Genomic DNA, 56,352 nt, shown 5'->3' with positions numbered 1-56,352 from the left:
CAGAAGGTCTTGCGCCGTCTCAGAAAGCCCGCTCGGGCGGAGCTTGCGCACGCGGTCCATGACCTGTGCGTGAGTTTCTTCGTAAGCGAGATAGAGCACGCCGCGTTGTTGGCATTGCATCCCTGCGTACTCGGCACCATCCGCAATCGATATCGTCAGATCCTGCGTAAGGTAGGACTTGCCGGCCTTCGGGTCCGCAACAATCAACATGGCGCTGCGCTCCGGGACCATGCCTTTGACAAGCTCCACCATCGGAGCGGCCGGGCGCTTAAGTGCCTTCCGCATGCGTTCTGGCTTGCGCGTCTTGCGGTTCGCGCTCGCGGCGATGTTGAGCGTGTCAATGACGTAGGGCTTGGATGCCGGCATGAAGAAATACACGGCTCCGCCCGCGAAGCCGACGACGGCGCGACCGTCCAACCATGCGGCCTCCGCCTTGGCGATCTCCTCCGGCGCGGTCAGAACCTTGAAGCCGGCGGTCGTCGCGGTGTCGGCGTCGGGAAATTCGAACGCGACGCGCGGCACAAGATCGCCGTTCGCATCTTCGAACAGGCCCTTACGGTTTTGCGTGACGCCCAACGCAAGCGGTGACTTGGCGTTGTCGGGTGCGATCGTGCCACACTTGACATTGCTGGACGCGCGGGCCTGCACCATCGCGGCCGGTAGTGTCTGCATCATGTGGGCGTGATGCTTGCGCCCTTCCTCCACGCGGCGGGCTTCGTCCGCGACAGCGACTTGCCTCAGTCCGTCAGAAGCACCGACGGCACGGGCGAAGCTGCGTTTGCGTCCTTGGCTGCGGTCGCCGTCCAGCTCGTCGAAGAACTGTTGCGCAAGCTTGCCAAAATCACGGAGCGCCGGCATCATCGGGTGGTCGGCCGGCGCGGGTTCGATGACAACACGCTTCATGTTGCCTTCGTCGTTCGTCCACTCATAGGCGCACTGCATGAGCGTAGGCGCCGCGTCGGACAGCTTGACAAGGTCGCCGTACTTAAAGCCCACGCGCCCCACAACGTCGCTCTGCCCGGTCCCCGACGCTTTGCTGTGCACGCTGTCGCGCGTCGCAACCAGCTCGGCTTTTGCCGCCGCGACATATTCGGGCGTGATGTACTTAAGATCGTCGGCACTGAACGTGCGACCCTTGTTGTCATAGCCCCCGCTGGCGGTGCGCGCGATGCCGGCAGCGTCAAGGCCTGCGTAGATCGCGGCGGACAGGATGGGTGCGGGAACGCAGGGCGGCGGGCAGTCGAGAAGATCGCCGTTCGGGTGGCTGTAGTTCGCCGGGTCGGTATCGAGCGGCTTTTCGTTGCGGTAGAGGCCCCACCATGCGGAGAACTTGCCGGCGCCCAACAGTTGGATTGCGGCCTTGTCGTTCACGTCGCCGAACTTTTCGAACCGGATCACGTCCCGGTCGGTCAGGACGATGAATGAAGGTCCGCGACCCCAGCGTAGACGAAGGGCAGCCGCGGCGCCCGGGGCGTGTTGTTCAAGGTACTCGGTAAAGCCTTTGTTGAACGCGTCGCGCTGCGGGCCTGCCGGAATGTCGTTGTCGACGCAACGCGCTTCAACTGTTTCGCTGATGGGACCGAGTTGCAGGCCGATACCCTTCAGCGTGCCCGACGCTACCACGCTTTGAATGTAGGCTAGGCGCTGTTCGAACGTCTGTAGCTGCCACTGGTCAACGCCAGCGAACGGCCGCTTGAAGTCGCCCTTGGCGCCCTCGCCCACCGCAACGGGCATGATGCCGAACGCATGGACAGCACGGGCAAGCGCAACTGCGTCGCTGCGGTCTACGGAGGTAGTCGGGCCGTTCGAATTGTTGGCCGTCATAGTCGCGTCACGTCTTCCCGTCCGCTGGGCGGTTGCCCTTTGGACTTTGCCCGGCATGCCGTGCGGCACGCGCGGGTGTTGAAATCTCAGGGCTGACGTGATAAGTGCGAAGCTGTTCTGCTATCGCATTTGGTCACGCCTTCCCGGCTTGATCGCAAGGGCCTCCAGTTTGCGGCTGGGGGCTTTCTTGCGTTTAGGCTCGTATGGCCTGAGACTTCGGGATTTCGTGACTTCGATACTTCGTGACTAGGGGCACGCGGTATTCTGCGCGCCGGCCGGGAACACGGTTCGCACGTCGCTTTTAATAACGCAACCTAAAAAGCAACCGTATTCTGCGTATGCACCAAGAATAGCTGGTATGCTCAGATGCATAGTTAAGCTGGGGCTCCGGGCCGCGCACTCAACCACAAAAGGTGGCCCCGGTCCCGGCGGCTGGCGGAGCGGTCGCGGTTGCGCGAACACCAATCGAACAACCTCAGAATGCGAGACGGGTGGGCGGAAGTTACCGGCACCCGGGATTTACAGGCAACTGTTACAGACAAGGGGGCTCGAAGTGTCCGTGTCTGCTTGCAGAACATAAATGCAATCAATTGGTTAGCCCGGGGTGAGGATGCCGCTGTTTTAGGACCCGGAAAGTTTGTCTGTTTGTCTGTTTCGTGGGGGTATGGGACCGGTGGGTGGAGCAGACAGAAACAGACAACAGACAACTGACGCCCCTCTGTCTGTACGTTTGTCTGTTTCTAAAACATTCAATCAATCAATCGGTTATGGATTGAAACAGACAAACAGACAAAATCCCGACATCCTAAAAGAGCGGACACTTTCAGCCTCACCGGTCCAGACAGGCAGGAGCGCGGAGAAGCGGTTGTATCGGAGCCGCTGACGCGCAAGCTGGCAGAGGCCCACCGGTCCCGGGTGTTCAGTCGCGACGGTTGAGGCGAGCGGTTGCGGCCCGAACCTTCCCGACCAAGTCAAGGTCGGGGCTCACGGCGGCGAGGCTGGCGAACTGGATAGGGCACGCGTGCGCAGCCATCACGAGAAGCCGGGCAACGTCGCCATTGGTCAGCGCGAGCACGACGGCGTTGGCTGCACCGGTTGCGAGCCTGCCCCGGATCAGGTCGGACTTACCGCCCTCGCCTTTTTTGGCCGCGCGCTCGGCTGCGGCGATCTTCGCGAGCCCGCTTTCATAGTCCAGCATCGCCGCGAACACGGCATCACACGCACCGGACACCGCAGAGGCCCAATCGTCGGGCATGCCGCAGGCCGTAAGTGCGTCCACGGTCACGGGTTGAAGATCGGCGCCCATCTCGGAAAGCGCCTTCTGCCGGCCGTCGCTGGCGATTAAGTCGGTTGCTCCGCGCAAGGGCGCTACGGGATAGGTCATGCACGTTTCGAGCGCGCGGATTTGGTTCTTGGCGAGTGGCCGCGGCTCAACAACGGCGGGCAGTTGGTCAGGTGACATTCGCGGGCCTCAGAAGGCCGTCAATGCTCCCGGCCGGCGCGTCGTCAATCCGGACGCCGTGCAGGTACTCCCCGCCCGTCAACCCCTCCCCGGTTGCCTCAATCAGCGACGCCAGCTTCGCTTTCATGTCGTTGTACTCTGTGCCCGGGTCGCCGATCTTATCCGGCTTATCGATACCCCCGGTCGTCGCGAGGCGGAAACGCTGTGCTGCGCTGCCGGCGTCAACGGTCGTTTTCTTACCGACCGCTTGCGCAATGCGGACCGCACGAGCAAGCCCCATGTCCACGGCAAGCGCGGCGTCCAGCTCTGCGACTTCAAGGCCCACCACGCCCGCGGCACCGTCGAGTGCGGAGCCGTCTTCCAAGGCCTTCAGGAACGCTTGGCGTCGCGACTTCGGCTGCCCGTCAGTGTTGAACGACGCAAGAATGCCGCCCATGGATGGCGCCGACGCGGCCGGCATATCTTGCGCGAGGTACGCGAGCACGCGCGCACCGGAGACCGGGTTACCGAACGGGTATCCGTTGTCATCCGGCGGCGTCGCGGGTTGCGCGAGCGCGGCGAAGTCGGGGCCGTTGTTGATCAGCTTGGCGAAGTCGACTGTCATAGTTGCGATCTTACCCGGCACCCTATGTTAAGCCTAGCGTCCCCGCAGCGCTTTGAGGCGACGCACCTCGCTCTAGGGCCTGTTGGGATTCATCGGGAGTTTATCACGGCGGCGGCCAGATGGATCATGGAGGCGAAGCTTTGATCGGTCTTGTCGGCGCGCATAGCGATGCGTTTGAACTCCTTGAGCTTGCCGAAGAAGTTCTCGATCAGGTGCCGCCATTTGTACATCTCCTCGTCGATGGCGAGAGGCTTTGCGCGGCGCGGATGCTGGGAGATAACGACCTTGGCGCCGCGCGCATCGAGCTCGGCGATGATGGCGTTGCTGTCGAATGCCTTGTCAGCGATCAAGGCGTCGAAAGCCAATCCCTCGATGAGCGGCGGCACGCCCACCGTGTCGAAGCGTTGTCCCGGCATGAGCACGAAGCGCACGAGATTGCCGAGTGCATCGGTGAGTGCCAGAATTTTGGTGGTCATGCCGCCTTTCGAGCGGCCGATGGCCTGGCTTTGAGTCCCCCTTTTGCGCCCTGACCGTGGCGGTGGACCTTGACGATGGTGGCATCGACCATGGCGTATTCCATGTCGGGATCGTCGGAGACGGCCTCGAACAGCCGCTTCCAGACATCCGCCTTCGCCCAGTCGCGGAAGCGCGTGAATATGCTGTTCCAATGGCCGAACGCGGCCGGCAGATCGCGCCAGGGGCTGCCGGTGCGCGCAATCCACAAGACCGCTTCGACAAAAAGTCGGTTGTTCTTGCCGCTCCGCCCAGGATCGCCCGGCTTACCCAGACAATGCGGCTCCATCTTCGCCCATTGGGCGTCAGTCAAAACGAATCGCTCCATCCAAAGCTTGAATCACAATCATGCCCGGATGAGAATCCTGAATCCCAACAGACTCTAGACCGTCGTCTAAGCAAGGTTCAGTCGGTTGACCAACGGAAGCGCCTGGAATGCGGTGTCGGCTTTCGCCAACTGCGGACGTGCTGTCGCACACGTCGTGGGCAGCTATGGGAACAACCGACGTTGCCCTCGTCGCCTGAGGGGGTCCGATATGGGCCACTACCGGGCTCAGCATCGCCATTCGATGACCTCGTTGGCGCGGGCGAGCAAGTTGTCGGCCACAGAGACGCGAAACAACTCAAGCCCTTTTAAATGCGAATGCGTGAAGGGTATTTCGTTACTGAAGTCACCCTTTGCGCGCGGCACGAGAGTAGCGCTTTCGGCAGAGGTGACAGAAGAGCCGGTATAGCCAGTTGCTAGCAATGCTCTTCGAGGAATAGAGTTGATGCATTTACTGCCTTCTACCTCCAATGGCTAAAACAAGCGGGAGCGGAACATGATCGAACTCGCCACGGCTGCGGTCATAGCAAAATTGGTTTCTGATACAGTCAACTCCTTTGATAAGATTTTTCGTGGTTATGCCGATGTGGTGAAGAACACAGGTAAGGTGACTGCGCCAGAGGTCCCTCCACCGGACTTCGCTTATGCCGATCAACCTGATCGGAAGGCTTTCGTTGCTAAGTCGCGAAGTACAGGTAAAGCAGTGCAAACCGTTACTTATGAGCAATTGCGCGATAGGCTCAATGAACGTGACCTGCGACATGTTGAGACCCTATCGCAAGCAATGGAGAACTATGAACGACAATGGGACGCTGCCTTCAAGGAAAGGTCTACCGCAAGCGGAAAGGACATCGGCCGACTGGACGCTCAGTTGGAAGATCTAGCGAAACAGATAAGTGACCCGTTGCTCAGGGTGCTTAAGTTTGTTGAGAAGATGGGCTTACATTTGGATGATCACTTCCTAACGGCGAGAGATCTAGCGGAGCGTTATCTGAAAAAAGCGTGAGCCAAGATCCTAAGCGTCGTCTGGTCCGACAATTCTTGACCACGTCAGATGACGGCTTTGGGACAAACCCGGACTTCCTCCTTGGGGGTCGCACGTCCGCTTCCGCCGAGTGCAGACATTGGTCCGGGAGGGCAGTCCGTTGGTCAAGCTGCGCAATTCTGCTTAGTGTCTTCATGCTGCGGGTCTCCGTGCGCAACGCACTGAGCGCGTACCGCCGCACCAATGCCTCCGCGGCGTCGCGCGTATCGAAGCTACCGCGAGGCTGAATGCCGACGTACACGCTAAACTTCCCTGTGCGGGTCTCTTTGACAAAAAGCTTCAGCCGCTTCATCGCGGCGGCGATGTCGGCTTCCGTGACGACCGGCGCAGCGGCGGGTTTCTCGTGCACCTCCGGAACGGGCGGCCAAAGCGCAACACGTGTTTCGTTGACCGTGTCGACGACGGTCAGCACGCGCGACAAGTCCGCCGGCAGCGTGTCGGTGTGCGTGGTACCGTCAACAGTCGTTATCGAGTAGCGCATTGTCTCAGTCCTCTAAATCCCGCGGCGTCGGTGGTGCGAGGCCGTTCCGCCGGCAAGTATCCTCGCGCCATTCGACATAGCCACGAAGACCGTCGCGAGCCGCCTGCGAGCGCGACACGACTTCGCCGTCGTGGATCACGAGCCAATCGAGCCGGGCCAGCAGCGCGTCCGACACGCGAGCGGGGATAGTGGTGGCCAACCGGTTCGGCTTGCGCTTCCAACTCACGGCGCCAGCTGCAGCGCGTTAATCGGCGACCGGTTGAGCGAGTAGACCGCACGTCCGGTCGCAAGGTTCATCGTCCGCTCAACGGTGCCGGCGCCGCATTGCTCGATGAGCCATGCGTCGAATTCCTTCAGACCGCCGGGGAATTGGTAGCGCAAGAGGCTATTGGCGCTGATTAGCATCGACGGCAGGAAGTAGCTGCGTTCACCGCCGCGCTCGCGCATCACGTTTGCGATCTCGCCGAACGCCTTTTTGTCGCTGTAGGTCAGGTTCATGGTGCTACTTCTCGCCTCTTTGCTTCAGTTCTAGCCAGTCTGCGCGCGTCATCGCGTAGATGTAGCAATCCCTCGGTCCGTCGCTCACGTTCGGGTGCGTCTCGTACGATCTCAAAACGCCCTCGACCTTGAAACCTAGGTTTTGATTGAGCTTCAGCACGCCGACGTTGGCGGTGTCAGTGTGACCCCACACGCGATGCACGGTAGGCAGTGAGAACAGGTAGTCGCGCAAGGCCCGCAGCAATCCCTTAGCTCCCGCTTTCGCCTGCCGGTCCTTCACATGCCGAAGCCGACGCTGACGCTGTTGTGCGTGTCGCCACCGTGAACGCCGATGCCGAGAACGCCGACAGGGCGCCACGGCTCGCCAACCGGGCACACCGCAAACACGTGGTTATTGCCCGCGCTCAAAGCACTCATTTCGTCGATATACGCGGCAGTCTGCTCTTGCGTCTCGTGCCGCTTGAATGAGAGGTACCGCGTAATGTAGGGGTCACCCGCGTAGCTCGCGAACAACTGCGGAGCGTCGCTTGGCATGAGGCGGCGTATGAAAAGGCGCTCGGTGCGCAAATCGAACAGCGAAGCCATGGCACTACCGCAGCCTCGCAAGGTCCAGCGCGTCGACCATGGGGCCGGAGCGCTCGCCAGCGGTCGCAACGATGCCGGCGCCTGCTCCGCGCTTCAAGACGCGGCCCGAAGGCACCTCCACGTAAACCGTGCCGTCGCAAGCGTGCTGGCGAATTTGATCCGTCATCGCGCGCATGCTGGACCCTGTCAGCTCGCATAGCTCCGCCGTCGTGAAGCCGTCGCACCAAATGCCCGGCGCGAGCAATTCGGTCAGGCTCTTGCCGCGTAGATCGATGTCGCTCATGTCGTCCCCCTTCAGTGTACGGTACCGCGCAAAGTCGCTCCTCCGATGCGCGGTACCGCGTTCGCGCTGGTGCCTATTCCGGCGCGAGCTTTATCCGCCAGAAGTCGCCGCTAAATTTTCCCGAAGTCACGCCTGCGTTTACGACCGATTGCGTTTCGGCATGCGCGCTGTTGAAACTGCGGTTCTTCGGATCCATCGCGGCGTACTGTTGCTGCAAAGCCTGCCGCTTAAGGTTGGCCAGCTTCTTACCGACGCGCTTGTCACGGGCCACGAGAACCGGCTTCGTAATGCGGCCGTCCTTCGTGCTGCCGGACACAAGGCCGGAGAACAGCGCGACCGCCTCCGGGTCGTCCACAACTTCGAAGTACTGACGCTTGGCGTGGGCAATTTCGGTCGGAGTGTCGTTGATGACCCTGAACTCGTATTGACTGAACCGCTCTTTGATGTCCTGCGGAATGAACAGCTTCAGTTCACGGTTCAACGTCAGGCCGGAAATGATGCTGTCGATATCCTGCACTTTCGAGAACGGCGATAGCGCCTGCATTGCGTCGCCAACGCCCGGAGGCTCCGGCATGCTCGCGGGCGGGGTCGGAATGAGGTTCGGAGCCAAGCCCGAAAAAGGGTCTTTGAGTTGCTGCGTCGTCATGTGATTTCCTTTCGATTTCGGGTTTTGCTGAGTGTGGCCCCGCTTACCGGCGAATCTGACGCAGTTGGCGCAAGCGCGCGTGTTCGGTTGTCGCGAAGTCGGTCTTGGCCTTCTCCATGTAGGCTTTGGCCTGTTTGTCGCCGGCAGCCGCAGCCTTGGCCACGCCTTGCATCGGACCGCGCTCAAGCCGTTCGAACGTGGCCCGCGATGCGGACGGCAGGTCCGCGTACGCGTTGCTGTGGCGCTTGCCACCGGTCGGACGGCCGGCGCCAAGTTGCGGTTCCTCGCGGTGCTGGCGTGCGGGTTTGCGGGACCGCCGCTGGGACCCATTGTCGTCGTTCGGGTTCGAACCCGCGTCGGCATCGTCGCCCGCGTCATCGTCGGCGCCTTCCCAGCCGGCGGACTCCAGCATCTCAAGCGCGAGGCTTTCGGCGGTGTCGTGTGCGTTGATCAAGTCCGGGTTGTTGGCAACCGACTGGCTGACCGCGTTCAGTGCTGTGATCAGCCTCAAGCTGGTGGCGGCTTCGGGGGCGATCTTGAGAATCGCAGCGCGTACGTCGGCGGCGGCAAACTTCGGCAGTGGTGTACCCGCGAGTTGGGCGATTTGGCCGCTGATCTTCCGCGCCTCCGCGGTGTCGCCATACGTCACGGCGGTGTCGAGTTGCGTGTTCAGTGCTTGCATTTGCTGTTGGCGGTACTGTGCCATGGCGCTGTTGGCGTTGGTGGTCATATGGTCCTGTCCTTCAGAAGTTGAATTCGAAATCGGGGAGTAGGGCCGGCAGTGGCTCCGGCGGTGGCGACGCATCGACCGGCGGTCCCGTTCCGGGCTCTGCCGCTGTCTCCCACGGAACCGTCACTGGCAGCGCGGCCGGTGCCGGCTGGGGTGCGGATCTCGCTCCGAAGGTCACGAGTGCGGAATAGCGCATCGAGTGCCCCGCCATGGAGAACGACGCGGGCAGCCACGGCCCATCGGTCTTCGCAACGCGGACGCGCACCCGATTCATAAGGTCGGCGAGGAAGGCCTGCTGTGCTGCGATCTCGCGGCGCTCCGCGGCGACCGCCCCACGACCGGCCGCCAGTTCGTCAGCAACGGCCTTGCGCTCGGCTGCGACCGCTGCGGCGTCGGCTGCCCTACATTCCGCCAGGTCGCGCCGGCCCGCGTCCTGATCTTCGTGCAGCTTGCGCCAACTGTCCGCCAGCCGGCTATGCGCGGCGTCCAGTGCGTCTTTGGCGCGGCGGGTGACGGTGACGCGCTCTGCCTCTATTACGGCTTCCACCGACGGCCCCTTGCGGCCGCGTAGCTCTGCGATGCGCTCGCGAAGGCCTGTGCCCTGTTCGGAAACGGGCGTCATGCCGAATAGAGCAGATATGTCGCGATCGGCAGCGGCGTATGGTGCGGCGTTGACTTCCTTCGCCACGCGATAGGCCGTGCGCGTGGACACGCTGAAGAGAACCGCGACCTCCTCAACGGTCGCGCCACCACGATTGAGCAAGGCCGCAGCGAGCGCTTGGCGCCGTGCATCCCCGAACCGTGCTTTTTTGCCCCGCCTCACTGCCAAGACCTGACTGCCTCACTACCCGCACGACCGATATCTGACAAAGTCATCTGAGTGACGGTCGCCTGACTAGACGAACTACGGAAAACCAGCAATTACGTCAAGGATGTTTTTGTGATTCATTCTACTTTTAGGTGTATACCGCGCATACGTTGAACGCACGTCGTTGACGCGGCTATCGATTTTCCAGGAGTGTCAGTTTTCCCCGAAGCGCGTTGTCAGTCCGCTCCGTGTTGGCAGTCGTCTTGTCATCTTCATACAATCCGCGAGGTCCCTCACAGTTGCGGCGAAGTTCGTTTGCGTTAAGGGGACGTCGAAAGAGCCATGACAATCGGCGGCGACAGTGGGCAGCCTGCCGCGTGAGAAGGACCGGGGCGTTTGTGTTGGGGGCGCCCCCGGTCCCATCAATTCCAAACAGGCAAACACGAGAGAAGGAGAACAGGCAATTGGCGGCGGCGGAGACGGTGGCGGCGCCTTGAAGAACCGAGCGCGCCCGACTTCGAAGACAAGGCCGTGTACCCATAAACCGAGCGGCGTGATGCGACAAAGGCAACGTCCGCTTTGCCCCCATAGCGGTCAAGTTCGTGCGGCAGCGCAATATGTCGCGAAGGGCCAATTCCGGACTCATGCAGTGCAGTAAATTGCATGATCATTCGATCACCTCGTCGGCGCGGGCGACGAGCATCGGCGGCACCTCGAGGCCGAGGGCCCGTGCGGCCTTGAGGTTGACGATGAGCGTGAACCTGGTCGGCTGTTCGATCGGCAGATCGCCGGGTCGCGCTCCCTTGAGGATCCGATCCACGTAATCGGCGGCGCGCCTGTGCATCTCCTCGTAGCTCGGCCCGTACGACGTCAAGCCGCCGGCCTCGACCAGTTCGCGATAGGCGTTCACACTGGGTAGGCGATGTTCGGTGGCGAAACCCATCATGCGTTGGCGGTTATGCAGGAATATCCGGTCGGCGAGGATGAGAAGGCCGTCCGGCTTCTCCTTGACGATCGAGGCAAACACGGCGTCGAGGTCTTCCGATTTGCGCACCTCACATGGCTGCAGCTTGATATTCAGAGCCTGTGCCGCGGCGAGCGCCTGGCGCATCGACGCCGTATGAAATTCATTCGCGGGATTGAGGAAAAAAGCGACGTGGGCGAGGTGGGGCACGATCTCCCGCAGCAGCTCCAGCCGTTTGCCTTCAAGGTCCGGTGCGATCGCGCTCAGCCCAGTGATGTTGCCGCCGGGCCGCGCGAGGTTCGGCACGATGCCGGTGCCGACCGGATCGCCGACCGCGGCCATGACCACAGGCACCGTCGACGTCGCCTTCTTGACCGCGAGCGTGGCGGGTGTGCCGGCGGTCACGATTACATCCACGTTGGCGGCGATGAGTTCGGCAATGAGGGCAGGAAACCGCTCGTATCTTCCTTCCGCCCAGCGAAACACGATGTCGACGTTGCGGCCCTCCTCGTAGCCGTGCTCGCGCAGGCCTTCGCGGAACGGTCCGATGAGATTGGCCTCCAGAGCAGCCGTGGAGTTGCCCATGAAGCCCACTCGCGGAATCTTTTCCCCATGCTGCGCGCGCGCCGCGAACGACCATGCGGCCACCCCGCCGCCGAGAAGTGCGACAAATTTCCGCCGCCTCATGGAGACTTCCCTTCCTGCACAGACTCCAGGCGAGTTGAGGCTATCACATTCAGGGGGCGACGCCGGTTGTGCATCACAGCAAATTTGTCGGCCAGTGTCTCAGATGGGTCAAGAGCGTCGTCTTTTGCAATGGACGGCTGCCCGTCAACTTCCGCTATGCTTTGTTAGCGACCGAGATCGCGCGGCGGTGCAATATGTCGCGAAGGGCCAACAGCCGACATCAGCCTGGATAGGCAACCTGTGCGATCAATCGTACAATAGCTCCGTGAATTCAAGATAGCCGCGCGGCTCGCCGCCAACGCCGGGCACGACATCGTGAGCGCCATATTCCTGAACGGTCGTCCCAACAAGCGCGCCCTGACCTTCAGATTTGCCTTCCCGCCGGACGAGAAAAGATGTGCTTGCTATCGTAAATCATCGAGAACAAAAGCGGCTGTCTGATTATACGCGTCTTCATTCGGGCGATGCATGGTCACGCCATTACGCTGGGCGCGAAAGCCCAAGGCCAGAAGATGTCGATAAGCCTTGGGGCGACTGGCATTTACACATGCCACGATTTGTTTAAGCCCTTGGTCTGCTGCCAGCGTTTCGCAGGCAGTGAGCAATCGATCAAAAGGCCTTTCAGTATCCGAGCCAGGGTGTGCCGCTGCGAACCTAATTAGGCACGAACCGGCTCCTGCGGGGCTCTTGGGGCCGTATTCGCAGAGAGCCACTGCCTCCACCCGTGAACCATCCGTAAGAAAGACGCTGTCGCCGTGTCCATGAGTGTGAGCGGAGCATATTTCTGTTGTGAGATCCAATCCGTCGCGTACCTCAGTTGTTAGAACTCGGCACGCGTTAAGCCAATTTACTTGATCTGCGTCGGCAATGGCCGAGTAGCGAACCGATTCTCCCACTGTCTCATTGGGATCGACTGGGCGGGTCATGATCGCGGTCAGGAAACGCGGCCAGAAGCCAAATCTCTGATACAAGGCAATGTGTTTCGTGCTTTCGGCAATTGTGAAGAAGGCGAGGTGCCGAGCTCCCAATGCATTCAACCGCTCGAGCACTGGAGGAATAAGGAGCCTCGCGATCCCGCGATTCCACGTGTCCGGGTGTGTTGAGATTGGTCCGAATACTCCCAAGCTTCCCCAACTAGTACCCAGGCTGGATCCAACGAGCCGGTCTTCAATCCACGCGCCAAAAGCCAGCGAGGGGTCTGTCACCCAACGACCAGTGACGAAGTCGCGATCCATCCAAAATGTATCCGGCGGCATCCCGAACTGTGTCGCGAACGCAAGACGCAAGATTGCACCTGCTTCGGGCAAGTCGCCTTCGTCCAAAGGCCGGATCGATATGCACTGAGACACCTGTTCCACAGCGCCGTCCTCGTGGGTGCCGGTGGCAGGGAATAGCCGTCGTCCCACTGCTTGGAAGTCGCACAAGATAATAGCCTTTACGACCAGGCTTAGCTACGGCAGTTCCCGTATTTTCACGGCGTCAGCCACGGTCTCACGGTTGCACAAGCGACCATGCCGGCTTCGGGTCCACAAGCTGACTAGTTAGATGGCAAGTCAAGTCCGTTTGGCAGCATAACCAAAATAAGGTTCTGCCCTTCTGGTGGATGGCGCGAGATATGTCCCTTCCCGTGCGTATCCTCGACGAGGACCACCTTTCCTGCAGTAACGCGTCTCACCTCTCCGTCGCTCGTCTCGAATTCCACGTGGCCATCCAGCCATACGGCGAGGAGTCTACTCGGTGGCGTGTGAAAACCGGCTTCGCGCACCCCGGCGGGGATGTGAACGAAACGGACGCGTGACGCTGGGTAGTAAGTAGAAAGCTCAACAGGCACTTCGTTGGGGAATAGTGGAGTCATCGTCATCGCGATGTCCACCTCCCCAAAATGGGATTCTCCATCAGGAGTGGCATATATATTCAGGCACCTCATCCCGACCTCCACCGCTCCATCTAGCCTAGTATGGAGGCCTTGGTGCTTGCAATGCGATGTCTGAGATGGGTCACAATGCGAAGAACTCAGCATGAGCAAATCTAGTCGGCCATGCCCTACTAAGCGGACCTCCTGAGGCATATCGCCACTTCGCTGATGGGCCATTTTCGGACTCATGCGCCGCAACAAGGGAGAGCCTATTCGATCACCTCGTCCGCGCGCGCGAGAAGGGACGCTGGGATTTCCACGCCGAGCGATCTTGCGGTCTTGAGATTGATAATGAGCGTATACTTGTCGGATTGCTCGATGGGAAGGTCGGTCGGTTTCGCACCTTTCAAAATTCGATCGACATAATGGGCTCCAAGCCGGGAAACCGCTAGGTAGTCCGGTCCGTAGGAGATCAAACCACCCAATGGCGCAAAGCGAGGGTCAATCGACATCAACGGCAAACCTGCCATTGCAGCAAGATCGGGGATGCGGTTACCAGTGAAGATGGCATCAGGCACAACGTACAATACGTCGGCACCTCGGGCCTTGGCGACAGCGACCGCTCCGGGCAATTCCTCGGGACTGTGCAGATCGGAAATGTCGAGCTGAAAGCCTAGCTTGTCGGCTGCAGACGGCGCGTCCTTCATAAACAGCAACCGATGCGTTTCATTCGTTGAATTGACGAACGCCGCCAGCCGCTTCGCCTGTGGCAACACCTCGCGAACAATTCCGAATGTCTTGCCGTTGAAATCGCCCGGAGCGAATGACGCGGCACCCGTTATGTTTCGATCCGGATGAGCAAGGTTCGACGCAAGCCCCATGCCGACGGGATCGGCTACCGCCGCGAACACGATCGGTATCTCCGAAGTCGCATTCGCGGCGGCGCGCGCCGCCTGCGGAGCAACAGCTACAATAAGATCGGGCTTCGATTGCGCAAGTTCCGAGGCCAACGCCGATAGTTGGTCGAGGCGTGCAAATGCTTCCTTGCGGTCGATGACGATGTTGGCACCTTCCACCCAACCGAGCTTCTCAAGCTCTTTCCAAAACGCATTCATGCTGGCCGTGGTGCACGTAGTAACGCACAGCACTCCGATGCGAGCTACCTTCTGTGCGGCATGGGTGGCTGTTATCGAAGCAAAGACGAACAGTAGAACCGTGAGGACCGGCGACGCGCGGGTAAATCGCCTCATTTGGCCCACCTATCCAGACTGCCAAGGGACCAACTTATAGCAGCTTTCAGCCACGGCGTTGGCGACGATCGTCCGGTAATGGGATGGTCCGGCCGTGCTCCGGCCCTGCCAGCACGAGAAGCTGGCAAGGGGCGCTCAAGACAAGGAGCACGCCATGTCTCAGAAACTCAACGCAGCGATCGCCGTGATCGGCATCGATATCGGCAAGAACTCGTTCCATATCGTGGGTCATGATCACCGCGGCGCCATCGTGCTGCGGCAGAAGTGGTCACGCGGCCAGGTGGAAACGCGGCTCGCCAACCAGCCGCCGTGCCTGATCGGTATGGAGGCCTGCGTCGGCGCGCATCATCTCAGTCGCAGGCTCCAAATGCTTGGCCACGACGCCCGCCTGATGCCGGCGAAATACGTGCGGCCCTATTCGAAGGGACAGAAGAATGACTTCCGAGATGCGGAAGCCATCGCCGAGGCGGTCCAACGCCCGACCATGAAATTCGTCGCGACCAAGACCGCCGATCAGCTCGACCTTCAGGCGCTGCACCGCGTCCGCGATCGGTTGGTCGGTCAGCGTACCGGAGTCATCAATCAGATCCGTGCGTTCCTGCTGGAGCGGGGCATCGCCGTGCGGCAAGGCCTGCATTCCCTGCGGTCCGAGTTGCCAAGTATCCTCGCGACGCGCACCGATGTGCTCTTGCCTCGCATGTTGCGCATCATCGAGGATCTGGCGGGCGACTGGCGCCGGCTGGATGCGCGGATCGAGGGGCTATCTGGCGAGATCGAAACGCTGGCCCGTCAAGACAAGGCCTGCGAGCGACTGATGACGGTGCCCGGCATTGGCCCGCTTATCTCGAGCGCAATGGTGGCCGCGATCGGCACTGGAGAGGTGTTCTCGAAAGGCCGCGACTTCGGCGCCTGGCTTGGACTGGTGCCAAAGCAGATCTCGACCGGCGACCGCACGATCCTCGGCAAGATATCACGGCGCGGCAATCGCTACCTACGCACGCTGTTCGTGCAAGCCGCATGGGTCGTGCTGGTCAAGGTTAAGTGCTGGGAGCGCTATGGCCTCAAATCTTGGATCGAAGCCGCCAAGAAACGATTGCACCACAACGTGCTGGCGATTGCGCTCGCCAACAAGCTCGCCCGGATCGCCTGGGCGGTGCTCAACAAGGGACGCGCCTTCGCGTGCGTCAACACCGAGGAGACGGCGCCCCGACCTGCTTGATCCTCGCGCCGTGCTCGGGGCCGTCAAGACGCGGCCTGGCAGCGGTGGAGCAAGACGTTCGGGACAGCACGACGGCCGGCCTTGACGGCCCGGGCGCGCGGCGCGTCTGCGCGCGCAGGCCGGGGCGAAGGAACGACCGCTAGGCACAAACGAAGGAACAGCGCGAAGCGAGAAGCTATCGATGACGTAACCAACACCCCTTAACCCACCGAGGTCTGCGAGAGGATGAGACGACGATGGAGGATCGGTCTTCCCGGCGCATGCGAACACTGGTGACCCAAATGGCCCGTTCGAGGCCTGTCCGCTAACTAGATCGCATGCGCGCTGATATCCATGATGGCCCGGAGCGCAACACGCTCCAAACAGAGGCCGGATACATTGATGCAAGACCGCAACTACCCAGGTTGACGAAACCTCTTGCAACGCGCGGCCGGACCATACATTTGGGTCAAAATGCGAAGAACTCGGCCTGAGCAAAACTAGTCCGCTGCCACCCATGAAGCGGACCTTAATGAGACGGTTCGCCACTTCGCCTCAGGGCCACTTCCGGACTCATGCAGCGCAGCAAATACACACACGGCTGTAATCATTTACTCAATCACCTCATCGGCGACTGCGAGCAACGAAGGCGGCACGGTCAGCCCGAGCGCGTTCGCTGTTTTCAGATTGAGGACCAGCTGGAATTTCGTCGGCTGCTGCACCGGCAGTTCGGCCGGATTGGCGCCCTTGAGAATGCGGTCGACATAGGACGCCGCCCGCCGGAAGATATCGGCCGTGTCGGGCCCGTAGGACATCAGGCCGCCTTCCGCGGCGAACTGCCGGAATTGATACATCGCCGGAAGCCGGTAACGCTCCGCCAAGCCTATGATCAAGCTGCGATTGGCGACCGTGAACACATCCGCCGCGGTGATCAGCCCCGCGGTCGGCTCGCGCGCGAGCATGGAAATGGTTGCTTCAATCCCGGCCCGGTCGTGCACCGGCGCCGCCTCAAGTTCGATAGAGGCACCCGAGAGCGTCCCGAGGTCTCGCATCCAAACCGCGAAGAAGGGTGCAGTAACGGGATTGAACAAGAGCTTCGCCCGGTTGACGCGTGGCGCCATCTCCTTCAGCAGCCCGAGCCATTTTCCGATGATCTCGAACTCGATGAGGGTGAAGCCCGTGATATTGCCCCCCGGACGGGCGAGGTTCGTGACGAAGCCCTGATTCACCGGATCGGTGACGATGGCAAAGACGATCGGAATCGTGCCCGTGTTTCGCTTCAACTCAGCGACAACAAGGGAACTGTTGGCGACGATCAGATCCGGAGCCGACTTCACCAATTCCGCCACGTAAGTCCGGATACGGTCGGCATCGCCGCCGGCAAACCGATAATCGATGCGTATGTTGCGCCCATCGACCCAACCAAGCTCCTCGAGCCCACGGCGAAAAGCCGCAACGCGGGCTTCCGACTCCGGATCATGCTCGGTGGTCGCTGCCACCAGGACTCCGATCCGCTTTACGCGGTCGTTCTGCTGCGCGCGCGCCGCGAGCGGCCAAGCCGCCACGCCGCCAAGAAGACTGATGAACTCCCGCCGTTGCATGCGTCCCCCTGTAAGGACCACGCTATGGGATCTAGAGACTAGCACTTTGCGGCTGGTCGCCTAACCGCCAAATGGGCGATCTTGCCTGCGATAGAATTGGCGTCGCCTCACTCGTTCACTTCGTCGGCAGGCCGCACGTTATGGGTCGAGTCGGGGCGCTGTCGGGCGCCTCTACCACTTCCAGCGGACAGGATAGCATACTCGACATGGCAGGAGCCTGCTGCGCTGCTAACCCCGCCTATGTCGGCTCGGCGTCATTTTCGACGGTTTCGGCGAGGATTGTGGATTGGTTGATGTCCGCTTCCGCCCGTAAGCGCCGTACCAGGACCAAGCCTCGAGTATTGCTTTCGGTCAGCCCCCCATGATTCAGACTCCCAAACTGGGGGCTCGAATCTTGGCTACGAACTCGCCGATTATGAATGGGTTACCGCAATGCCCGGTTCGGTGTGACGCTCGTTAACGTCATCACGGCTCAAAACCCGGTCCATGACTATAGCGAGCACGTCCGCGTCTGACATTGCGGCAACACCCGGCGCCGCGGATATGGCATCGCGAACCTGCTTGCCGACAAGATATGCAGTCATGAACGGGTGCCCGTCCTGAATTGCGCCGACGACGGCTTCCGCAACTGCGACAGGTTGGCTCGTGTAGAACTCAGCAAGTTCGGCAGCGACCTTGCGAATGTCGCGCTTGTCACGTGCGGCGGCGAGGTTGATGGGCTGTTCGGTCATGGTCGTTCCTTTCGCAATTGTGGTTTCAATGCTTGACCGATAGCGGAGCTTTCGGCCTGTAGCTGTGTTCAATCAAGTCGGTCATGCCGGCGTCTTTCGTTGACCACGTCGCGGCAACAGCGACATTGCGGCAATAGGTTGATACGTATCCCCGCTAGTGAGCCGTTGGCGGGCTCGCACGGTCCGCAAGCTGCCTGTCGGCGAACGCGCGGACTTCTGCGGCCCGCGTCTCGCATTCGATGCACGTGCTAGCGCCCTCCGCGCCCGATGAACTGCCATGGCATGTGTTCCATCCGCGTTGCGAAGACAACGGACGTAATCTGCTTGGCCGCTTCTAGATGGCCTTCCTGACGAAGGGCCGCCGTTATCGTGCTCACGTTCCAGCTCGGCAAGCTGCGGCGTGCGGCCTCAACGTAGGGCTTACCCTCTCCGGCTGCAGCAACCTCGCGCAATGCCGCGCGCTGGCGTTCGTCCAAGATTGCGCTCCCGCCGCGACGTGGCTTTTGTGGATGCGGAATGTGTTCGCGATCACGCAGGGCGCACCACCTTTCCGCGATAAATCGGTGGCGTTGCCTTCCGCCGTCAGCGCATCCGCCGGTAACTGCGACGCTTCGGTTTGCGCGGCTCCGCGGTCGGGTAGCTTGCCGTGCTCGGTCCGCCGATCTCCGCCAGTGCTTGAAGACGAGCGACGTTGACAACGGCCGCCTGTGCCGACGTCAGCGCCTTGCCCGCCTCGCGATCAGCTGCCTTCTCGATATCGGCTTTGGTGACCCCGCCGGGCAATCCAAGCACGACGCGCCACGAGCGACCGAGTTGCGACTTTTCCGGCCGGCGAGTGAGCTTGACGCCTGTCAGGTCTAGGCTGCCGTCGTCTTTGATGACGTGAAGACCGGCGGCACGCGCGGCGGTCAGGAGACCGAAGAACGTATCGTCATCGGTCGCGAGCGCGGGCCTTGGCGTCAGGATGTCATTGACCAACGCATTGAGCCCGGCGGCTGCGTCGAGCCTGTGGTTACGCATGATGCCGCCCCTCCGCTGCTCGATTCGCGGACGTGCTGGCGATCTCTGCGCCAAGCTTCGCGACCGCCCACGCATCCAGCGTCGCGGAGTCGTACATCACGCGAGCAGTGCGGCCGGCACCGGTCTTATGAAATGCGGGCCCGTTGCCCTTGACGGCGAGGTTCGCGAAGGTCTTGGGCGTGATTTTGAAGTGGCGCGCCGTGACGTAGTCCGCGGCTTCGCGGCGGCTCAGCTTGCGCGCTGGCGCTGTAGCGGTCGATTGTGGGGGCGTCATAGTGGTGGTGTTCCGGGGTTATCCGCGCCGGAAAACTTCGACCACTTCCATCACTTCATACTTCAAACCGCAAAGCGCGGGCGTTGCGATACATGGACAACTAGGCAAAGCGAGGGTTCCCGTCAAGTCCCGCAGCGTTCCCGCTTATACGCCGTACACAGCGCAAGATTCGTATTTTCCGCACTTCTTGAGCTTCCGCCATTTCAACGTGAGGCCGACGGCTCCCGCAATACCTTTGACTTACAACGGTTTTTTCATCAAACATCAACCCTCTGATGGTTGAGGCCTTTCGCGACCGCAGCGGACCGGCCTGACCGCACTTTTGCCCATCCCGTTGACCGGGCATTAAGGCGGCCGAACTAGATTTCCGCTCGTTTAATTGCTTCATCCGAGTAAGCGATGTCCCAGGCGGGCCCGATCCTCTTCGTCTCCAATACCCCTCGGCCAGCCTATGTCTCGGGGCTGGACGAGGCCCGACTCTTTCCCGTCATCGACAGCGATTGGACAAACGCGGCAAGCGCCGTTGCGCAGGTGCAGCCCGCCGCCGTCCTCGCCTCGCTCTCGGGCGGACATGAGGCGCATCTTGCCGGTGTCGCCAAGGCGATCGCCGACCAGCAGCTCTACCTCCCCTTTGTCGCGGTGGATACGCAAGGCGCCCTTCCGCACACCGCGCTGCCGTTCTCCTTACGCGGCGCCAATTCCGAGCGGCTGGTCGCACGGCTGCGCGCCGCCATGCGCGTGCGCACGCTGCATGCGACCGTGCTGCGCCGGCTGCCGGAAGTGACGACGCCGATCTCGCTGCCGGACACCGATCCGGCGCGCGATGCGACCGTGCTGCTGATCGGCCGCGGCTCCGCCTACCCGGCGCTGTCAGTCGCGCTCGGCGAGCGCACCGGCGTGGTCGGCGCGCTCTCGATCGAGGCTGCCGCCAAACATCTCAACACCCGCGACATCGACGGCGTCGTGCTCGCAGAAGGGTTTTCCGCGCGGGTGGCTGACGCATTTGTCACGGTGCTCGCCGAGGACACCCGCTTCCGCAATTTGCCCGTGATCGTCACGGCGCAGCAGCTCTCGATCCAGCACGATCTGCCCAATCTCGAGCTGATCGCCGGCGATCCTGCCAGGATCGCCGCTGCCGCGCTGCCGCTGATCCGCCAGCATGCCTTCGAGGCGCAACTGAGCCGCACGCTGCGCTCGATCGACGCCGGCGGCTGGCTCGATCCGCGCAGCGGCCTGTTGACGCCGGAAGCCTTTGGTCGCGACTTCACCAAGGCCGTTGAGCAGACGCTGTCGCGTGGCGGCGGCCTCTCGGTCGCGCGCTTCGCCTTCGACCCGCGCAATCCCCGCGCCCAGCTCGACGCCGCGCGAATCCTGAGCCGGCTGATGCGCCAGATGGACTTTGGCGCCGCGCAAAAGGACGGCTCCGTGATCGTGGTGTTTGCGGAAACCGATTTCCGCACCGCCCATATGATCGCGCGCCGCCTGTCCGCCGTGATGCGGCACACCTCCAACGGCAAACGCGAGCCGCGCAGCGAGCCCGTCGTCAGCGTGGATTCGCTGTCCCCCTCGGACACCGCGAAGACGCTGCTCTCCCGCATCTACGCCGACGCGCCGCGCGCGGCTTCCTAGCTATTCATAGACGCTTGACGTCTGCTTTCGGGAGCGGGCCAGCCTTGCCATTGGCGGGCTGGGACTTCTGCTCTTGACCCATTTTGAAAGATAGCGGCCCTTGTCTTCGGTTCGTGTGTCCGCTTCAATAATTGTACGCGGCGCAGGGGGGCTCGATGGTACCCACCGACACCGACCCAGTCGCCGACGAGGTGATTTGAATGAGACGGCGTGAGTTCATTCGGGATTTCAGCTTGTGGGGCGCCGCCACTGCAGGGGCCGCCCTACTGCCTTGCCGAACCTCAACGGCACAGTCCGAATTCAAACGTCCGTTAATCGCCTGGGCTGGTGCACCGCCCCCGGGCAGGAGCCTTCCACCATTCATGGTCGAGTTCTTTAACAGCTTCATGCTCGGTTTGTCTGACGCCGGTTATGTTCAAGGACGCAATATCAACGTGGTCCGGCGGGCCGAAGTGCTTCCCGACCGCATGGCGAGCATCGAGGAGATGATCCTCAAACTCTCGCCCGACATCGTCCTCGCGCCTTCGACATTGGAAGCGGTCGCTGTGCGCAAAGCGACGTCGAGCATACCGATCGTTTGCCCTGCACTCGCTGATGCCGTCCACTTGGGGCTGATAGCCAGCGAAGCTCGCCCCGGGGGCAACGTTACAGGGATTGAGCCATACGTTGCGGGCCTGCCAACCAAACAGATCGAACTTGCGCGGGAAATCGCCCCCAACGCGAGCCGTATCGGCTTGCTCACAAACTTGGCTGATCCAAAGGGCCCCCCTCAAATGGTGGACTTGAGAGGGGCTTGCCGAACACTCGGACTAACCGTGGTCGAGGCGGACGCCAGTAGTCCCGACGACATTTCCGCCGCCCTTGGTACTCTTGCACGCAAACAGGTCGATGTGGTCGTCGTGCTCCAGACCAGCTTCTTGCTTTTTTCCAGCGAGCGGATTGCTGCTTTCGCGCGGGAGGAACGGCTACCGACCGTTTTTGGATACCGCGAACATGTCGCGATGGGTGGCTTAGTCAGCTATGGCGTTGATCTGCGCTGGTGCTATCGGCGCGCCGCCTATTTCGCCGACAAGATACTGAAGGGCACGCGCCCCGGTGATCTTCCGATCGAATTTCCAAGCAACTTTTGGTTGGCGGTCAATCTCGGTACGGCCAAGCTTCTTGGCAGGCAACTTCCGACGCCGCTATTGACGCGCGCCGATGAGGTCATCGAGTGACAGCTGACGTCGCTTTTTGCTCGTGCCTCACCAACGACCGCTTTCAAAGAGAAGAACGGACGTGCCTCGGCCTTACGAGTGCACGCCCCGGTCGGAATCACGCCGCCTTCTTGCTCGCTGCGAGACCCGCGAGCTGGCGCAGGATCTCGGTCGTGCCGGCGAGCCGCTCCTCCGGCGTCTCCCAATCCTGGAAGAACACCACCTTCATGTCGGGCCGCACCTTGGCGGCCTGGCCGTGGCTGCGGATGAAGGTCACGAGGCGATCGGGATAGGCGAATGAGTTGTCGCGGAAGCTGATGACCGCGCCCTTCGGCCCGGCATCGACCTTCTCGACATTGGCGCTGCGGCAGAACGCCTTGATCGCGGCGACCTTGAAGAGATAGCGCACCTCGTCCGGCAGCACGCCAAAACGGTCGCGCATCTCCGCGCCAAAATTCTCGATCGCCTCCTCGGTGTCGAGATCGGCGAGCCGCCGGTAGAGCGACAGCCGCACCGAGAGATCGCCGACATAGTCTTCCGGAATAAGCACGGGCATGCCGATGGTGATCTGCGGCGACCAGCGGTCGGCCGCGGGCTCGGAAACGCCGGCCTTGAGGTTGACGATCGCCTCCTCCAGCATCGACTGATAGAGCTCGAAGCCGACCTCCTTGATATGACCGGACTGCTCTTCGCCCAAGAGATTGCCGGCGCCACGGATGTCGAGATCGTGCGAGGCGAGCTGGAAGCCGGCGCCCAGCGTCTCCAGCGATTGCAGCACCGTGAGGCGCCGTTCGGCCTGCGCCGTGATCTTCTGCTGCGCCGGCAGCGTGAACAGCGCATAGGCGCGCAGCTTGGAACGGCCGACGCGACCGCGGAGCTGGTAGAGCTGCGCAAGGCCGAACATGTCGGCGCGGTGCACGATCAGCGTGTTGGCGTTGGGGATATCGAGGCCGGATTCCACGATCGTGGTCGACAGGAGGATGTCGAACTTGCCGTCGTAGAACGCCGTCATGATGTCCTCGATCACGGCGGGCGGCATCTGCCCGTGCGCGACCGCGACCTTCATCTCCGGCACGTTCTTGTCGAGGAAGTCCTTGACCTCGGCGAGATCGTCGATGCGCGGCACGACGTAGAACGCCTGGCCGCCGCGATAGCGCTCGCGCAGCAGCGCCTCGCGGATCATCAGGGGATCATGCGGGGCGACGAAGGTGCGGACCGCAAGGCGATCCACCGGGGGCGAGGCGATGATCGAGAGTTCGCGGACTCCAGTGAGCGCCAATTGCAGCGTGCGCGGGATCGGCGTCGCCGACAGCGTCAGCACATGGACCTCGGAGCGGAGTGCCTTCAGCCGCTCCTTGTGGCTGACGCCAAAGTGCTGCTCCTCGTCGACGATGAGCAGGCCGAGGTCGCGGAACTTGATCGCCTTGCCGAGCAGCGCATGGGTGCCGACGACGACGTCGACGGAACCATCGGTCAGCCCCTTCTTGACCTGGTTCAGCTCCTTGGTCGGGACGAGGCGCGAGGCCTGCGCGACGTTCACGGGAAAGCCGCGGAAGCGCTCGGTAAAAGTCCTAAAATGCTGGCGCGCCAGCAGCGTGGTCGGCACAACGACAGCGACCTGCTTGCCCTCTAGCGCAACCGCAAAGGCCGCCCGCAGCGCCACTTCCGTCTTGCCGAAACCGACATCGCCGCAGATCAGCCGGTCCATGGGCCGGCCGCGCTCCAGGTCTTTCAGCGTGGATTCGATGGCGCCAAGCTGGTCCTCGGTCTCGTCATAAGGGAAGCGCGCGCAGAATTCGTCATAGACGCCCTGCTGCACCGGCAGCTTCGGCGCCTCGTTCAGCATGCGCTCGGCGGCGATCTTGATGAGCTCGCCCGCGATCTCGCGGATGCGGTTCTTCAGCTTTGCCTTGCGCGTCTGCCAGCCGGAGCCGCCGAGGCGGTCGAGCTCGACCGTGGTCTGGTCGGAGCCATATCGCGACAGCAGCTCGATGTTCTCGACCGGGAGGAACAGCTTCGTCTCGGCGGCATAATGCAGCTCGAGACAATCATGCGGCGCGCCGGCGACGTCGAGCGTTTGCAAGCCGATGAAGCGGCCGATGCCGTGATCGACGTGGACCACGATGTCGCCGGCCGCAAGGCTCGTCACCTCCGAGATGAAATTGTCGAGCTTGCGGCTCGCCTTGCGCGGCCGCACCAGGCGGTCGCCAAGGATGTCCTGCTCGCTGATGATTGCGATGGCGTCGGTCTCGAACCCGCTTTCGAGGCCGAGTACGGCGAGCATGGTCTCGTTGCGGGGCGTCGCCTGCACCGTCCGCCAGCTATTGACGCTGGTCGTCTGCGTCAGCTTGTGGTCGCGCAGCATCGAGGCCATGCGGTCGCGCGAGCCCTCGGTCCACAAGGCAACCACGACCTTCTTGCGCTGGGCATGCAGTGCCTGCACATGCGACACGACGGCTTCGAAGACGTTGACGGTGGTATCGTTGCGCTCCGGCGCAAAGTCCCGCCCCTTGCGCGCGCCGGCATCGACGATCGAGACACCGTCGGCCGGCACCGAGAATTGCGTCAGCCGCGCCAGCGCGACGCCGGCGATGCGTTGGCCCCACTCCTCTTCCGTCAAATAGAGCCGGTCCGGCGGCAGCGGCTTGTAGATGGCGCCGCCGGTCGGATGCTCCAGCGCGTCGCGGCGGGCCTGGTAGTAGTCGAGTATCTGCTTGAAGCGTTCGCGGACGGCGTCCTCGGCCTGCGGCTCGATCGCGATCGGCGCGCCGTCGAGATAATCGAACAGCGTATCCATCCGCTCCTGGAACAGCGGCAACCAGTGCTCCATGCCGGGATGGCGGCGGCCTTCGCTGACGGCTTCATACAGCGCGTCGTCGCGCTCGGGCGCGCCGAACTCGGCGACATAGCCCATGCGGAAGCGGCGGATGGTGTCGGTGACGAGCTGGAATTCCGAGATCGGCACCAGATCGAGCGAACGCATGTCCAGGAGCGTGCGTTGCGTCTCCGCGTCGAACGAGCGGATCGACTCCAGACTGTCGCCGAAGAAATCGAAGCGGACGGGCTGGTCGAGGCCTGCCGGGAAGAGATCGAGGATGCCGCCGCGCACGGCATATTCGCCCGCCTCGCGCACGGTCGAGGATCTGGCGTAGCCATTGTGCTCGAGCCAGGAGACGATCGTGTCCATCGGCACGACGTTGCCGGGCGCCAGCGAGAGCGCCTGGGCCGCCACGAGATCGCGCGAGGGCACGCGCTGAACAACCGCGTTGACCGTGGTCAGCACGATCAGCGGCTTGTCGCTGCCCGTGAGCGAAGCGAGCCGCGCCAGCGTGGTCAGGCGTTGCGCCAAGATGCCGCCATGCGGCGAGACGCGGTCATAGGGCTGGCAGTCCCAGGCAGGGAACAGCAGCACCGGCAGGTCGGGCGCGAAGAACTGGAGCGCGCGTTCCAATTGCTGCATGCGCGGACCGTCGCGGCAGACGACGGCGAGGCTGACCGCCGGCTTCTTCGGCCGCGCCGCGATGGCTCGCGCGAGATCGGAGACGACGAGGCCTTCGGCACCCTCGGCGACATTGGCAAGCGTCAGCGCGCGGCCCGGTGCAAGCAGCTCGGTCGGCGATTTCGAGGCCGGTTTCATGAATTGTCGCCCGCCGCCGGAAACGCCTTGATGCGCGCGAACAGCTCGCCCGGCACATCCGCCGGCAGCTCCTTGTCGCCGGTGATTGCGGCATAGAGATCGGGATCGGGCACCTCGATCAGGCGCTCCAGCTCGGTCATTTCGGCATCGGACAGGCTGCCGATCTCCGCATCCGCAAAACGGCCGAGGATAAGGTCCATCTCGCGCGTGCCGCGGTGCCAGCAGCGGAACAAAAGCCGCTTGCGGCGATCATCCAGGCCGCCGCTCGATCGTGTCGTTCCCGTCATTTTCGCAAAATCCGTCCAACGCCAAAAGCCCGGACGTGCCGGGCGGGGGTGATATAGCCACTTGAACGGCCGATGTCAGCCCTTTGTTATTGCAATTGTTTGGGGACCGTCATTGCCGGGCTTGACCCGGCAATCCCCAGTCATTGAAAGATGGATTCGCGGGTCCCTGCTCCGCCAAAGGCTTCGCCGGGCTTTCGATCCAAGGCCGACGAAGCTTCAGCGAAGACGGCAAGCCCGCGCATGACGAATGTTGCACGAATGCGCCCGAGCCTGCTCAATCCGCTGTTTGCTGCCGTGACTAGCCTGCCCGGCGTCGGTCCGAAGCAGGACAAGCTGCTGCGCTATCTGCTCAGCCGCGATGAGACGCCGCGGCTGGTCGATCTGTTGCTGCATCTGCCGAGCCAGGTCATCGACCGCCGGGCACGGCCAAAAATTCGCGACGCCGTCCCCGGCACCGTGGTGACGCTGGAAGTCACCGTCGACCGCCACCGCCCGCCTCCGCCGCGCAACTCGCGCGCGCCCTATCTCGTCTATGCCAGCGACGACACGGGCGATGTCGTCCTGACCTTCTTCCGTGCAAAACCCGGCTATGTCGAGAAGCTCTTGCCGATGGGCGAGAAGCGCTACGTCTCCGGCACGCTGCAGATGTATGACGGCATCCCGCAGATCGTGCATCCCGACCGCGTGCTCGACGAAGAGGCGATCGCAAAGCTCTCCGGCATCGATCCGGTCTACCCGCTCACCGAAGGGCTCGCACTCGGCTCGCTCCGCCGGGCGATCGCACAGGCGCTGCAGAAGCTGCCCGCGCTTCCGGAATGGATCAGCCCTGAGGTGCTGCGCCGCTGCCACTTCCCGCCAATCGCCGAGGCGCTGCACCGCGTGCACCAGCCGGTCGAGCTGACGGACATCCTGCCGGACCAGCCGTTCTGGTCACGCCTCGCCTTCGACGAGCTCTTGGCAGGACAACTCGCCCTCGCCCTGATCCGCGCACAACTGCGCAGGCCTGCCGGCGTGCGCAACGCCGGCGACGGAAACCTGCGCAACAAAATCATCGACGCCCTGCCCTATGCGCTGACGCCGTCCCAGCGCACCGCCGCCGCCGCCATCGCCGATGATCTGAAACAACCCGTGCGGATGCTGCGGCTGCTGCAGGGCGACGTCGGCTCCGGCAAGACCGTGGTGGCACTACTTGCGGCCGCGGCCGTGGCCGAGGTCGGCAAGCAGGCAGCGCTGATGGCGCCGACCGAAATCCTGGCGCGCCAGCACATCAAGACCATCGCGCCGCTTGCCGAGCGCGCCGGCGTGCGGGTCGCGATTCTCACCGGCCGCGAAAAGGGCAAGGAGCGCCGCGACATCCTCGCCCGCCTCGCCGAAGGCGAGATCGATCTCCTGGTCGGCACCCATGCGCTGATCCAGGACGACGTGATCTTCAAGGCGCTGGCGCTCGCCGTCGTCGACGAGCAGCATCGCTTTGGCGTGCGCGAGCGGCTGGCGCTGACCTCGAAGGGCGAAGCCGTCGACGTGCTGGTGCTGAGCGCCACGCCGATCCCGCGCACGCTGGTGCTGACCTATTTCGGCGACATGGATGTCAGCGAGTTGCGCGAGAAGCCGGCGGGACGCCAGCCGATCGACACGCGCGCCGTGCCGATGAGCCGCATCGAGGAGGTCATGGACGGGGTGGGCCGCGCGCTGCAGTCGGGCAAGCTGGTCTACTGGATCTGCCCGCTGGTCGAGGAGTCCGAGGCCGAAGGTACCGAACATCTCACCAACGCGACAAAACGCTTCGAGAGCCTGCAAAAGCGCTTTGGCGACCGCGTCGGGCTGGTCCATGGCCAGATGAAGGGCACCGAGAAGGACCGCGTGATGGCGCAATTTGCCGCCCACGAGATCGGGCTCCTGGTCGCGACCACCGTGGTCGAAGTCGGCGTCGACGTGCCGGCCGCGACCATCATGGTGATCGAGAACGCCGAACGTTTTGGGCTCGCGCAGCTCCACCAGTTGCGCGGCCGCATCGGCCGTGGCTCGGAAGCCTCGACCTGCCTTCTGCTCTACTCAGAACCGCTCGGCGAGATGTCGAAGGCGCGTCTCAAGGTCATCCGCGAGACGTCAGACGGCTTTCGGATCGCGGAGGAAGATCTGAAGCTGCGCGGCGAAGGCGACGTGCTGGGCGTGCGCCAAAGCGGCCTGCCCGGCTATCGCATCGCGCGCTCGGAGGTCCACGGCCAATTGATCACGCAAGCGCGCGACGAGGCGCTGCGGATCATGAAGGACAATCCCAAGCTGACGGGCGAGCGCGGCGAAGCGTTGCGATGCCTGTTGTATCTCTACGAGCGGGACGAGGCGATCCCGCTGATCGGGGCGGGCTAGATCTTTTCTGCGCCGCGCACAGAGCCCTTCTCCTGGATCCCGATCGCTTGCTTCACCTTTGTCACGACCTTCGTGGCGTAACTGGTGTAGTGTCCGTCGGCAAATTCCTGGTCGGCCATGTAAAGCACCGCCACGCAGATCGCAGCTGCAAGGATTCCCCTGATCACGATTGCCCCCAACAAGTTCGTTGCCGGGGCCGATTGCCTCCCGCGCAGATCGGACAGCCGTTGATCTAGATCAACGGTCGTGCGCGCGGCCGCTATTTCGGAAGGCATTCGACGTTATAGGCAATGATGACCTGCGCCGGATCGGCCTTGCCGATGCTCTTCAAGTCCTCCAGCCCGCTTTTCAGCCTCGTTCCGGCATCCTTCAGGCTGCTTTCAAGTGCCGACTTGGCCGCCCTGCACCGCTCCTCATTCGAGAACTCCTGAAACACGACAGTCGGGAGCAGCCTCCATTCCGCCTTGTCGCTCGTCGCGGCCGGGCTGACCGAGTAGGAGAAGACGTACATCAGGACCCACATCGATATCCTCCGCTTCGGGTGCCACGTGGCCCGCGCCGCAAGGCCGCCGCGCCACGCATCGTTGCTTTCAGCTCCGGTGATGACCCTCCCGTCTCAGAGGAAAGTGATGACATAGATCAACGAGGTCGCGTGTGTAGCGCTGGCGGCTTTTTTCCATTGAGCGGCACGAGGCGATCGCGCTGGTGCGCTCCCTCGTCCCGTTCTTACGGGGCCGAGACGAGCTTCGCTCGCTCTGAGAGGGCTGGGGTGAGGGGCACTTCCGCGATCACTGTAAGAGACGGACTTGCGGAGCCTCCCCCTCACCCGGATTGCATCTTCGATGCAATCCGACCTCTCCCCGCAAGCGGGGCGAGGTGAAGTCCCGGCGGTGTCTCTGCCCTAGGCTTTCTTCCGCGCGACCCTTGCCGCAAACGCCCTCAAGAGTGCCGCATCCGCACCCTCGCCGTTCGCATCTTCGGCAAGATGCTCGAACCAGCGCGCAAACCCCTCGTAGATCTGGCTCGCCGGATGATCCGGCCCGAGAAAACCCGCAATCTCCCGCATCTCGGCGACCCAGCGATAGGCTTTCGGGATCATGTCCGGCAGCGCGGTTTCAAGTCGTGCCAGGATGGCCGGCTGGCTCAGCGCGAGCTCGTCGCGCAGTGCGTCAGCGGCACCCGCCTTGGTCGCCGCGACCACCATAGCCGAGCCGATGCCGGCCAGTCCCTTGTTGATGCCGGCATAGGACATCTTTAGCGCGGATGCCGCGCCGACCGGTCCTTCGACGATGCGCACGTCGAGGCCGAGGTCTTTCAGCACGGCGACGTCCTTGGCATGCTCGCCCGACATGTAGAACGCCGGGCTCTTGCCGCCCGGCTGCGGGGGAAAGCCGATGATGCCGGCGTCGACGAACGGCGCCTGCGCCGAGCCAATGATCTCCTCGATCCTGCGCACGGTGTCGACATTGACGGCATTGCAGTCGACCACGACCGGCTTCTTCTCGCGCCTGACGATCAGTGCGGCCAACCCCTCCGCGAGCGCAACGGCCTCCCCTGGCGGCACGATCGACAGGATGATGTCGGCGCTCGCGACGGCGTCGTCCTCGGCACCGACCATGCCGGCATCCGCCGCCCGTTTCAGCGTCGCCTCGCTCCGCCCCTTCAATGACGTCAGCACGCGCGCGCCGTGCTCGCTGAGACGACGGGCGACGGCGCTGCCCATGGCACCGGGCGCCAAAATCGCAATGGTTGGGGACATCATGCACTCCAGTTCGACGTCCGAGCGAGGTGCTCAGTTCGGCTGGAAGAATAGCAGAGGATGCGGAGGCCTAGGTGAATGCGGCCATCCCGCAAAGGAATGGCCCTACTCCACCTTCGCAGGCTGAGGCTGGAGCGTCGAGGCGTTGGCGATGCGGGCGGCATTCGCCATGCCGGCAAGAGCGGCCGCCTTCTTCGGGTCGGGCGCCGAGCCCGGCTGCACCACGCCGGCCGACATGATCAGCGTCGCGGCATCCTCGGCGCTCAGCTCGACCTCGATGATCTTGCTCTTGGGCACGTAGAAGAAGAAGCCGGTGGTCGGGTTCGGCGAGCACGGCAGGAACACCGAGACGTGCTCCTCCTGCCCCGGCAGGCTGCGGGAAATGTCCTCGCTCGGCGATTGCGAGATCAGCACAATCGACCACATGCCGGGCGAAGGAAACTCGACCAACCCCACTTTTCGGAAGCTCGAGCCCTTGCCGGAGAACAGCGTCTCGAACACCTGCTTCAGGCCACGGTAGATCGCGCGCACGGCCGGGATTCGGCCGAGGAAGGTCTCGCCGACATCGACCAGCGTACGGCCGATCAAGTTGGCCGCGAGGAAACCGACCAGCGTCAGCGTGAAGAATGCCACAATCAGTCCCCAGCCGGGAACGCCATAGGGAAGATAGGTCTCCGGCCTGTAGGCCAGTGGCACGAAGGGCCGCACCACGCCATCGACCCAGGTGACGAACCACCAGACCAGATACAGGGTGATCGCAATCGGCCCCGTGACGATGAGGCCGGTGAGAAAATAGTTGCGGAAACGGCCCATCAGGCCGGTATGCGGTTCCGGCGGCAAGTCTGGCAGGGGCGCAGGCGGGGACGCGTCGTCGCGGGCGGTCATTCGGGTTCCAAGTCGGTCGCTTCACTCTAGCTAGTTGCTTCTAGCAGATTTTTGAAGGCGCGATGCGACCGGCGGAGTGCTCCTTCTGCCTATTCGACGGTCACCGATTTGGCGAGGTTGCGCGGCTGGTCGACGTCGGTCCCCATCACCACGGCCGTATGATAGGCCAGCAATTGCACGGGGATGGCATAGACGATCGGCGTGAACGCCGAGCCCATGTCCGGCAGCACGATGGTGACGAGCGAATCCACCGTCGCCTCCTCCGCCCCCTTGGCGTCGGTCACCAGGATGATGTTGCCGCCGCGCGCCGCCACCTCCTGCATATTGGAGACGGTCTTCTCGAACACCCGGTCGTAGGGCGCGATCACCACGACCGGCATGGTCTCGTCGATCAACGCGATCGGGCCGTGCTTGAGCTCGCCGGCGGCATAGCCCTCGGCGTGGATGTAGGAGATCTCCTTCAGCTTCAGCGCGCCTTCCAGCGCGATCGGGAAGCTGGTGCCGCGGCCGAGATAGAGCACGTCGCGGGACTTTGCGATGTCGCGGGCGAGCTTTTCGATCTGCGGCTCGGTGACGAGGGCTGCTGCAATCAGGCGCGGGATCTCGACCAGGCCCTGGACGAGCTTGGCCTCGTCGGCGTCGGACAGTTCGCCGCGTGCCTTGCCGGCGGCGACCGCCAGCGCGGCCAGCACCATCAACTGGCAGGTGAAGGCTTTTGTCGAGGCCACGCCGATCTCGGGGCCGGCGAGCGTCTGCAGCACCGTCTCGGCCTCGCGCGCGATCGTCGAGGTCGGCACGTTGACCACCGCAACGGTGTGCGCGCCCTGCTCCTTGGCGTAGCGAAGTGCGGCGAGCGTGTCGGCGGTCTCGCCGGACTGCGAGATGAAGACCGCCAGGTCGCCCTTGCGCAAGGGCGCCTCGCGATAGCGGAATTCGGAGGCGACATCGACCTCGACCGGGACGCGCGCAAAGCGCTCGAACCAGTATTTCGCGACGTAACCGGCGTAACTGGCGGTGCCGCAGGCGGTGATGGTGATGCGCTGCACGTCGTTGAAGTCGAACGGCAGCTTGACCGGCAGCGCGACGCGCTCGGATGCCATGTCGACATAACGCGCCAACGTATGGCCGACGACCTCGGGCTGCTCGTGGATTTCCTTGGCCATGAAGTGGCGATAGTTGGCCTTGTCGACCAGGAAGGACGACGCGCCCGACTTCAGCACCTCGCGGTTGACCACGGCGCCGGAGGCGTCATGGATCACCCCGACCTCGTGCGACAGCACGACCCAGTCGCCGTCCTCGAGATAGCTGATGGTGTCGGTGAACGGCGCGAGTGCAATCGCGTCGGAGCCGAGATACATCTCGCCATCGCCATAGCCGATCGCAAGCGGCGAGCCCTTTCGCGCACCGATCAGGAGATCGCCGTGGCCGCGGAACAGGAAGCCGAGCGCAAAGGCGCCGCGCAGTTGCGGCAGCGAAGCCTTCACGGCCTCCTGCGGCGACTGGCCCTTGAGCAGATAGGAATTGACGAGATGCGCCACGACCTCGGTGTCGGTCTCGCTGGAAAACTGCGCGCCCTGCTTTTCCAGCTTCTCGCGCAGCTCGCGGAAATTCTCGATGATGCCGTTGTGCACGACCGCGACGTTCTCGGTCGCGTGCGGATGCGCATTGTGCTCGGTCGGCTTGCCGTGCGTGGCCCAGCGGGTATGGCCGATGCCGGTGGTGCCCTTGAGCGGCTCGGCGTCGAGCCGCTTCTCGAGGTTCTTCAGCTTGCCCTCGGCGCGGCGGCGCTCGAGACGATCGCCTTCGAGCGTGGCGACGCCCGCGGAGTCGTAGCCGCGATATTCCAGACGTTTGAGCGAATCCACCAATTGCTCTGCAACCGGCGTGCGCCCGAGAATGCCGACAATCCCGCACATGCGGATCAATATCCCCCAAATCGTCGAAAAATCATCAAAACGACGCGCGCAGTTTTTAGCGAAGTTCCTAAGGAACCAGATACTCAATAATTATTGCGGATTGCGACAGCATCGCGCGGCGACATGCCTAAGACCTGCGACCAGGATTCGCGGGCCTTTAACCCTGCACATTAACTCCCTGTCAACAGATTTGCCCAACGATTCATGGCGTGGAGATCAAGGCCATGAAGAAGGGCTCGTCCGACCGCAAAGGTCTTACGTCGATGTATGTGCATGCCAGCGAAACCACTGGCACGCATCTGGCGCATTGGCCGCCGCCCCAGCGCGGCAAGGAGAGCAAACCGGTCTTCGTCAAGCATCAGGCCGGTGAACCGGTGAAGCGCGCCAAGCCGCGCGGCTGGCGCCTGACGCGCGCGATCTTCTCGGAATTTTCCGACGACGAATAGCGCGCCTCAACCTTCCTTCTTCTTCCCGCCCGTCTTCATCTCGCGATAGCGCGCAGCGCCGCCTTCGCGGATGGTCTGCTGATTGCGCTCGAGCGCCATCGCATCGTCGGGCACGTCCTTGGTGATGACGGAGCCCGAGCCGATATAGGCGCCGTTGCCGATCTTGACCGGCGCCACCAGCGACGAATTGGTGCCGACGAAGGCGCCCGTCCCGATCACCGTCTTGTGCTTCTTGAAGCCGTCATAGTTGCAGGTGATCGTGCCGGCGCCGATGTTGGAATTGGCCCCGACGGTCGCGTCTCCGATATAGGAGAGATGGTTGACCTTGACGCCGGCTTCCAGCGTCGCAGCCTTGGTCTCCACAAAGTTGCCGATCCGCGCGCCGTCGCCGAGCGAGGTGCCGGGCCGCAAGCGCGCATAGGGGCCGATCGACACGTTCTTGCCGAGCGCGGTCTGCACGATGTGCGAGAAGGAATGGATGACGGTGCCGTCTGATATCGAGACGCCGGGACCGATCACCACGAACGGCTCGATCGTCACGTCCTTGCCGAACGTGGTGTCGGCGGCGAGGTAGACCGTCTCCGGCGCGATCAGCGTGACGCCCTGCTCCATCGCGGCCTTGCGCAGCCGCGCCTGCATCACGCTTTCGGCCTCCGCAAGCTGCGCCTTGGTGTTGATGCCGCGCACCTCGTCCTCGCTGGTCTCGATCACCACGGCTTCTCCTCCTTGTGCGCGGGCAATGCCGACGGCATCCGGCAGATAATATTCGCCCTTGGAATTGGCATTGCCTATTCTGTCCAGAATGGCGAGCGCGCGATGTCCGTCGAGCGCCATCACGCCGGCATTGCACAGCGTGATCTTGCGCTCCGCAGGCGAAGCATCGGCATGCTCGCGGATCGCAACGAGTTGGTCGCCTTCGACCAACAGCCGGCCGTAGCCGGTCGGATCGGCGGCGCGAAAGCCGAGCACTGCGAGTGCTGCGCCCTTGCGCAGCGGCACGCGCAGCCGCTCAAAAGTCTCGGGCGTAATCAGCGGCGTGTCACCGAACGCGATCAAAATGTCGTCCACCCCGCGCGCGATCGCTTCGCGCGCCGCGAGTACCGCATGTGCCGTTCCCAGCCGCTCGCGCTGCACGAAGGTCAGCGCGTCCTGGCGGATGCGCTTCGCCTCGTCGGCCACCGCCTGGTGATCCGGTCCGATCACGACCGCGAGCGACGTGCCGGTTCCCTTCGGCGCGGCGCCGAGCACATGCGCGAGCAGGGTTTGCTGCGCGACCGGGTGCAGCACTTTTGGCAGGCTTGAGCGCATGCGCGTGCCTTCGCCGGCTGCGAGCACGATCGTGAGGCTTGAGCGAACGGTCATTAAGGTCCTTGCCTGCTTCTTGCCAATCCCTGGTGTCGGCCGAATCGACCCTGGTGTCGCGAGTGACAGCTAGGTGCCGTCATAGAGGCGTTTTGCTACCCCCGCAAAGGGCCGGAATTCAAGTGCGACACGCTTTTCCTGTTAATGTTCCCTGATTGATTCGGGGACGCGGGACAGGCTGGGCACTTACGGTAATGGCAAAGGATTCCGACCCACTGGCCGGCGCCTTCGAGACCAAGGAATCCGGCGGGATTCTGTCCGGATTGCTGGCCGAGGAGAACGAGTTCGATCGCCGCATGATGTGGCGGCTCGGCTCGTGGGGCGTGGCTGCCGTCGGCGCCATTGTCGTTGCTGTGATGGCCAATCAGGCGCAGCTCGGCTGGCGGCGCGATCAGGTCGCATCCGCCGACCTCGCGCGTCAGGCCGAGCGGCTTGCGGTCCTGACCAGGGAGAGCCAGAACGAGGCGCGCCGGCTCACGGCCGCCATCGAAACGCTCAACACCGATCGCGACCGCCTCTACACACGCGTCACCGTGCTCGAGCAGGGACTCGATTCCGTCACCGGCGCGATCGCGAAGCAGGGCGCAGCGCCTGCACAGCCGACTGCTGGGAAGCCGGAGCAATCTCCTGCGCCGCAAGCCGCAGCGCCGGCGGTTGCGCCCGTCGCCTCGACGCCCGCAAACGACAAGCCGGCCAAGGAATTCGCAAACAAGGAAGCCGCAAGCAAGGACGCCGCGAGCAAGGAAGCTCCGAACAAGGACGCTGCGAGCAAGGAAACCGCTAATAAGGAAACTGCGAAGGAGCAGGCCAGCCCGCCGCAGCAGGCCGCAGCCGCAGCCCCAAGCGCATCGACGCCGGCAGCGTCCGAGCTGCCGGCCATTCCGCTCGTTGCAGCGAAGTCGATGATGGCGCCGCCGGACCCTGCCGCCTCAAAACTGATGCAGCCGGAAAAATCCGCAAGGCCGAAGGATCAGGCGCAGGCGACCGAAATGGCCGCAGCCTCGCCCACTGCGGAGCCTGAAGCCGTCACCGAAGGCGAACCCCAGGCGATCACGGTTCAGCAGACCCGCTTCGCAGTCGATCTCGGCAGCGCGAATTCGGTGCACGGCCTGCGCGCGTTGTGGCGCGGCCTGACCAAGTCGAATCCGGATCTGGCAAAGCTGCGGCCGATCATCATGGTCAGGGAGAGCAAGACCGGGCTCGGCATGCAGCTTCGGCTCGGCGCGGGCCCGCTGGTGAACGCGGCGGCTGCCGCAAAAATCTGCGCCGCGCTTTCGGAGAACGACCGGGGTTGCGAGACCGCCGTGTTCGACGGCCAGCGGCTGTCGATGCAGGGGCAAGAGAAGGACGCGAGCCCGCAAGCCGAGACACCGCGGGCGCCCGCCGCGAAGCCCGAGAAGCCGCACCGGCGCAGCTATTCCTCAAAGCGCTCCAAGCGCGAGGAACCGCCGCCGCCGCCGGCGGCCCCGCCCGCCAAGCCGGAGACGTCCTCGACGCTGTCCTCGTTCTTCAGTCGGCGCTAGGGAGATACAAAAAAGATTCACGATCTCAGATAGTTATAACTACATTCTGAGGCGAATTCACAAGCCGGTGCCACACCGGTTGCCCAAGCCCGTCTTCCCGACCATATTGGCCCCATGAAGAAGAAGCCGTTCCGCCTCACGCCCTACCAGGTCCAGTTCCTGCTCGTCGTCGGATTCGTCAGCGTCGGCTATGCGCTCTATGTGCGCTACCTCGCGGTCGAGTTCTCGCAGGTGTCGCTCGCCTGCGACGCCGGCCTTCAGACCATGATCTGCAAGGCACGCGCGACCGCGACCTCGCTGTTCAAGAACTCGGTGTTCGGCATCGTCGCGCTCGTGATCGCGACGCTCAACCTGATGCGGCCGTCGATCGTGCTGCTGACGCTCGGCGTGATCGCCGCGGGCCTCGGCATCGTCCTCTACAACATCGTATTGTCGGGGATCGCGATCGGGCTGCTTATTCTGGGATTTGCTCGGCCCGCGCCCGCCACAGCGTGAACGCCAGCACCAGATAGATCGTGCAGGTCCAGAGCGACTGCCAGTTCTCGCGGCCCTCGTTGAGCAGCGTGTAGATCGCCGACAGCGCCAACAGGCCCGCAAAAATCGCCTCGGCGATCGGACGCACGCCGCTCGAGGGACGGTTCACCAGCAGCATCGCGAACGGCACCACCGCCATCGTCAGCGAGGCGAAGGGAAAGTCGCGGTAGCGCGGATCGAACACGAAGCCGAGCGCGGTCTGCGTGGCGATCACGGCGGTAACCGCCAGTGTCAGTCCGAGCGCGACCGACAGCTTTGACCATTTGCGCCCGTCGCGCGGGCCCAAAAGCTCAAGGAAGGTCGGCAGTCCCCGCCCCGACACCAGCGCCTGCGAGCAGAAGATCGGAGAGAGGATGCCGGCCGCGAGCAAGGCGCCCCATTGCAGCCAGCCGCCCCAGCCGTAGCTCTCGTAGTACATCTTGTCGAAGGCGACCCCGAGCAGGATGCCGGCCGCAGTCGCCGAAATGCCGACGCCGAGCCAGGCCGAGAAGCGCGGCGTCCAGGGCCGCCGGCGCAGCGTCAGGCCGGCGACGACGAACACCAGCACGCTCAGGCCCATGCCGGCGCCCATGTAGGATTTCCAGAACGGGAAATTGCTGATCGGCTCGCCCGGCGGATATTTCAGGGAGCGGTGGATGGAATCGAGCAGGCCCCAATAGCCGCCGACGGTGCCCTCTAACCGCCGCTTCCACGGCTGGTCATAGGCCTCGATCAGGTTGACGCGAAAGCCCTGCGCTTTCGCCAGCGCGAGGATCTCCGAGACCACGCGGGCCTGGTTGGTGCGCGACGGCAACGCGCCTTCCCGCATCCGCCCTTCGCTGGGCCAGCCTGTCTCCCCGATCAGGATCTCCTTGCCGGGAAACGCCACCGCCATCTGCTGGCGGATCGAGTTGACGTGGCTGGCCGCAAACTTGGCGCGGATCGGCATGTCCTCCCAATAGGGGAGGATATGGATCGTGACGAAATCGACGGCCTCGTAGATCTCGCGGTTCTTGAGCCAATATTCCCAGACGTCGGCATAGGTGACGGGAACCGTGACCTGCGCCTTCACCGAGCGGATGATGGCGGCGAGGTCCGCGGTCGTCATCTCGCCGCGGAGCAGCACCTCATTGCCGACCACGACCGAACTGATGACGGCGGGAAATTCCTTGGTCAGGCGGACGACGGTCGCCACCTGCCCGAAATTCTTGACGCGGTTGCTGGAGAGCCAGATGCCCTGGATCACCTTGAGCCCGCCGACCTTGGCGGCGATCGCCGGCACCTGGTCGAGCCCGTTCTCGATCGAGTACGTCCGCACGCACTCGGAAATGTCCTTGAGCTGGCGGAGATCCTGCTCGATCTGCTCGGCGTCGATATGGGTCCATTCGTTGAGCGGCGTCTGGTCGCCGCGGAACGGCGCGTAGGAGACGCATTGGAGCTTCGCGCTCGGGTCAATAGGCGCGCGCGCAAGCGTAATCGGCGTGGCCAGCCACCACCACACGGCAGCAATCGCACCCAACGACATGAGCAGAAGCGCCAGTGGCGTACGAACAGTAATCGGTTCCGTCCTCCGCAAAGGGGTCCGTCGATTACCTGCTTGGGGGCCGTCTGCCAAGGGGGCGCAGTGGTAATTGCACGCGCCATCCCCGCCCGATCTACCTGCGGCCCTTCGACCGAGGCATAGGATGGTGACTTTGCTGGACAAAATTCCAGATTCACGTCATCAGACTCGGCGGGTCTTTTCCGCCGCATTGGGGACCCATTTGGACGCCATCAAGCCTCGCGTCCGAGCAGTCTCCACGCGGACGGCTTCAGTCAGAACGGGGAATTTATGCGGCGACGGGTGCTCGAGTTACGTAATGCGGTCCTGCGGCAGTTGGCCGTCCCCTCCCTCGTCGTCCTGCTCGGCATCGGAAGTGCGTTCACCCAGAGCGCGTTCGCCCAGAGCGGCGACCTGAAACCGCAGGACCAGGGCAAGGCGGCCGCAGCGGCGCCGGCCGACGCTGCGAAGGAAGCCAGCCAGAATCAACGCAGGACCGACGAATTCGCCGAAGCCGCCCAGGCCATCAACGGCCCGGCCGGCAACCCTGAATGCGTCTGGATCGGCCGGCGCGTGGTGGTGCTGCTGTGGCGGGACGATCTCGACACCGCCTTCCGCCATCTCGACCTCTATGACCGCTTCGGCTGCCCCGGCGGCCATATCCAGGCGACATTCCGCTGCCTGACCCGGTTCGCGGCGCAGATCGACAACAAGGTCCCGGAGACGCTTACGAGCCGCGTCCATGCCTGCTGGATCAACCCGGCGGCGCAGGTCCAGGCGGCCGCGGCGTCGGCGCCGGCCACGCCTACCACCGGCACCTCGCCGCAGCCGGCGGCCAGCCCGGCGCCCGCGGCAAGCCCCTCGCCCGCGCCCCCGAAATAGCCGCTATCGTTTCATTTGCCGTTCAGGAGCGATCGGCCATAGACGCGGTTGGCACTGCTCGCGCCCGGGACGACGCCACGACGCCTTTAAAAGGACATCCCTTTGAAGGACTTGGTCCCTCAAAGGACCTGGTCCCTCTAAGGACTTGGCGTCATAACAGTTGTGAAAAGGCGTGGCAGAGTTATGCTCCATTTGCCGCGGACACGGTCGGATCTCGGGGTCGGATCCGTTTCCCTGCCATCTCAGCCCCAAGTGGTTTAGCCAGCGATGCGCGCCGTCGTCGCCGTAGTCCTGTTCGTGTCCGCATTGCATGCGGGCATCTGGGGATTGTTGCAGGAGAAGATCCCCGCCCCCGATTTCAAGGGCATCCTGCCGAGCCTGTCCTATACGCCGTTCGAGCCGCACCACGTCACCGACCTCACCACCGATCCGCAGAAGATTCGCGCCGATCTGAAGACGCTGTCGACGACGACGCGCGCCGTCCGCGCCTATTCGTCCGGCGAAGGCAACGAGCTGGTGCCGGCCATCGCCAACGAGTTCGGCATGAAGGTCACGGTTGCCGGCTGGATCAACAAGGATCCCGACCGCAACAAGCGCGAAATGGACGCCGCCATTGAGCTCGCCAAGCGCAACAGCAACGTCAACGGCATCTTCGTCGGCAACGAAACGATCTACCGCGGCGATCAGAAGGTCGACGAGCTCATCGAGCTGATCAAGAAGGTCAAGTCCTCGGTCAACGTGCCCGTGAGCACCGGCGAGATCTGGAACATCTGGCTCGAGCATCCCGAGCTCGCTTCCTCCGTCGACTTCATCGCCGCGCACATCCTGCCGTACTGGGAAGGCTTTTCCGACAAGCAGGCCGTCGACCAGGCGATGATCATCTATCAGAAGCTGCGCGACGCCTTCCCGGGCAAGCGCATCGTGATCGCCGAGTTCGGCTGGCCGTCGGCCGGCTACAATCTGAAGGACGCGATTCCGGGGCCGTTCCGGCAGGCGGTGACGCTGCGCAATTTCGTCAGCCGCGCCGACTCCATCGGCATGGAATTCAACATCGTCGAAGCCATCGATCAGCCCTGGAAATTCGTCGAAGGCGGCGTCGGTCCCTATTGGGGCATCTACACCGCCGCGCGTGAGCCGAAATTCGCCTGGACCGGCCCCATCGTAAACCCGGATTACTGGAAGCTCGCGACCATTGCGCTGCTGGTCGGCATCCTGCTGTCGCTGCCCATTCTACGGCTGTCGCAGCCGACCGCGCGCCAGGCCTTCCTGCTGGCGGCAACCGCCAACGGCGTCGGCGCGTGGGCTGCGACCGTGTTCGCCTTCTGGAACACCCACTACTTCGTGTTCGGCTCGGCCTTCGCGCTAACGCTCGGCATGATCCTCCTTGTTCCCCTCGTCCTCATCGCGATGGCGCGGATCGAGGAGATCGCGGCAGTCGCTTTCGGCAGGCCGCCGCGCCGCCTGCTCACCAAGGCGAAGGTCGCCGAGATCACCACCGAGGCAGGGCCGAACTATTTCCCAAAGGTCTCGATCCACATCCCCGCTTATTTCGAGCCGGTCGAGATGATGAAGCAGACGCTCGATGCGCTGTCGCGGCTCAACTACCCGAACTACGAATGCGTCGTCATCATCAACAATACGCCGGACCCCGCCTTCTGGCAGCCGATCCAGGACCACTGCCGCGCGTTGGGGGAACGCTTCAAGTTCATCAACGCCGAGAAGGTGCAGGGTTTCAAGGCCGGCGCGCTCCGCATCGCGATGGACCGCACCGCTGCGGACGCCGAGATAATCGGCATCATCGACGCCGATTATGTCGTCGATCCCGACTGGCTCAGGGATCTCGTGCCGGCCTTCAGCGATCCGCGCGTCGGCCTCGTGCAGGCGCCGCAGGAGCACCGCGACGGCGATTTGTCGATCATGCACTACATCATGAACGGCGAATATGCAGGGTTCTTCGACATCGGCATGGTCCAGCGCAACGAGTTCAACGGCATCATCGTGCACGGCACGATGTGCCTGATCCGCCGCGCCGCGATGGACATGGCCGGCGGCTGGTCATCCGACACGATCTGCGAGGATTCTGATCTCGGCCTTGCGATCCAGGAGCTCGGCTGGGTCACGCACTACACCAGCCACCGCTACGGCCAGGGCCTGTTGCCCGACACCTACGAGGCCTTCAAGAAGCAGCGCCATCGCTGGGCCTATGGCGGCTTCCAGATCGTCAAGAAGCACTGGCGGCGTTTCCTGCCCGGCGCGAGCCGGCTGACGCCGGACCAGAGGCGCGAATATTCGCTGGGCTGGCTGAACTGGCTGGGCGCCGAAAGCCTCGGCGTGGTCGTGGCGCTGCTCAACCTGATCTGGGTGCCGATCGTCGCCTTTGCCGACATCGCCATCCCCGACAAGATCCTGACGCTGCCGATCATCGCCGCCTTCATCGTTTCCCTCGCGCACTTCCTGTCGATGTACCGCCTGCGTGTCGCGATCAAACCCGGCCAGATGCTCGGCGCCATGATCGCGGCGATGAGCGTGCAATGGACGGTGTCGCGCGCGGTGGCGCAAGGGTTGATCACCGAGCACCTCGCCTTCGCCCGCACCTCCAAGGGCGGCCTGTCGCGGATGTCGATCGAGTTCCAGGCGTTCTGGGAGGCCGTGATCGCGGCCCTTCTCCTGATCGGCGCCGGAGTCCTGATCGCCACCAACAGCTACAAGCAGATCACCGAGATCTACATCTACGCCGCGGTCCTGGTGCTGCAGAGCCTGCCGTTCCTCGCGGCGGTGGCGATCGCGATCCTCGAGCTCAGCCGTATCAACTCCTTCCAGTTCTGGCGCGACAGCGCGATCCGCACCGCCGAGCTGATCGGCCTGCGCCCGGTCGCACTGCCGACATCAGCCGGCTCCTCGCAGCCGGTGGCCAGCGAGGTGCGCCGCGAGGCGACGAACTGATGGCGGTGGATGGCTGGCGGCCTGGGTGCTTGAGAATTTCGCCTTAAGCCCCGGGAAGGGCGAGGCAATCCACTTGGCTGCCGCAATGTCAGGCAGCCCCCTGCACTATTGACCTTCGCGGCCTGCGCCCCTACACAGCGCGGGCCGAAGGCATGATCCGGAAAAGGTTTTCCGTTTTCCCCGCGACGCACTCGTTGCGGCAAGACATGCTCTGGAAAAACCCGGTTGCGATGGCGATCTATTCGCAGGCCATCCTGACCATGGGAGCGCGTAGCTCAGCCGGTAGAGCACGTGACTTTTAATCACGGGGTCCTGGGTTCGAGCCCCAGCGCGCTCACCAAGTTAAATCAAGCACTTAGATCCGATTTTCGACGACAAATCGTTAAATGCTTTTTGGCTTGTGCACGCGGCATGCACACTGCCGGAGTGCTGTCATGACGAGAGTTCGCGCGCTCCTCCTCGGGATCATTCTGCTTGCGCTCTCGCTGCCGGCGCTTTGGCTCATCGTCTCGATCATCATCAAACGGCCGTTGGAGTAATTCCCCACACCCACGACAGGCAGTAGTTCGCGAGCGTCCTGAGCCGCTAGGAATCGACAATTTGCCGAGCGGAGGCGCCGCCGCTTTGATGCAGCATGCAGCGGCCCCAGAAGATCACCTTCGGCGACATGCGCGATGCCGGCGTGCTGGTCTATTGCGCGGACTACCGCTGCAGCCACAGCGTGGCGCTCGGCGCCGATCGCTTGGGCGGACGATGTGCGGTTCTCCGACATCGAGCCGCGTTTCGTCTGCACTGCCTGCGGCAAGCGCGACGCAGAGGTGCGGCCCGACTTCAACCTGTGGTCCCGGCGATGGGATATCGATGAAGCTCACCGCCGAACGTTCGCGGGGTTACCTGGCCAATGGTTACCTAATCCAGTAGTTGCCGGCAGTCCGCCAACTCAATTTTTTTGCGGGCCGGCTCCGTTCCGCGCCTGGTCGAGTCGTTCAAGCCGCCTTTCAAGTCCGTTTTTTTCGGCAACAATCCTCGCGGCGAGAGCTTTGTCGATCTCCGTATGGAGAGCCCACAACTCTTCGAAGGACATCGCCTCAAAACGATCTCGGTCCATGACTCTCGCGACCACCCGGATGCCTAAAACGGTCTCGGCACTTAGTGGTGGGTGGACCGGTGCCGAGACCGCAAGGTTCGCTTGACGCTAGGGCTCTGGCGCCAAGTCTTCTCAGCATATAAATTATTTCACGCCGCTTCCGTTTAATTTATTTAATTTGGTTAATTTGGCAAACGAGCCGAAATCCCTATCTTCCCGGCATGCGTGTACGACGTATTCGACGGCAGTGGTGGCCCCGCCGATTGGTAGCGCGCGTTTGGATCCACGCCTCACAAGCGAGGGTCATTCTCCGATGCATCGAAGGAAGCCCGCCATTCCCGGCGGGCTCAAGTGCAGGGAGGAAGCGCCATGAGAGACGCATCCGAAGCCTACGGCGATTCCGGCCGATGCCCTGTACCGCGATCGACACAGTGGATGACAAAACCAAAATTATGCGCGCCAAATGAGCAAGGGCTGGGGGCGGCCTTGAGGCCGATCGAGGTAGCCGGCCGCAAGCTAGTCGAGATCGCCGCCAGCGAGACCTATTGCCGATCCTCATATTTGTTGCAGCGCGGATCGCCTCGCTTCACCCGGACAAGCTCCCGGAAGAATGGCGCGTCACGCTGTAGCAGCGTGTATAACTTGTAAGAAGGCGCCGGCACGCGCCAGCAAAGAGCTTCACCGGCGGGAACTGCGTACGTCTCCCCGCTGCTTATTGTATAACTGCACGACACCTCAGGGTTCTTGGTCTTCTCCTGTGCATGAGCCTGGGCCAGCAAAGCCAAAGCGAAGAACGCCACCGAGAAAACGCGCATTTTGTTCTCCTCCGCAACCGCGTGGTCCCTCTATCGCGGCTGACGATGGCCTCGGTGCTGAGAGCCTTTGGGGGGCAATCCTAATCAGATCACACCCCAAACGATCAAAAGTCCGATCTCAAGCAGGAGAACAGCCCCTGTCATAGCGGACACGAGAAACACGTCGCCCACTGATAGACGCATGATTCGCCTCACAATTCGCGATGGAACGGCCCCGGCATCCCGAGGGTTGGGGTGGCTGGGGACGGGTGCCGGGGCCGTCATCAAGCTCGACGCGTGCATCCGGCGCCAAGCATTTCCAATACTACTATTTAATAGTATTTATTTCCACATTTAATTTTTTGGTTTTCTGTAGGCAGCCAATAAATAGCGGAATTCGCGGTTTCTCGAACTGGTGAGTACATCGCTGCGCTGCCGAAGTCAGCGGGTTGCCGACGTGAGAAGGCTGGTGTGCGCCCGTAGCAGATCAACAAGACTGACTTTGGCTCGATCTAGTCTGCGAAGCGCTTCCGCCTGCTGCACGCAGAAGCCGGTTATGGTGAGGTCACGCCGTGCGGCCTGCACCTCGTGCAACGCATGTTCGATTTCCAAAGGAACGACGATATTCTTGATGGCCACAGTGTGCCCCCCGTGATGTCCCCTTGTTCTTATTTGCTCTCGTTTGCTGACCCGCAAAATTGGCGAGAATTGGAAAGCACTGTGACAATAAACTAACGCATGTACGGAACTAACCTATATACGCCGAAGTCCTGCAGGATGCTTAGATGGTCTTCCTTTGAGAAAGGCCCGCCAGCGTGGGGCGGTCTGGACCTCGCTTGTCCGCCAGGTCACCGCCCGTGGTGACCACCCGGTGACCGGGGCCCAAGCTGCGTCGCATTCGAGGTATGAGCGCGGGACCGAAGCCCCACGCACTCGTCAGTTGCCGCCTCTTGCCCGGGGGACGCTCGGCGCTTTTTTACACCCACGACACGCGGTGGCTCGCAAGCTCCTCGAGGCCCAAGGGATTGATAATTTGCCGCCCGCTCCGTTTGGCACTGGCCTGTTTCGACTCCTAGTGGCCTAGGTTGAAAATGACTGGCCTGAAGGACATTTCAAGAATACCGTTTCCTACATCACCGCTTGGACCGTGGCTGTTATCGGTGACTGAGAGTGCTCGGCTCCCGCCAGATAAAAAGGGAGCACCACATGCCCATTTATCGCTTATTGCAAAACCTACCGATGGGATCGGACGAGATCAGCCGGTTGACAACGGCCTACGAGAAGACATTGCACACCATCGGTCTTGTTGACCGAAATGACCCGCTAGCCGAGATGATCGCCAAGAAAATAATCGAGATCGCACGAACTGGCGTGCGCGACCCGGCGAAGCTTTCCGCGCTCGCGATCAAGGAACTTAGGGTGAAGTAAGGCCGCCTCAGTTGGCGGCCTCTTTCGGAGCGCGTATCAGACGCGCAGATTTTCCGCGCTGCTCTTGCCGCGCTTCCGATCGACCTGGACCTCATAAGAGATCTTTTGTCCCTCCGCCAGGCCCGAGAGACCGGCTCGCTCGACTGCGCTGATATGTACGAAAACATCCTGGCCGCCGTCATCGGGCTGGATGAAACCAAATCCCTTGGTCGAGTTAAACCACTTCACAATGCCTGTCGCCACGTCGATTCTCCCCATTAATTCGAAACGTGAAAGGATGGGTCTAGAAATCTGGCGAAACAAAGGGCCCGCCAGCGTGAACCGGCGGGCCTCAGCCGCCCTCGCGCAGTTCCTGCTCAATCGCTTTCAGCCGTTTTCTGAGAGCGCGATCTATAGCGCTGGCTTCTCTTGGCGCGATTCTGCCGGCAGTAATATCGGACAGCATTCTGCACTGAAACGTTGCGATCTGGTCCAACGTCATCTGCTCGATTTGAGCAATCCGGTCCGCAACATCAGCATTTGCTTCCGCCGCTTTCCTGTTGCGCATGTGCTTGCTCCTCTGATGAGTCGCGATTTTGATCCTGAACCTTGGCGGCGCCGAAACAAGACGCCAGCGCCGCCGAGCTTGTGGATAAGCCACCGCCTCAGCCGTCTGGCGTGAGCCGCCAGCCGCTGCCGGTTGCGCTTCCTGTGCGATCGGCGCCGGCGCCTCATGATGCACCCCGCTGTTGCGTCTCGCCGTGCCATGCTGCGAAGTAGCTGGTCTTGAACTCACGCAGCATGTCCGCGAGGTGCTGGACCGCGAAATTGGGCGACAGGCGGCGGCCGTTGAGACTTGAGCCGGAAAAGCCAACTGCCCGAACAAGCGTGTGGGCACTGTGTTGGCAAATCGATTGTGGGGCTGATGATCGAGAAGCGCCGCGCGATAGTTGCCGGCCATGATCTCAAGGCCAGCGCGCTCCTCGGGTGACGTCGCTCCAGATTAAACGGGGTCGTTTAAGCAATCCACGGGGAAAGGCCCAACGCGAGACCGTGTCCGGACGACGCGCGTCGGGCCTGACCATTCCCCCTTGGCCCGTGAGGTCTGGCCAAAAGTTGGACTAAGCCCGATTCGTGGCTGAATTGTTCCGATCCAACTTTGCGCGCTGAGAACGTTAGGGCTGCCTGAGTTCAACGCCACTCGTTCTCAGCCATCGTTGCCGGCGGCGCCCGGAGCCGCTCCAGTCCATCCTCGATCACTCGGAGGTCCTCAAGTACAGAATCTCGAGATTGGGCCGGGTCGATCCCGGATGTGGACTCCAGTGCTCCCAACAACTGGCACCGAAGCTCACGCATGTTCTCCAGGGCTCGCCGATTCTCCAAACGCACATAAGCGGTAACGATCGATTTAATTGGCACCGGGTGCTCCGATTAATTATTCTAAAATAGGTTGCAGAATAGCGCATTCGCGCCAACCCGCAAGGCCTGTTGATGCCGCAAGGATTAACAGAATCGGAATAAATTGTGATTTAATTCATATTGCCTTTCCGCAAAGCAGCGGCAGGTTATTGCGTCCGGATTGACATTGGAGGACGGGCATAATGCCAAATGAAAATTGCTTAATCGTTTTCGCTGCGGGACGACAATTGGATCTGCTACGCGGCGAAGCTTCACGCATCGCCAAGGAACATAAAGTGGAGTGGCATATCGACCGCGCCGACATCGGCGCGCGCTTTTGCTTCGAGGACGCCAAGGCGAGACAAGCCTTTGCGCTCACCTGCGATAATTTCGGCATTTCCTGCCGAGACAGCTAACCGAAAAAGAGCCCGCTGACCTCCGAGCCGACGGGCATTCATTTCTTGCCGTCTCAGCCGACGCGCATGCGTCGCGAGCCGCCGGCTGTTGCGCTTCGTTGATCTGGATCAACGGAGCGGTGCAGCCGTGGGCTGTCATCCTGCTTCAGTTCCGACAAGCCAAAATTTTCGCAACGTTCCCATGCGGACTGAATGTCGGGTACCTGACTGACAGTACCGCCGCCAACCACTCAGACTTTGCAGCGTTTCGATAGCTACTGATACTGGCGCAGCGCCCGGCGGTCCTCGGGAGGGTTAGGGATCGCTGGGCTTTTCGCCAAATCCAACGATGGGGCGGTCATGACTCACCGGACACCCGCAGGGGCATTGCCATCAGCCACGACCAGCAATCCACCGACCGGGTCGGATCGCTCATCTTGTCCGTCTTGCTCGTCGATTCTGCATGCTGTGCTGTCGCTGTTCGATCCACACGAGAGCAAGAACGTTCGTCTGCTCCAGTGCCAGCGGTGCCGGACACACATCTGGGAAGATGAGATTGGCTGATTTGAACTGAGATCGCCACTCGGGTGCCAAACCGCTCGCGCACGAGTTCGCGCGCGACATGCGCTGCCGCCGGTGTTCGGAGCTTCACCGATACCAACTAATCCGCCATCCCACTGGTGGCCAGCAGAGAGATAGGCACGCACCGCGCGTGCCCGCACGGAACTCGCATGGCCGGCGCCGTTCGATTTTTAACGTTGTTCATTGAACCTTTGATCGAGCTGTCGGACGAACCCTCAATCGGGGGGAAGCCAGGAGGTTTCCCATGCGCACGATACTAGCCATAGCCGCGGCCGTTACTTTCCTCGGTGCAACGACCTTGCTGTGGTCCTATCCGTCGTCGACCAAGCTTCATGCCGCCAGCATGGCCATCGGTCACTGCAACAATTTCCACAGCCTGGCCGGGACAAAAGCTTCCGAGCTCCTGCCCGAGTGAAGTCGAGAAGCAGGCTGACATGGTGATCTTGCCCGAATAGGAACCTTCTCGTCTGCTGCGAGTCCTACAGGCGCAATCGATCCTTTGTTGCGCGTGGATCGGCCGATGCAAGAAGCAATCGCCTACGCGATCTCGGCAGCCATTGTGGGCTTCGGTGTCTGGATACTGGTCGCAGGCCTTTCCTCCAGCTCGCCCGCCCTATGGACTGTCGTTGGGCTGGTGCCCATCACGATTGGGCTCGTCAGCGCTTTCGGCCCAAGTGACTGATCATGTGACCAATCATGTGTGTGATGGGGGAAATCCGCCTCTAGGTCAGCGCGCCTGCATTTTTCGAATCAGCAACTCGTGTTCGCTCTCCCCTCGTAGTTTCAAATTGTGGAGCGTACCCGCGTGAGCCATTTCGTCTCGATACTTCTGCTTGCCGTCTCCCTAACCCTGACCTTGTGCTTCGGGGTGGCGGCTTGGCGCATGTCGGCCGGCAAGGATGTCGACATCACCGCTACGATCCCACACCAGGAATACGGCTGGCGGGCGAGGCCCAATAATTGAAGCAGGATGAGCCCCGGTCTCGGCTTTGTTGAATTGATTGCCCGGATCACAAGCGGCATCCATCTTGGCCACGACCTCTTGGGACAGGCCAAAAATAGGAACACCTCCCGCCCTCTGCCGTTGGGCCTAATGCGCTATTACTTCGACTATCAGGACGCGACCGGTATCACATTTGACGATAGAGGCATCGACCTGCCAGACATCGAAGCGGCCCGTCTTGCGGCACTGAGGTCTTTGGTTGAGGCCATCCGCGATCAACCTCCATCGCGTGCGCCGAGCCTCAGCGTCAATATCCGGACAGACGACGGTCTGGTCCTCAGCATGTCCACATCGCTCGAGATCGTCTCATCCGACGGTGGGCGAACCAGGGCCGTGACCTTGAGGATGCAGGATCAGCCTTCCACACCCATGACCGGCAGGCGGCCAGCCCGTGCTTGCTTGAACTAACCCGGTACCGGGTATTGCCCGACTGCAGCACCGGCCCACCGGCAAGATATGCAGGCGAACCTAACCCGAAATCGGCGCAGCAAAAAAATGAGCTGAGGTTGCACCTCGTATACAATACACGATCGCTGCCGACTCTTTCGTCTTGCTCGATACCTTTCATTGAGCTGTGCTCGTGCTGCGGATCCTTGGCGCGACACCTAGGAGCCCCTAGCCTCGAACCATCCATCCGCTCAAACCCCTGCCGTACTCCAAGTCGGCAGGGGTTTGCCGTCTAGGCCCGATTCCGGCGCCCAAGATCAACCCGATGCCCTGAATGGCGAGGCGTCCCGCTTGACTGGGATGAGGCCGATCTCTGAGCATGTCCTATAGGCAAATCTCCGCTGAATATTCCTGCATCTGTAAGGCAAGCCCAACATGAAAAAAGCAATCGTCTTCGGCGCGACCGGTTTCATCGGCTCGCATCTGCTGCGCGACCTCCTGGACAGCCCCGACTACGCGCAGGTGATTGCGGTGGTTCGCAAGCCGCTGGCGCTCAGCCACACGAAGCTGACGGTGCTGATCGGCGATCTCGCTTCGCTGCCCGCGCTGAAACCGCAACTGGTCGCCGATGAGATCTTCATCGCGCTGGGCACCACGCGCAAGCACACGCCTGACGAGGCGGAGTATTACAAGGTCGATCACGATTACCCGGTGCTGGCGGCTGAGATCGCCAAGGCGAACGGCGCGCGGTCGGTGTTCCTGGTCACGGCCGTTGGAGCCAATGCCAAATCCAGCATGTTCTATGTCCGGACCAAGGGCGAGGTGGAGCGCGATATCCTCGCGCTCGGTTTCGACCACACGCACATATTCCGCCCGTCGATGATCCTCGGCCAGCGCGATGAGGACCGGCCGCGGGAACGGCTCTTCGTTGCAGTGTGGGACGTGCTCAATCCGCTGCTTGTGGGGCCGGCTGATCGCTACCGTGGGCTCACCGGCGACCAGATCGCGCACGCCATAGCCAAGGCCGCACGGGATGGAACGGAGAAGGTGCGCGTCTATCACTGGAAGGAGATGACGGCGCTGCTTGCCCGCCCTTAAATCTCCGGCTCGTAGCAAGAGTTGAGCTCCCGCGAAACCCATCACTTGTTGCGCGACCGCTGCTGCGATCCCCGATGGATCGTCGGAGCCCTCGATAAAATTGTCGGAGCCCTTCGGTTGATCAGTTCTTGCTCGGTGTTGTTATGATTAAAGAAGCTGGGGGGAGTGACCGAATTGCTGACGATGGGTCTCGCAAGAGCTCAACCCATCGAGGAGTTGAATTCACCAAACCTTACGACAGGACATCCGGATATGCGCACGATACTCGTCATATTCGCCTTGCTGGCAGCCGGGACGGCCGCCATCGCAGGCACCGCTTCTCCCGTTTCGTATGACTACCCCTGGTGCATCTATGGCGGGGAACTCGGCGCTTCCGGCGACTGCTCTTATTCGACGAGAGAGCAGTGCTTGTGGTCCGCGTCCGGCCGGTCGAACGTGATCTGCAAGGAAAACCGGCGCCTTCTATTCCAACAGCAGGCCGTACCGCAGCCGAGTATCCAACAGCCACGGGCGCGCCGCAGGCAGTGACGATGGATGCTCCGGCGTATTGCCGGAGCGTAAGGCCCGCCAGCTCGTAGGATGGGTTGAGCTCTTGCGAAACCCATCACTTCTTGCGTGCAGCGTTACTGCGATCCCGGACCGATTGTCGGTGCAATCTATAGGAAGCCGCGGAGTGACTGACCGAATTGCCGACAATGGGTTTCTCAAGAGCTCAACCCATCCTACGAGCTATATGCTCCCCTGCCGACGCTTCGCTCCCGGCCTCGCGGCCAACAGCGCGCGGCTCGGGGCCGATGCGGGTCGCTACTCCTTCATCGTCGTGGACTTGCACCACCTACTCCTCGCCAGTCTCCCGGCGCACCTGTCACCGTAATCCCGTCGCTGCGCGCAGTGTCGTGAGGATCGGCAGGTCGGGACGAAGATGTTTCTGCACGCGAGGGAAGCGTCCCCGATTCAGCAAAATCAATGCCGCGATCAATTGCACACTTCTACTTGGCGGCCGGACATTCCTCCTCCGTTGCTGGCACGGGGATCCTCTTGCAGTCTGCATCCACTCCTGACAGGACGACATCCTGCTGAGCCGCAGAACATCTGGCCCGAGGCCTGCGGCTTTGAGGGGGCGGCCTCGACCTTCTTCCGCTCGTCGTCCCTCGGCTTGGAGTTCTCGCGGGTCGCGACTGGCTTCTTGTCCTGTACCTTCTCGCACTCGTTATCGTCGTTGACGCGATAGCCGGCGCGGCAGGCGATCTTCACGCAACTATCACCATCAGCCCTGAACCCATGGTCGCAGACCAGCGGGCAGACACGGCCCTGCTTGCTCTTGATCGCGTCGAGCGCATCGAAGCTCGCCAGCTTGGTGTCGAGCTTCATCCCGGCATGTTTGTTGAACAGCGTCAGCGACCGCTGCGCGGCGGCGTTCCAGTCGCTGTCTGCTGCGCCGGTCAGACATCCGACGCGACGGAGCTCCGACTGCACCAGCTTGGCGGTCTCCTGCGGCGAGAGACTCGGCGCCGATTGCGTTGGGGCAACTGCCGCGACCTTCTGCTCGCCGTCACGCTGAGCCTTCTCAGCCGCCTGCTTTGCGGCAAGCTCGGCAGCCGCCTTGTCGTTGGCGAGCTTGTCGGCGAGCGCCTTCTCGGCGGCCTGCTTGTCGGCCAGCGCCTTGGCCACGGCAGCCTCGGCATCTTTTCTGCGCTGCTCGGCTGCGGCCGCCTTGGCCTCTTCGATCTGCTTGGCCTTTTCGGCGGCGAGCCGGGCATCCTCGGCCGCCTTGGCGGCGGCTGCGGCCTTGTCCTGCTCGACCTTCCTGGCCTTGTCAGTCGCGAGCCGCGCCTTCTCGTCCTCAGCCTGCCGAGCCTTGTCTGCGGCGGCGGCGCGCGTTTCTTCGGCGACGATCTTCTTCAACTGGACCTTCGCCAGATCGGCATAGAAGCCGTCGGGATAAGCACGCAAAAAGGCGTCCCACGCATCCCTCTCGCCCGCCTGCATCGCCAACTCGTAATCCCGGCGAACTGCATCCTGCGGGTTCGCCGGCGGTCCTGTGGCGACTGGCTTGGCCCCGACCAGCGGCACGTCATCGCCGCCGAGCGAACCGTAGACATAGGGCTCCTGCTTGTAGCCGGTGGTCTTCAAGACATCGTCGCGCACGAAGCCGAAGGCCTTGCGCAGATCGAGCCCCGGCGTGGGAAGACGACCGACGAGAGCCGTTGCGAACGGACTGTTCTTCGCGTCACCATCCGACGCGGTCGATCCCGCCTTGGCGGCGAACGCAATCATGGTGTTGGGGCTGGTCGGCTCGACCTTGGCAAGCCCGCGCCCGATCGCACGCGACGCCACGGTCCGCTTCATGGTCTTGGCGAACGGATTGTCGCGACAGGCGTCGAGAATGACGAGGCGCAGTTGCTTGGCCGGCTCGATGGCAAACAGCACGCGATCGAGCGGAAAAGCCTCGTCGAAGACGTCGGTGTCGGTCTCCAGGGCGGCATCGGTGGGGATCAGGTAATTGCTGCCGTCCAGCTCGATGCCGTGACCGGCGTAGTAGATGACGGCGACGTCGGCCTCGCGCGCCTTGCCGCCAAATTCGCGCAGCGCCTTGCGCATGTCGACGACGCTAAGGTCGAGCTTGACATCGACAGTGTCGAATCCAGCCTTCCGGAACATGCCGCCCACCAGCGCGGCGTCGTTCACTGGATTGGAGAGTTTCGGCACGCTCTTGTAGGCCGAATTGCCGATCACCAGCGCCACGCGCCGTTCGGCCATTGCCGGTCCGCATCCGAGCCAGACGGCGAAAATGATCGAGAGAAGCGCGCCCATTACAGCCATAGTTCTCAGTTGCACTCCTCCTGGGGCTGACCAGTGCTCACCACCCCGTGTTTGAACTGTTGATAGGGCACCACGCGGCATCCGGGTTTCACCGGCCGACAGCCCGCGCTATTGCAGATCAACTGACCCGTCGCCTGCGGCTTCGGAGGCGTGCCCTCGACCTTCTTCCTCTGGTCGTCTCGCGGCTTGGCGTCCTCGCGGGTCGCGACCGGCTTCTTGTCCTGGACCTTCTCGCACTCGTTATCGTCGTTGACGCGATAGCCGGCGCGGCAGGCGATCTTCACGCATGCATCGCCATCAGCCCTGAAGCCATGGTCGCAGACCAGCGGGCAGACACGGCCCTGCTTGCTCTTGATCGCGTCAAGAGCGTCGAAGCTCGCCAGCTTGGTGTCGAGCTTCATCCCGGCATGTTTGTTGAACAGCGTCAGCGAGCGCTGCGCGGCGGCGTTCCAGTCGCTGTCTGCTGCGCCGGTCAGACATCCGACGCGACGGAGCTCCGACTGCACCAGCTTGGCGGTCTCCTGCGGCGAGAGGCTGGGCGGCGTCTGAGTTGGGGTAACGGCCGCGACCTTCTGCTCGCCCTCGCGCTGCGCCTTCTCGGCCGCCTGCTTTGCGGCCAGTTCGGCAGCCGCCTTGTCGTTCGCGATCTTGTCGGCGAGCGCTTTCTCGGCGGCCTGCTTGTCGGCCTGCGCCTTGGCGACGGCGGCCTCCGCATCCTTCCTGCGCAGCTCTGCGGCCGCAGCCTTGGCCTCCTCGATCTGCTGGGCCTTCTCGGCCGCGAGCCGGGCGCTCTCTGCGGCCTTGGCGGCGGCTGCCGCCTTGTCCTGCTCGGCCTTGTTGGCGCGCTCAGCCGCGAGCCGCGCCTTTTCGTCTTCAGCCTGGCGCGCCTTGGCCGCGGCAGCTGCGCGTGCCTCTTCGGCTGCAACGTTCTTCAACTGCGCGCGGGCGAGACCTGCATAAAATCCGTCGGGATAAGCCTGGAGGAATGCTTCCCATCCGTCCCGGTTTCCTGTCTGCAGGGCCAGCTCATAGTCCCGGCGGATGCCGTCCTGAGGGTTGGCTTGCGGCCCTTGCGGCGCCGTCACAACAGGCTTCGCCGCAACCAGCGCCACGTCGTCGCCGCCGAGCGAGCCGTAGACATAGGGCTCCTGCTTGTTGCCGGTATTCTTCAAGACATCGTCGCGGACGAAGCGGAAAGCCTTGCCCAGGTCGAGTCCCGGCGTCGGGAGGCGCTCGACCAAGGCCGCCGCGAACGGACTGTTTCTGGAGTCGCCATCCGAGGCCGTCGAACCCGCCTTCGCTGCGAACGCAATCATGGTGTTCGGGCTGGTCGGCTCGATCTTGGCGAGGCCGCGTCCGATGGCGCGCGAGGCGATCGTCCGCTTCATCGTCTTGGCAAAGGGATTGTCGCGGCAGGCATCGAGAATGATCAGGCGGAGCTGTTTTGCGGGTTCGACCGCAAACAGCGCGCGGTCCAGAGCAATCGTCTCGTCCAGAACGTCGCTATCCCTCTCCAGCGTTGCGTCCGTGGGGATCAGATAGTTGGTGCCATCGAGTTCGATGCCGTGCCCGGCGTAATAGATCACGGCGACCCCGGCATCCCTGGTCTTGTCGCTGAAGTCACGCAGTGCTCGTCGCATCTCCGCGGCATTGAGGTCGAGCTTGATGTCGACCGCATCGAACCCGGCCTTCTTGAACATGCCGCCGACCAGGGTGGCATCGTTCGCCGGGTTGGTGAGCCGGGCCACGCTCTTGTAGGCCGAATTGCCGATCACCAGCGCGACGCGCCGTTCGGCCATTGCCGGTCCGCATCCGAGCCAGACGGCAAAAATAATCAAAAGAAAGCGAAGCGCGCCCATATCAGTCCCAAGTCATAAAGTGATCGTTGTAATCAACATACAGCCTACCCAATCTCTCCTCAGTTGCAGACTTCCTCTTGTCTACCCGCCGCCGCGGTGGCGCCGACTCCGCCTCGAGCGCTCTCAAGACGACAGCCCTTCCCCACCGGACGACAGATGGCGCCGTTGCAGAATATTTGGCCCGTCGCCTGCGGCTTCGAGGGCGCAGCTTCAACCTTCTTCCTCTCGTCGTCGCGCGGCTTGGCATCCTCGCGGGTCGCGACGGGTTTCTTGTCCTGCACCTTCTCGCACTCGTTATCATCGTTGACGCGATAGCCTGCGCGGCAGGTGATCTTCACGCAGCTATCGCCATCAGCCCTGAAGCCGCGGTCGCAGACCAGCGGGCAGACGCGTCCCTGCTTGCTCTTGATCGCGTCGAGAGCGTCGAAGCTCGCCAGTTTGGTGTCGAGCTTCATCCCGGCATGTTTGTTGAACAGCGTTAGCGAGCGCTGGGCGGCGGCGTTCCATTCTCCGTCCGATGCACTCGTCAGGCATCCCACACGACGGAGCTCTGACTGCACCAGCTTGGCGGTCTCCTGCGGCGATAGGCTGGGTGCCGTCTGAGTTGGAGCGACTGCGGCGACCTTCTGCTCGCTGTCGCGCTGGGCCTTCTCAGTCGCCTGCTTTGCGGCCAGCTCGGAAGCCGCCTTGTCGTTCGCGGCCTTGTCGGCGAGCGCCTTCTCGGCGGCCTGCTTGTCGGCCAGCGCCTTGGCCACGGCAACCTCGGCATCCTTGCGGCGATGCTCGGCCGCTAGCGCCTTGGCTTCCTCAACCTGCTTGGCCTTCTCGGCGGCAATGCGAGCATCTTCGGCGGCCTTGGCGGCGGCGGCTGCCTTGTCCTGCTCGGCCTTGGTGGCGCGCTCTGATGCGAGCCGCGCCTTGGCCTCCTCGGCCTGGCGCGCCTTCTCGGCTGCGCTCGCGCGGGCCTCTTCGGCTGCAACGTTCTTCAGCTGCGCACGAGCCAGGCCTGCATAGAACCCGTCGGGATAAGCCTGGAGGAATGCTTCCCATCCGTCCCGGTTTCCTGTCTGCAGGGCCAGCTCATAGTCCCGGCGGATCCCGTCCTGAGGGTTGGCTTGCGGCCCTTGCGGCGCCGTCACAACAGGCTTCGCAGGAATCAGCGCGACATCATCGCCGCCGAGCGAGCCGTAGACATAGGGCTCCTGCTTGTTGCCGGTATTCTTCAAGACATCGTCGCGGACGAAGCGGAA

Annotated in this window: 54 protein-coding genes and 1 tRNA gene (1 of these 55 only partly in view); 19 read left to right on the top strand and 36 right to left on the bottom strand. The window is 62.7% G+C overall.

Going from position 1 to position 56,352, the window contains the following annotated elements; all coding sequences use genetic code 11:
* From JQ632_RS01890 to JQ632_RS01875, 4 genes are all read right to left on the bottom strand, one after another.
* On the bottom strand, positions 1–1,824 hold the 5' portion of the coding sequence (locus JQ632_RS01890; RefSeq protein ID WP_212400576.1) for an AAA family ATPase. The gene continues 1,155 nt to the left of window position 1, outside the view; the window shows 1,824 of its 2,979 coding nt (coding positions 1–1,824); its start codon is at positions 1,822–1,824; its stop codon lies beyond the left edge, outside the window.
* A 919-nt stretch (positions 1,825–2,743) separates the two neighbouring features.
* Complete coding sequence (locus JQ632_RS01885; protein WP_212400575.1) at positions 2,744–3,208, bottom strand: hypothetical protein; 465 nt, start codon at positions 3,206–3,208, stop codon at positions 2,744–2,746.
* Between the two features lie 67 nt (positions 3,209–3,275).
* The gene (locus JQ632_RS01880) at positions 3,276–3,890 is read right to left on the bottom strand and encodes a hypothetical protein (protein ID WP_212400574.1); all 615 of its coding nucleotides are present in this window, start codon (positions 3,888–3,890) and stop codon (positions 3,276–3,278) included.
* 89 nt (positions 3,891–3,979) lie between these two features.
* Positions 3,980–4,731 (bottom strand): IS5 family transposase gene (locus tag JQ632_RS01875; protein ID WP_212400573.1). Its coding sequence is split into 2 segments (ribosomal slippage): positions 3,980–4,401 and positions 4,401–4,731, totalling 753 coding nucleotides; the frame shifts between segments, so codons are not numbered across the junction.
* 493 nt (positions 4,732–5,224) lie between these two features.
* On the opposite strand from JQ632_RS01875, the gene JQ632_RS01870 reads away from it, so the two are divergent.
* Together JQ632_RS01870 and JQ632_RS01865 are read left to right on the top strand one after the other, a co-directional pair.
* Complete coding sequence (locus JQ632_RS01870; RefSeq protein ID WP_212400572.1) at positions 5,225–5,734, top strand: hypothetical protein; 510 nt, start codon at positions 5,225–5,227, stop codon at positions 5,732–5,734.
* A 266-nt stretch (positions 5,735–6,000) separates the two neighbouring features.
* Positions 6,001–6,249 carry a hypothetical protein gene (locus JQ632_RS01865; protein WP_212400571.1) on the top strand — a complete coding sequence of 83 codons (249 nt, stop codon included), beginning with the start codon at positions 6,001–6,003 and terminating at the stop codon, positions 6,247–6,249.
* A 9-nt stretch (positions 6,250–6,258) separates the two neighbouring features.
* Here the strand turns inward: JQ632_RS01865 and JQ632_RS01860 are convergent, their stop codons facing one another.
* The 11 genes from JQ632_RS01860 to JQ632_RS01810 form a co-directional block, all read right to left on the bottom strand.
* Positions 6,259–6,480 carry a hypothetical protein gene (locus JQ632_RS01860; protein WP_212400570.1) on the bottom strand — a complete coding sequence of 74 codons (222 nt, stop codon included), beginning with the start codon at positions 6,478–6,480 and terminating at the stop codon, positions 6,259–6,261.
* Positions 6,477–6,752 (bottom strand): hypothetical protein, encoded by a 276-nt coding sequence (locus tag JQ632_RS01855; protein WP_212400569.1) that lies wholly within the window; start codon positions 6,750–6,752, stop codon positions 6,477–6,479. Before JQ632_RS01855 ends, JQ632_RS01860 begins: the two co-directional genes overlap by 4 nt.
* Positions 6,753–6,756: 4 nt before the next feature.
* Positions 6,757–6,996, bottom strand: coding sequence for a GNAT family N-acetyltransferase (locus JQ632_RS01850; RefSeq protein ID WP_212400568.1), 240 nt, complete (start codon positions 6,994–6,996; stop codon positions 6,757–6,759).
* A 32-nt stretch (positions 6,997–7,028) separates the two neighbouring features.
* Entirely contained in the window at positions 7,029–7,337 is a 309-nt protein-coding gene (locus JQ632_RS01845; protein ID WP_212400567.1) for a GNAT family N-acetyltransferase, read from the bottom strand.
* A gap of 4 nt (positions 7,338–7,341) precedes the next feature.
* Positions 7,342–7,620 carry a hypothetical protein gene (locus JQ632_RS01840; protein ID WP_212400566.1) on the bottom strand — a complete coding sequence of 93 codons (279 nt, stop codon included), beginning with the start codon at positions 7,618–7,620 and terminating at the stop codon, positions 7,342–7,344.
* A gap of 73 nt (positions 7,621–7,693) precedes the next feature.
* Positions 7,694–8,266, bottom strand: coding sequence for a hypothetical protein (locus JQ632_RS01835; RefSeq protein ID WP_212400565.1), 573 nt, complete (start codon positions 8,264–8,266; stop codon positions 7,694–7,696).
* A 43-nt stretch (positions 8,267–8,309) separates the two neighbouring features.
* A complete protein-coding gene (locus JQ632_RS01830) occupies positions 8,310–8,996 on the bottom strand; it encodes a hypothetical protein (RefSeq protein WP_212400564.1) in 687 nt (228 codons plus the stop codon).
* Positions 8,997–9,009: 13 nt separating this feature from the next.
* Positions 9,010–9,759, bottom strand: a complete 750-nt coding sequence (locus tag JQ632_RS01825; RefSeq protein WP_212400563.1) for a hypothetical protein — start codon at positions 9,757–9,759, stop codon at positions 9,010–9,012.
* A gap of 712 nt (positions 9,760–10,471) precedes the next feature.
* Complete coding sequence (locus tag JQ632_RS01820) at positions 10,472–11,455, bottom strand: ABC transporter substrate-binding protein (protein WP_212400562.1); 984 nt, start codon at positions 11,453–11,455, stop codon at positions 10,472–10,474.
* Positions 11,456–11,859: 404 nt separating this feature from the next.
* Entirely contained in the window at positions 11,860–12,690 is an 831-nt protein-coding gene (locus JQ632_RS01815) for a GNAT family N-acetyltransferase (RefSeq protein ID WP_212400561.1), read from the bottom strand.
* Between the two features lie 889 nt (positions 12,691–13,579).
* Complete coding sequence (locus JQ632_RS01810) at positions 13,580–14,560, bottom strand: ABC transporter substrate-binding protein (protein ID WP_212400560.1); 981 nt, start codon at positions 14,558–14,560, stop codon at positions 13,580–13,582.
* 154 nt (positions 14,561–14,714) lie between these two features.
* Between JQ632_RS01810 and JQ632_RS01805 the strand changes: the two genes are divergently transcribed.
* Positions 14,715–15,779, top strand: a complete 1,065-nt coding sequence (locus JQ632_RS01805; RefSeq protein WP_212400559.1) for an IS110 family transposase — start codon at positions 14,715–14,717, stop codon at positions 15,777–15,779.
* A 590-nt stretch (positions 15,780–16,369) separates the two neighbouring features.
* On the opposite strand, the gene JQ632_RS01800 is transcribed toward JQ632_RS01805, so the two are convergent.
* From JQ632_RS01800 to JQ632_RS01780, 5 genes are all read right to left on the bottom strand, one after another.
* The gene (locus JQ632_RS01800) at positions 16,370–17,359 is read right to left on the bottom strand and encodes an ABC transporter substrate-binding protein (protein ID WP_212400558.1); all 990 of its coding nucleotides are present in this window, start codon (positions 17,357–17,359) and stop codon (positions 16,370–16,372) included.
* Positions 17,360–17,772: 413 nt separating this feature from the next.
* Positions 17,773–18,090 carry a hypothetical protein gene (locus JQ632_RS01795; RefSeq protein ID WP_212400557.1) on the bottom strand — a complete coding sequence of 106 codons (318 nt, stop codon included), beginning with the start codon at positions 18,088–18,090 and terminating at the stop codon, positions 17,773–17,775.
* Positions 18,091–18,338: 248 nt separating this feature from the next.
* Positions 18,339–18,566, bottom strand: coding sequence for a hypothetical protein (locus JQ632_RS01790; protein ID WP_212400556.1), 228 nt, complete (start codon positions 18,564–18,566; stop codon positions 18,339–18,341).
* A 106-nt stretch (positions 18,567–18,672) separates the two neighbouring features.
* Positions 18,673–19,068, bottom strand: coding sequence for a hypothetical protein (locus tag JQ632_RS01785; RefSeq protein ID WP_212400555.1), 396 nt, complete (start codon positions 19,066–19,068; stop codon positions 18,673–18,675).
* 34 nt (positions 19,069–19,102) lie between these two features.
* Positions 19,103–19,384 (bottom strand): hypothetical protein, encoded by a 282-nt coding sequence (locus JQ632_RS01780; RefSeq protein WP_212400554.1) that lies wholly within the window; start codon positions 19,382–19,384, stop codon positions 19,103–19,105.
* Positions 19,385–19,783: 399 nt separating this feature from the next.
* Here JQ632_RS01780 and JQ632_RS01775 point away from each other — a divergent pair, with 399 nt between their 5' ends.
* Both JQ632_RS01775 and JQ632_RS01770 read left to right on the top strand, forming a co-directional pair.
* On the top strand, positions 19,784–21,013 hold the full coding sequence (locus JQ632_RS01775) for a GGDEF domain-containing protein (RefSeq protein WP_212400553.1): 1,230 nt from the start codon (positions 19,784–19,786) through the stop codon (positions 21,011–21,013).
* A 362-nt stretch (positions 21,014–21,375) separates the two neighbouring features.
* Complete coding sequence (locus JQ632_RS01770) at positions 21,376–22,230, top strand: ABC transporter substrate-binding protein (protein ID WP_249151230.1); 855 nt, start codon at positions 21,376–21,378, stop codon at positions 22,228–22,230.
* A gap of 97 nt (positions 22,231–22,327) precedes the next feature.
* On the opposite strand, the gene mfd is transcribed toward JQ632_RS01770, so the two are convergent.
* Both mfd and JQ632_RS01760 read right to left on the bottom strand, forming a co-directional pair.
* Positions 22,328–25,846 carry a transcription-repair coupling factor gene (gene mfd, locus JQ632_RS01765; protein WP_212400551.1) on the bottom strand — a complete coding sequence of 1,173 codons (3,519 nt, stop codon included), beginning with the start codon at positions 25,844–25,846 and terminating at the stop codon, positions 22,328–22,330.
* A complete protein-coding gene (locus JQ632_RS01760; protein ID WP_212400550.1) occupies positions 25,843–26,133 on the bottom strand; it encodes a succinate dehydrogenase assembly factor 2 in 291 nt (96 codons plus the stop codon). Before JQ632_RS01760 ends, mfd begins: the two co-directional genes overlap by 4 nt.
* Before the next feature lie 258 nt (positions 26,134–26,391).
* Here JQ632_RS01760 and recG point away from each other — a divergent pair, with 258 nt between their 5' ends.
* The gene (recG, locus tag JQ632_RS01755; RefSeq protein ID WP_212400784.1) at positions 26,392–28,500 is read left to right on the top strand and encodes an ATP-dependent DNA helicase RecG; all 2,109 of its coding nucleotides are present in this window, start codon (positions 26,392–26,394) and stop codon (positions 28,498–28,500) included.
* Here the strand turns inward: recG and JQ632_RS01750 are convergent.
* The 5 genes from JQ632_RS01750 to glmS all read right to left on the bottom strand — a co-directional run bounded on the left by JQ632_RS01750 (position 28,497) and on the right by glmS (position 33,060).
* Positions 28,497–28,667, bottom strand: coding sequence for a hypothetical protein (locus JQ632_RS01750; RefSeq protein WP_212400549.1), 171 nt, complete (start codon positions 28,665–28,667; stop codon positions 28,497–28,499). The two genes, recG and JQ632_RS01750, sit on opposite strands and share 4 nt — an antisense overlap.
* A gap of 92 nt (positions 28,668–28,759) precedes the next feature.
* A complete protein-coding gene (locus JQ632_RS01745; protein ID WP_212400548.1) occupies positions 28,760–29,023 on the bottom strand; it encodes a hypothetical protein in 264 nt (87 codons plus the stop codon).
* Between the two features lie 378 nt (positions 29,024–29,401).
* Positions 29,402–30,259: an NAD(P)-dependent oxidoreductase gene (locus tag JQ632_RS01740; RefSeq protein ID WP_212400547.1), complete on the bottom strand. Its 858-nt coding sequence runs from the start codon at positions 30,257–30,259 to the stop codon at positions 29,402–29,404.
* A gap of 105 nt (positions 30,260–30,364) precedes the next feature.
* The gene (locus JQ632_RS01735; RefSeq protein ID WP_212400546.1) at positions 30,365–31,144 is read right to left on the bottom strand and encodes a DUF502 domain-containing protein; all 780 of its coding nucleotides are present in this window, start codon (positions 31,142–31,144) and stop codon (positions 30,365–30,367) included.
* Positions 31,145–31,233: 89 nt separating this feature from the next.
* A complete protein-coding gene (gene glmS, locus JQ632_RS01730; protein ID WP_212400545.1) occupies positions 31,234–33,060 on the bottom strand; it encodes a glutamine--fructose-6-phosphate transaminase (isomerizing) in 1,827 nt (608 codons plus the stop codon).
* 224 nt (positions 33,061–33,284) lie between these two features.
* On the opposite strand from glmS, the gene JQ632_RS01725 reads away from it, so the two are divergent.
* A complete protein-coding gene (locus JQ632_RS01725; RefSeq protein ID WP_212400544.1) occupies positions 33,285–33,506 on the top strand; it encodes a hypothetical protein in 222 nt (73 codons plus the stop codon).
* A gap of 6 nt (positions 33,507–33,512) precedes the next feature.
* Here the strand turns inward: JQ632_RS01725 and glmU are convergent, their stop codons facing one another.
* A complete protein-coding gene (gene glmU, locus JQ632_RS01720; RefSeq protein ID WP_212400543.1) occupies positions 33,513–34,868 on the bottom strand; it encodes a bifunctional UDP-N-acetylglucosamine diphosphorylase/glucosamine-1-phosphate N-acetyltransferase GlmU in 1,356 nt (451 codons plus the stop codon).
* A 194-nt stretch (positions 34,869–35,062) separates the two neighbouring features.
* Here glmU and JQ632_RS01715 point away from each other — a divergent pair, with 194 nt between their 5' ends.
* Positions 35,063–36,391 (top strand): hypothetical protein, encoded by a 1,329-nt coding sequence (locus JQ632_RS01715; RefSeq protein WP_212400542.1) that lies wholly within the window; start codon positions 35,063–35,065, stop codon positions 36,389–36,391.
* Between the two features lie 114 nt (positions 36,392–36,505).
* A complete protein-coding gene (locus tag JQ632_RS01710; RefSeq protein ID WP_212400541.1) occupies positions 36,506–36,886 on the top strand; it encodes a hypothetical protein in 381 nt (126 codons plus the stop codon).
* Here JQ632_RS01710 and JQ632_RS01705 read toward each other — a convergent pair.
* Positions 36,846–38,429, bottom strand: coding sequence for a beta-(1-6) glucans synthase (locus JQ632_RS01705; RefSeq protein WP_249151227.1), 1,584 nt, complete (start codon positions 38,427–38,429; stop codon positions 36,846–36,848). The two genes, JQ632_RS01710 and JQ632_RS01705, sit on opposite strands and share 41 nt — an antisense overlap.
* A gap of 306 nt (positions 38,430–38,735) precedes the next feature.
* Between JQ632_RS01705 and JQ632_RS01700 the strand changes: the two genes are divergently transcribed.
* The 3 genes from JQ632_RS01700 to JQ632_RS01690 all read left to right on the top strand — a co-directional run bounded on the left by JQ632_RS01700 (position 38,736) and on the right by JQ632_RS01690 (position 42,609).
* The gene (locus JQ632_RS01700; protein ID WP_212400540.1) at positions 38,736–39,326 is read left to right on the top strand and encodes a beta-1-3, beta-1-6-glucan biosynthesis protein; all 591 of its coding nucleotides are present in this window, start codon (positions 38,736–38,738) and stop codon (positions 39,324–39,326) included.
* 267 nt (positions 39,327–39,593) lie between these two features.
* Positions 39,594–42,269 (top strand): glycosyltransferase, encoded by a 2,676-nt coding sequence (locus JQ632_RS01695; RefSeq protein WP_212400539.1) that lies wholly within the window; start codon positions 39,594–39,596, stop codon positions 42,267–42,269.
* A 264-nt stretch (positions 42,270–42,533) separates the two neighbouring features.
* A tRNA-Lys gene (locus JQ632_RS01690) sits at positions 42,534–42,609 on the top strand.
* A gap of 1,289 nt (positions 42,610–43,898) precedes the next feature.
* Here JQ632_RS01690 and JQ632_RS01685 read toward each other — a convergent pair.
* Together JQ632_RS01685 and JQ632_RS01680 are read right to left on the bottom strand one after the other, a co-directional pair.
* A complete protein-coding gene (locus tag JQ632_RS01685) occupies positions 43,899–44,171 on the bottom strand; it encodes a hypothetical protein (RefSeq protein WP_212400538.1) in 273 nt (90 codons plus the stop codon).
* A 420-nt stretch (positions 44,172–44,591) separates the two neighbouring features.
* The gene (locus JQ632_RS01680) at positions 44,592–44,789 is read right to left on the bottom strand and encodes a hypothetical protein (RefSeq protein ID WP_212400537.1); all 198 of its coding nucleotides are present in this window, start codon (positions 44,787–44,789) and stop codon (positions 44,592–44,594) included.
* A 567-nt stretch (positions 44,790–45,356) separates the two neighbouring features.
* On the opposite strand from JQ632_RS01680, the gene JQ632_RS01675 reads away from it, so the two are divergent.
* The gene (locus JQ632_RS01675) at positions 45,357–45,578 is read left to right on the top strand and encodes a hypothetical protein (RefSeq protein WP_212400536.1); all 222 of its coding nucleotides are present in this window, start codon (positions 45,357–45,359) and stop codon (positions 45,576–45,578) included.
* Positions 45,579–45,614: 36 nt separating this feature from the next.
* Here JQ632_RS01675 and JQ632_RS01670 read toward each other — a convergent pair whose 3' ends face one another.
* Both JQ632_RS01670 and JQ632_RS01665 read right to left on the bottom strand, forming a co-directional pair.
* On the bottom strand, positions 45,615–45,821 hold the full coding sequence (locus JQ632_RS01670; protein ID WP_212400535.1) for a cold-shock protein: 207 nt from the start codon (positions 45,819–45,821) through the stop codon (positions 45,615–45,617).
* 88 nt (positions 45,822–45,909) lie between these two features.
* Positions 45,910–46,125: a hypothetical protein gene (locus JQ632_RS01665; protein WP_212400534.1), complete on the bottom strand. Its 216-nt coding sequence runs from the start codon at positions 46,123–46,125 to the stop codon at positions 45,910–45,912.
* Between the two features lie 1,033 nt (positions 46,126–47,158).
* Between JQ632_RS01665 and JQ632_RS01660 the strand changes: the two genes are divergently transcribed.
* From JQ632_RS01660 to JQ632_RS01635, 6 genes are all read left to right on the top strand, one after another.
* Positions 47,159–47,371: a hypothetical protein gene (locus JQ632_RS01660; protein WP_212400533.1), complete on the top strand. Its 213-nt coding sequence runs from the start codon at positions 47,159–47,161 to the stop codon at positions 47,369–47,371.
* Between the two features lie 805 nt (positions 47,372–48,176).
* A complete protein-coding gene (locus JQ632_RS01655; protein ID WP_212400532.1) occupies positions 48,177–48,347 on the top strand; it encodes a hypothetical protein in 171 nt (56 codons plus the stop codon).
* 390 nt (positions 48,348–48,737) lie between these two features.
* Entirely contained in the window at positions 48,738–48,896 is a 159-nt protein-coding gene (locus JQ632_RS01650) for a hypothetical protein (protein ID WP_249151301.1), read from the top strand.
* A gap of 6 nt (positions 48,897–48,902) precedes the next feature.
* Entirely contained in the window at positions 48,903–49,343 is a 441-nt protein-coding gene (locus JQ632_RS01645; protein WP_212400531.1) for a DUF6894 family protein, read from the top strand.
* Positions 49,344–49,757: 414 nt separating this feature from the next.
* Positions 49,758–50,420: an oxidoreductase gene (locus tag JQ632_RS01640; RefSeq protein ID WP_212400530.1), complete on the top strand. Its 663-nt coding sequence runs from the start codon at positions 49,758–49,760 to the stop codon at positions 50,418–50,420.
* A gap of 183 nt (positions 50,421–50,603) precedes the next feature.
* Complete coding sequence (locus tag JQ632_RS01635) at positions 50,604–50,948, top strand: DUF3551 domain-containing protein (RefSeq protein ID WP_312015553.1); 345 nt, start codon at positions 50,604–50,606, stop codon at positions 50,946–50,948.
* Positions 50,949–51,395: 447 nt separating this feature from the next.
* Here JQ632_RS01635 and JQ632_RS01630 read toward each other — a convergent pair whose 3' ends face one another.
* From JQ632_RS01630 to JQ632_RS01620, 3 genes are all read right to left on the bottom strand, one after another.
* A complete protein-coding gene (locus JQ632_RS01630) occupies positions 51,396–53,243 on the bottom strand; it encodes a caspase domain-containing protein (protein ID WP_409363463.1) in 1,848 nt (615 codons plus the stop codon).
* 5 nt (positions 53,244–53,248) lie between these two features.
* Positions 53,249–55,102: a caspase family protein gene (locus JQ632_RS01625; RefSeq protein WP_212400529.1), complete on the bottom strand. Its 1,854-nt coding sequence runs from the start codon at positions 55,100–55,102 to the stop codon at positions 53,249–53,251.
* A 59-nt stretch (positions 55,103–55,161) separates the two neighbouring features.
* Positions 55,162–56,352: cell envelope integrity protein TolA (locus JQ632_RS01620; protein ID WP_212400528.1), on the bottom strand; the 1,191-nt coding region annotated here is incomplete at its 5' end.

It is taken from the genome of Bradyrhizobium liaoningense, from assembly GCF_018130955.1.
Lineage (GTDB): Bacteria > Pseudomonadota > Alphaproteobacteria > Rhizobiales > Xanthobacteraceae > Bradyrhizobium > Bradyrhizobium liaoningense_C.
The sequence above is the reverse complement of the archived record's forward strand: the minus strand, read 5'-3'. Positions and strand labels throughout refer to the sequence as shown.

What these genes read in the sequence shown, in the direction of transcription:
- JQ632_RS01660 (WP_212400533.1), top strand. Translation starts at nt 47,159, where the DNA reads ATGCCAAATGAAAATTGCTTAATCGTTTTCGCTGCGGGACGACAATTG.
- JQ632_RS01700 (WP_212400540.1), top strand. Translation starts at nt 38,736, where the DNA reads ATGCGGCGACGGGTGCTCGAGTTACGTAATGCGGTCCTGCGGCAGTTG.
- JQ632_RS01815 (WP_212400561.1), bottom strand. Translation starts at nt 12,690, where the DNA reads ATGGATCGCGACTTCGTCACTGGTCGTTGGGTGACAGACCCCTCGCTG.
- glmU (WP_212400543.1), bottom strand. Translation starts at nt 34,868, where the DNA reads ATGACCGTTCGCTCAAGCCTCACGATCGTGCTCGCAGCCGGCGAAGGC.
- JQ632_RS01635 (WP_312015553.1), top strand. Translation starts at nt 50,604, where the DNA reads ATGGGTCTCGCAAGAGCTCAACCCATCGAGGAGTTGAATTCACCAAAC.
- JQ632_RS01740 (WP_212400547.1), bottom strand. Translation starts at nt 30,259, where the DNA reads ATGTCCCCAACCATTGCGATTTTGGCGCCCGGTGCCATGGGCAGCGCC.
- JQ632_RS01685 (WP_212400538.1), bottom strand. Translation starts at nt 44,171, where the DNA reads ATGCGCGTTTTCTCGGTGGCGTTCTTCGCTTTGGCTTTGCTGGCCCAG.
- JQ632_RS01640 (WP_212400530.1), top strand. Translation starts at nt 49,758, where the DNA reads ATGAAAAAAGCAATCGTCTTCGGCGCGACCGGTTTCATCGGCTCGCAT.
- JQ632_RS01870 (WP_212400572.1), top strand. Translation starts at nt 5,225, where the DNA reads ATGATCGAACTCGCCACGGCTGCGGTCATAGCAAAATTGGTTTCTGAT.
- JQ632_RS01830 (WP_212400564.1), bottom strand. Translation starts at nt 8,996, where the DNA reads ATGACCACCAACGCCAACAGCGCCATGGCACAGTACCGCCAACAGCAA.
- JQ632_RS01810 (WP_212400560.1), bottom strand. Translation starts at nt 14,560, where the DNA reads ATGAGGCGATTTACCCGCGCGTCGCCGGTCCTCACGGTTCTACTGTTC.
- mfd (WP_212400551.1), bottom strand. Translation starts at nt 25,846, where the DNA reads ATGAAACCGGCCTCGAAATCGCCGACCGAGCTGCTTGCACCGGGCCGC.
- JQ632_RS01695 (WP_212400539.1), top strand. Translation starts at nt 39,594, where the DNA reads ATGCGCGCCGTCGTCGCCGTAGTCCTGTTCGTGTCCGCATTGCATGCG.
- JQ632_RS01775 (WP_212400553.1), top strand. Translation starts at nt 19,784, where the DNA reads ATGTCCCAGGCGGGCCCGATCCTCTTCGTCTCCAATACCCCTCGGCCA.
- JQ632_RS01710 (WP_212400541.1), top strand. Translation starts at nt 36,506, where the DNA reads ATGAAGAAGAAGCCGTTCCGCCTCACGCCCTACCAGGTCCAGTTCCTG.
- JQ632_RS01840 (WP_212400566.1), bottom strand. Translation starts at nt 7,620, where the DNA reads ATGAGCGACATCGATCTACGCGGCAAGAGCCTGACCGAATTGCTCGCG.
- JQ632_RS01745 (WP_212400548.1), bottom strand. Translation starts at nt 29,023, where the DNA reads ATGTGGGTCCTGATGTACGTCTTCTCCTACTCGGTCAGCCCGGCCGCG.
- JQ632_RS01760 (WP_212400550.1), bottom strand. Translation starts at nt 26,133, where the DNA reads ATGACGGGAACGACACGATCGAGCGGCGGCCTGGATGATCGCCGCAAG.
- JQ632_RS01705 (WP_249151227.1), bottom strand. Translation starts at nt 38,429, where the DNA reads ATGTCGTTGGGTGCGATTGCTGCCGTGTGGTGGTGGCTGGCCACGCCG.
- recG (WP_212400784.1), top strand. Translation starts at nt 26,392, where the DNA reads ATGCGCCCGAGCCTGCTCAATCCGCTGTTTGCTGCCGTGACTAGCCTG.
- JQ632_RS01880 (WP_212400574.1), bottom strand. Translation starts at nt 3,890, where the DNA reads ATGACAGTCGACTTCGCCAAGCTGATCAACAACGGCCCCGACTTCGCC.
- JQ632_RS01795 (WP_212400557.1), bottom strand. Translation starts at nt 18,090, where the DNA reads ATGACCGAACAGCCCATCAACCTCGCCGCCGCACGTGACAAGCGCGAC.
- JQ632_RS01820 (WP_212400562.1), bottom strand. Translation starts at nt 11,455, where the DNA reads ATGAGGCGGCGGAAATTTGTCGCACTTCTCGGCGGCGGGGTGGCCGCA.
- JQ632_RS01675 (WP_212400536.1), top strand. Translation starts at nt 45,357, where the DNA reads ATGCCCATTTATCGCTTATTGCAAAACCTACCGATGGGATCGGACGAG.
- JQ632_RS01800 (WP_212400558.1), bottom strand. Translation starts at nt 17,359, where the DNA reads ATGCAACGGCGGGAGTTCATCAGTCTTCTTGGCGGCGTGGCGGCTTGG.
- JQ632_RS01630 (WP_409363463.1), bottom strand. Translation starts at nt 53,243, where the DNA reads ATGGCTGTAATGGGCGCGCTTCTCTCGATCATTTTCGCCGTCTGGCTC.
- JQ632_RS01885 (WP_212400575.1), bottom strand. Translation starts at nt 3,208, where the DNA reads ATGACCTATCCCGTAGCGCCCTTGCGCGGAGCAACCGACTTAATCGCC.
- JQ632_RS01770 (WP_249151230.1), top strand. Translation starts at nt 21,376, where the DNA reads ATGGTCGAGTTCTTTAACAGCTTCATGCTCGGTTTGTCTGACGCCGGT.
- JQ632_RS01645 (WP_212400531.1), top strand. Translation starts at nt 48,903, where the DNA reads ATGAGCCCCGGTCTCGGCTTTGTTGAATTGATTGCCCGGATCACAAGC.
- JQ632_RS01665 (WP_212400534.1), bottom strand. Translation starts at nt 46,125, where the DNA reads ATGCGCAACAGGAAAGCGGCGGAAGCAAATGCTGATGTTGCGGACCGG.
- JQ632_RS01625 (WP_212400529.1), bottom strand. Translation starts at nt 55,102, where the DNA reads ATGGGCGCGCTTCGCTTTCTTTTGATTATTTTTGCCGTCTGGCTCGGA.
- JQ632_RS01805 (WP_212400559.1), top strand. Translation starts at nt 14,715, where the DNA reads ATGTCTCAGAAACTCAACGCAGCGATCGCCGTGATCGGCATCGATATC.
- JQ632_RS01865 (WP_212400571.1), top strand. Translation starts at nt 6,001, where the DNA reads ATGCCGACGTACACGCTAAACTTCCCTGTGCGGGTCTCTTTGACAAAA.
- JQ632_RS01725 (WP_212400544.1), top strand. Translation starts at nt 33,285, where the DNA reads ATGAAGAAGGGCTCGTCCGACCGCAAAGGTCTTACGTCGATGTATGTG.
- JQ632_RS01655 (WP_212400532.1), top strand. Translation starts at nt 48,177, where the DNA reads ATGCGCACGATACTAGCCATAGCCGCGGCCGTTACTTTCCTCGGTGCA.
- JQ632_RS01845 (WP_212400567.1), bottom strand. Translation starts at nt 7,337, where the DNA reads ATGGCTTCGCTGTTCGATTTGCGCACCGAGCGCCTTTTCATACGCCGC.
- JQ632_RS01735 (WP_212400546.1), bottom strand. Translation starts at nt 31,144, where the DNA reads ATGACCGCCCGCGACGACGCGTCCCCGCCTGCGCCCCTGCCAGACTTG.
- glmS (WP_212400545.1), bottom strand. Translation starts at nt 33,060, where the DNA reads ATGTGCGGGATTGTCGGCATTCTCGGGCGCACGCCGGTTGCAGAGCAA.
- JQ632_RS01715 (WP_212400542.1), top strand. Translation starts at nt 35,063, where the DNA reads ATGGCAAAGGATTCCGACCCACTGGCCGGCGCCTTCGAGACCAAGGAA.
- JQ632_RS01855 (WP_212400569.1), bottom strand. Translation starts at nt 6,752, where the DNA reads ATGAACCTGACCTACAGCGACAAAAAGGCGTTCGGCGAGATCGCAAAC.
- JQ632_RS01780 (WP_212400554.1), bottom strand. Translation starts at nt 19,384, where the DNA reads ATGACGCCCCCACAATCGACCGCTACAGCGCCAGCGCGCAAGCTGAGC.
- JQ632_RS01835 (WP_212400565.1), bottom strand. Translation starts at nt 8,266, where the DNA reads ATGACGACGCAGCAACTCAAAGACCCTTTTTCGGGCTTGGCTCCGAAC.